Source organism: Mesorhizobium sp. M1312 (genome assembly GCF_040318115.1).
Classification (GTDB): domain Bacteria; phylum Pseudomonadota; class Alphaproteobacteria; order Rhizobiales; family Rhizobiaceae; genus Mesorhizobium.
Genome location: NZ_JAMYLQ010000013.1, coordinates 105,998 through 153,419 on the forward strand (window position 1 = coordinate 105,998; position 47,422 = coordinate 153,419).

General features: G+C 63.3%; 51 protein-coding genes and 1 pseudogene (1 of these 52 only partly in view). 26 read left to right on the forward strand and 26 right to left on the reverse strand.

Features of this window, described 5'->3' with window-relative positions; all coding sequences use genetic code 11:
* From NKH36_RS17155 to NKH36_RS17185, 7 genes are all read left to right on the forward strand, one after another.
* Positions 1–174, forward strand: the end of a protein-coding gene (locus NKH36_RS17155) for a DMT family transporter (protein WP_352963423.1). Its footprint begins 714 nt before the window's first position; the window shows 174 of its 888 coding nt (coding positions 715–888); its start codon lies off the left edge, out of view; its stop codon occupies positions 172–174.
* A gap of 119 nt (positions 175–293) precedes the next feature.
* On the forward strand, positions 294–1,022 hold the full coding sequence (locus tag NKH36_RS17160) for a gamma-glutamylcyclotransferase (RefSeq protein ID WP_352960895.1): 729 nt from the start codon (positions 294–296) through the stop codon (positions 1,020–1,022).
* Positions 1,006–1,236, forward strand: coding sequence for a hypothetical protein (locus NKH36_RS17165; RefSeq protein ID WP_352960885.1), 231 nt, complete (start codon positions 1,006–1,008; stop codon positions 1,234–1,236). The genes NKH36_RS17160 and NKH36_RS17165 overlap by 17 nt, the downstream gene beginning before the upstream one ends.
* Before the next feature lie 64 nt (positions 1,237–1,300).
* On the forward strand, positions 1,301–2,854 hold the full coding sequence (locus NKH36_RS17170) for a winged helix-turn-helix domain-containing tetratricopeptide repeat protein (protein WP_352960887.1): 1,554 nt from the start codon (positions 1,301–1,303) through the stop codon (positions 2,852–2,854).
* 253 nt (positions 2,855–3,107) lie between these two features.
* Positions 3,108–4,058 carry a substrate-binding domain-containing protein gene (locus tag NKH36_RS17175; protein ID WP_352960889.1) on the forward strand — a complete coding sequence of 317 codons (951 nt, stop codon included), beginning with the start codon at positions 3,108–3,110 and terminating at the stop codon, positions 4,056–4,058.
* A gap of 230 nt (positions 4,059–4,288) precedes the next feature.
* The gene (locus NKH36_RS17180) at positions 4,289–5,860 is read left to right on the forward strand and encodes a sugar ABC transporter ATP-binding protein (protein WP_352963427.1); all 1,572 of its coding nucleotides are present in this window, start codon (positions 4,289–4,291) and stop codon (positions 5,858–5,860) included.
* Positions 5,857–6,873 carry an ABC transporter permease gene (locus NKH36_RS17185; protein WP_352963430.1) on the forward strand — a complete coding sequence of 339 codons (1,017 nt, stop codon included), beginning with the start codon at positions 5,857–5,859 and terminating at the stop codon, positions 6,871–6,873. The genes NKH36_RS17180 and NKH36_RS17185 overlap by 4 nt, the downstream gene beginning before the upstream one ends.
* A gap of 65 nt (positions 6,874–6,938) precedes the next feature.
* On the opposite strand, the gene NKH36_RS17190 is transcribed toward NKH36_RS17185, so the two are convergent.
* The 5 genes from NKH36_RS17190 to NKH36_RS17210 all read right to left on the reverse strand — a co-directional run bounded on the left by NKH36_RS17190 (position 6,939) and on the right by NKH36_RS17210 (position 9,868).
* Entirely contained in the window at positions 6,939–7,256 is a 318-nt protein-coding gene (locus NKH36_RS17190; RefSeq protein ID WP_352963433.1) for a DUF982 domain-containing protein, read from the reverse strand.
* A gap of 64 nt (positions 7,257–7,320) precedes the next feature.
* The gene (locus NKH36_RS17195; RefSeq protein WP_352963435.1) at positions 7,321–7,569 is read right to left on the reverse strand and encodes a hypothetical protein; all 249 of its coding nucleotides are present in this window, start codon (positions 7,567–7,569) and stop codon (positions 7,321–7,323) included.
* Positions 7,566–7,838, reverse strand: coding sequence for a hypothetical protein (locus tag NKH36_RS17200; protein ID WP_352963437.1), 273 nt, complete (start codon positions 7,836–7,838; stop codon positions 7,566–7,568). Before NKH36_RS17200 ends, NKH36_RS17195 begins: the two co-directional genes overlap by 4 nt.
* Before the next feature lie 26 nt (positions 7,839–7,864).
* On the reverse strand, positions 7,865–9,496 hold the full coding sequence (groL, locus tag NKH36_RS17205; protein ID WP_352954702.1) for a chaperonin GroEL: 1,632 nt from the start codon (positions 9,494–9,496) through the stop codon (positions 7,865–7,867).
* 57 nt (positions 9,497–9,553) lie between these two features.
* A complete protein-coding gene (locus tag NKH36_RS17210) occupies positions 9,554–9,868 on the reverse strand; it encodes a co-chaperone GroES (protein ID WP_236377497.1) in 315 nt (104 codons plus the stop codon).
* Between the two features lie 370 nt (positions 9,869–10,238).
* Here NKH36_RS17210 and NKH36_RS17215 point away from each other — a divergent pair, with 370 nt between their 5' ends.
* Together NKH36_RS17215 and NKH36_RS17220 are read left to right on the forward strand one after the other, a co-directional pair.
* A complete protein-coding gene (locus tag NKH36_RS17215; protein ID WP_352963440.1) occupies positions 10,239–10,550 on the forward strand; it encodes a hypothetical protein in 312 nt (103 codons plus the stop codon).
* Between the two features lie 16 nt (positions 10,551–10,566).
* Entirely contained in the window at positions 10,567–10,836 is a 270-nt protein-coding gene (locus NKH36_RS17220; RefSeq protein WP_258123242.1) for an usg protein, read from the forward strand.
* Positions 10,837–10,868: 32 nt separating this feature from the next.
* Here NKH36_RS17220 and NKH36_RS17225 read toward each other — a convergent pair whose 3' ends face one another.
* A complete protein-coding gene (locus NKH36_RS17225; RefSeq protein ID WP_352963442.1) occupies positions 10,869–11,126 on the reverse strand; it encodes a DUF982 domain-containing protein in 258 nt (85 codons plus the stop codon).
* 167 nt (positions 11,127–11,293) lie between these two features.
* Entirely contained in the window at positions 11,294–11,512 is a 219-nt protein-coding gene (locus NKH36_RS17230; RefSeq protein WP_502912054.1) for a hypothetical protein, read from the reverse strand.
* 228 nt (positions 11,513–11,740) lie between these two features.
* Between NKH36_RS17230 and NKH36_RS17235 the strand changes: the two genes are divergently transcribed.
* Together NKH36_RS17235 and NKH36_RS17240 are read left to right on the forward strand one after the other, a co-directional pair.
* Positions 11,741–12,205: an Hsp20 family protein gene (locus NKH36_RS17235; RefSeq protein ID WP_352963444.1), complete on the forward strand. Its 465-nt coding sequence runs from the start codon at positions 11,741–11,743 to the stop codon at positions 12,203–12,205.
* A gap of 59 nt (positions 12,206–12,264) precedes the next feature.
* A complete protein-coding gene (locus tag NKH36_RS17240; RefSeq protein ID WP_352963446.1) occupies positions 12,265–12,801 on the forward strand; it encodes an Hsp20/alpha crystallin family protein in 537 nt (178 codons plus the stop codon).
* A gap of 75 nt (positions 12,802–12,876) precedes the next feature.
* Here the strand turns inward: NKH36_RS17240 and NKH36_RS17245 are convergent, their stop codons facing one another.
* From NKH36_RS17245 to NKH36_RS17280, 8 genes and pseudogenes are all read right to left on the reverse strand, one after another.
* Positions 12,877–13,029, reverse strand: coding sequence for a hypothetical protein (locus NKH36_RS17245; RefSeq protein WP_352963448.1), 153 nt, complete (start codon positions 13,027–13,029; stop codon positions 12,877–12,879).
* 682 nt (positions 13,030–13,711) lie between these two features.
* Positions 13,712–14,029 carry a hypothetical protein gene (locus NKH36_RS17250; protein WP_352963451.1) on the reverse strand — a complete coding sequence of 106 codons (318 nt, stop codon included), beginning with the start codon at positions 14,027–14,029 and terminating at the stop codon, positions 13,712–13,714.
* Between the two features lie 304 nt (positions 14,030–14,333).
* The gene (locus NKH36_RS17255; protein ID WP_352963452.1) at positions 14,334–15,230 is read right to left on the reverse strand and encodes a ribokinase; all 897 of its coding nucleotides are present in this window, start codon (positions 15,228–15,230) and stop codon (positions 14,334–14,336) included.
* Positions 15,227–16,102 carry a MurR/RpiR family transcriptional regulator gene (locus NKH36_RS17260; RefSeq protein WP_352963453.1) on the reverse strand — a complete coding sequence of 292 codons (876 nt, stop codon included), beginning with the start codon at positions 16,100–16,102 and terminating at the stop codon, positions 15,227–15,229. The genes NKH36_RS17255 and NKH36_RS17260 overlap by 4 nt, the downstream gene beginning before the upstream one ends.
* The gene (locus NKH36_RS17265; RefSeq protein WP_352963454.1) at positions 16,099–17,076 is read right to left on the reverse strand and encodes an ABC transporter permease; all 978 of its coding nucleotides are present in this window, start codon (positions 17,074–17,076) and stop codon (positions 16,099–16,101) included. The genes NKH36_RS17260 and NKH36_RS17265 overlap by 4 nt, the downstream gene beginning before the upstream one ends.
* 16 nt (positions 17,077–17,092) lie before the next feature.
* Complete coding sequence (locus tag NKH36_RS17270; RefSeq protein ID WP_352963455.1) at positions 17,093–18,622, reverse strand: sugar ABC transporter ATP-binding protein; 1,530 nt, start codon at positions 18,620–18,622, stop codon at positions 17,093–17,095.
* A gap of 55 nt (positions 18,623–18,677) precedes the next feature.
* Positions 18,678–19,735 (reverse strand): annotated as a pseudogene (locus NKH36_RS17275) (sugar ABC transporter substrate-binding protein).
* Between the two features lie 33 nt (positions 19,736–19,768).
* Positions 19,769–20,758: a TIM barrel protein gene (locus NKH36_RS17280; RefSeq protein WP_352963456.1), complete on the reverse strand. Its 990-nt coding sequence runs from the start codon at positions 20,756–20,758 to the stop codon at positions 19,769–19,771.
* Between the two features lie 216 nt (positions 20,759–20,974).
* Between NKH36_RS17280 and NKH36_RS17285 the strand changes: the two genes are divergently transcribed.
* The 6 genes from NKH36_RS17285 to NKH36_RS17310 are packed head-to-tail and all read left to right on the forward strand — an operon-like array spanning position 20,975 to position 26,872.
* Complete coding sequence (locus NKH36_RS17285) at positions 20,975–21,577, forward strand: CDP-alcohol phosphatidyltransferase family protein (RefSeq protein ID WP_352963457.1); 603 nt, start codon at positions 20,975–20,977, stop codon at positions 21,575–21,577.
* 30 nt (positions 21,578–21,607) lie between these two features.
* Positions 21,608–23,389, forward strand: a complete 1,782-nt coding sequence (locus NKH36_RS17290; protein ID WP_352963459.1) for a bifunctional alpha/beta hydrolase/class I SAM-dependent methyltransferase — start codon at positions 21,608–21,610, stop codon at positions 23,387–23,389.
* Positions 23,390–23,391: 2 nt separating this feature from the next.
* Positions 23,392–24,732 (forward strand): phosphatase PAP2/dual specificity phosphatase family protein, encoded by a 1,341-nt coding sequence (locus NKH36_RS17295; RefSeq protein WP_352963461.1) that lies wholly within the window; start codon positions 23,392–23,394, stop codon positions 24,730–24,732.
* Positions 24,729–25,157 carry a hypothetical protein gene (locus tag NKH36_RS17300; RefSeq protein WP_352963462.1) on the forward strand — a complete coding sequence of 143 codons (429 nt, stop codon included), beginning with the start codon at positions 24,729–24,731 and terminating at the stop codon, positions 25,155–25,157. The genes NKH36_RS17295 and NKH36_RS17300 overlap by 4 nt, the downstream gene beginning before the upstream one ends.
* An 8-nt stretch (positions 25,158–25,165) precedes the next feature.
* Positions 25,166–25,930 carry a lysophospholipid acyltransferase family protein gene (locus NKH36_RS17305; protein WP_352963465.1) on the forward strand — a complete coding sequence of 255 codons (765 nt, stop codon included), beginning with the start codon at positions 25,166–25,168 and terminating at the stop codon, positions 25,928–25,930.
* Positions 25,931–25,942: 12 nt separating this feature from the next.
* On the forward strand, positions 25,943–26,872 hold the full coding sequence (locus NKH36_RS17310) for a phosphatidate cytidylyltransferase (protein WP_352963468.1): 930 nt from the start codon (positions 25,943–25,945) through the stop codon (positions 26,870–26,872).
* Between the two features lie 143 nt (positions 26,873–27,015).
* On the opposite strand, the gene NKH36_RS17315 is transcribed toward NKH36_RS17310, so the two are convergent.
* Together NKH36_RS17315 and NKH36_RS17320 are read right to left on the reverse strand one after the other, a co-directional pair.
* Entirely contained in the window at positions 27,016–28,491 is a 1,476-nt protein-coding gene (locus NKH36_RS17315) for a glycoside hydrolase 5 family protein (protein WP_352963471.1), read from the reverse strand.
* Positions 28,492–28,964: 473 nt separating this feature from the next.
* Complete coding sequence (locus NKH36_RS17320; protein ID WP_352963473.1) at positions 28,965–29,888, reverse strand: glycoside hydrolase family protein; 924 nt, start codon at positions 29,886–29,888, stop codon at positions 28,965–28,967.
* 611 nt (positions 29,889–30,499) lie between these two features.
* Between NKH36_RS17320 and NKH36_RS17325 the strand changes: the two genes are divergently transcribed.
* Positions 30,500–31,459 (forward strand): glycosyltransferase, encoded by a 960-nt coding sequence (locus NKH36_RS17325; RefSeq protein ID WP_352963475.1) that lies wholly within the window; start codon positions 30,500–30,502, stop codon positions 31,457–31,459.
* A 2-nt stretch (positions 31,460–31,461) separates the two neighbouring features.
* Positions 31,462–32,631, forward strand: a complete 1,170-nt coding sequence (gene glf, locus NKH36_RS17330) for a UDP-galactopyranose mutase (RefSeq protein ID WP_352963477.1) — start codon at positions 31,462–31,464, stop codon at positions 32,629–32,631.
* A gap of 24 nt (positions 32,632–32,655) precedes the next feature.
* Here glf and NKH36_RS17335 read toward each other — a convergent pair whose 3' ends face one another.
* From NKH36_RS17335 to NKH36_RS17345, 3 genes are all read right to left on the reverse strand, one after another.
* A complete protein-coding gene (locus tag NKH36_RS17335) occupies positions 32,656–33,804 on the reverse strand; it encodes a glycoside hydrolase family 1 protein (RefSeq protein ID WP_352963480.1) in 1,149 nt (382 codons plus the stop codon).
* 371 nt (positions 33,805–34,175) lie between these two features.
* Positions 34,176–36,164, reverse strand: coding sequence for an AI-2E family transporter (locus tag NKH36_RS17340; protein ID WP_352963482.1), 1,989 nt, complete (start codon positions 36,162–36,164; stop codon positions 34,176–34,178).
* Positions 36,165–36,370: 206 nt separating this feature from the next.
* On the reverse strand, positions 36,371–37,303 hold the full coding sequence (locus NKH36_RS17345) for a hypothetical protein (RefSeq protein ID WP_352963485.1): 933 nt from the start codon (positions 37,301–37,303) through the stop codon (positions 36,371–36,373).
* 320 nt (positions 37,304–37,623) lie between these two features.
* On the opposite strand from NKH36_RS17345, the gene NKH36_RS17350 reads away from it, so the two are divergent.
* Complete coding sequence (locus NKH36_RS17350; protein ID WP_352963488.1) at positions 37,624–37,887, forward strand: hypothetical protein; 264 nt, start codon at positions 37,624–37,626, stop codon at positions 37,885–37,887.
* Between the two features lie 172 nt (positions 37,888–38,059).
* On the forward strand, positions 38,060–38,290 hold the full coding sequence (locus NKH36_RS17355) for a hypothetical protein (protein ID WP_352963491.1): 231 nt from the start codon (positions 38,060–38,062) through the stop codon (positions 38,288–38,290).
* Positions 38,291–38,441: 151 nt separating this feature from the next.
* Here the strand turns inward: NKH36_RS17355 and NKH36_RS17360 are convergent, their stop codons facing one another.
* Complete coding sequence (locus NKH36_RS17360; RefSeq protein ID WP_352963494.1) at positions 38,442–38,795, reverse strand: cupin domain-containing protein; 354 nt, start codon at positions 38,793–38,795, stop codon at positions 38,442–38,444.
* Positions 38,796–39,144: 349 nt separating this feature from the next.
* Here NKH36_RS17360 and NKH36_RS17365 point away from each other — a divergent pair, with 349 nt between their 5' ends.
* The 4 genes from NKH36_RS17365 (at position 39,145) to NKH36_RS17380 (ending at position 41,774) form a co-directional block, all read left to right on the forward strand.
* Positions 39,145–39,507: an SPW repeat protein gene (locus NKH36_RS17365; protein WP_352963496.1), complete on the forward strand. Its 363-nt coding sequence runs from the start codon at positions 39,145–39,147 to the stop codon at positions 39,505–39,507.
* 305 nt (positions 39,508–39,812) lie between these two features.
* The gene (locus tag NKH36_RS17370; RefSeq protein WP_352963499.1) at positions 39,813–39,980 is read left to right on the forward strand and encodes an acyltransferase family protein; all 168 of its coding nucleotides are present in this window, start codon (positions 39,813–39,815) and stop codon (positions 39,978–39,980) included.
* A 56-nt stretch (positions 39,981–40,036) separates the two neighbouring features.
* Complete coding sequence (locus NKH36_RS17375; RefSeq protein WP_352963501.1) at positions 40,037–41,134, forward strand: acyltransferase family protein; 1,098 nt, start codon at positions 40,037–40,039, stop codon at positions 41,132–41,134.
* Positions 41,118–41,774: an SGNH hydrolase domain-containing protein gene (locus NKH36_RS17380; protein ID WP_352963505.1), complete on the forward strand. Its 657-nt coding sequence runs from the start codon at positions 41,118–41,120 to the stop codon at positions 41,772–41,774. The genes NKH36_RS17375 and NKH36_RS17380 overlap by 17 nt, the downstream gene beginning before the upstream one ends.
* Before the next feature lie 28 nt (positions 41,775–41,802).
* Here NKH36_RS17380 and NKH36_RS17385 read toward each other — a convergent pair whose 3' ends face one another.
* From NKH36_RS17385 to msuE, 5 genes are read right to left on the reverse strand one after another with little or no spacing between them, the layout of a single operon-like run.
* Entirely contained in the window at positions 41,803–42,564 is a 762-nt protein-coding gene (locus tag NKH36_RS17385) for an ABC transporter ATP-binding protein (protein WP_352963507.1), read from the reverse strand.
* 14 nt (positions 42,565–42,578) lie between these two features.
* The gene (locus NKH36_RS17390) at positions 42,579–43,577 is read right to left on the reverse strand and encodes an ABC transporter substrate-binding protein (RefSeq protein WP_352963510.1); all 999 of its coding nucleotides are present in this window, start codon (positions 43,575–43,577) and stop codon (positions 42,579–42,581) included.
* Between the two features lie 50 nt (positions 43,578–43,627).
* Positions 43,628–44,476 (reverse strand): ABC transporter permease, encoded by an 849-nt coding sequence (locus tag NKH36_RS17395; protein ID WP_352963513.1) that lies wholly within the window; start codon positions 44,474–44,476, stop codon positions 43,628–43,630.
* 26 nt (positions 44,477–44,502) lie between these two features.
* Entirely contained in the window at positions 44,503–45,867 is a 1,365-nt protein-coding gene (locus NKH36_RS17400; RefSeq protein WP_352963515.1) for an LLM class flavin-dependent oxidoreductase, read from the reverse strand.
* Positions 45,868–45,921: 54 nt separating this feature from the next.
* A complete protein-coding gene (gene msuE / locus NKH36_RS17405; RefSeq protein WP_352963518.1) occupies positions 45,922–46,473 on the reverse strand; it encodes an FMN reductase in 552 nt (183 codons plus the stop codon).
* Between the two features lie 235 nt (positions 46,474–46,708).
* Between msuE and NKH36_RS17410 the strand changes: the two genes are divergently transcribed.
* Complete coding sequence (locus tag NKH36_RS17410; protein ID WP_352963521.1) at positions 46,709–47,305, forward strand: DUF922 domain-containing Zn-dependent protease; 597 nt, start codon at positions 46,709–46,711, stop codon at positions 47,303–47,305.
* The last annotated feature ends 117 nt before the right edge of the window (positions 47,306–47,422 follow it).

The window sequence follows — 47,422 nt, forward strand, 5'->3', positions numbered from 1 at the left end:
GCCGTGATCGTCAGCGCGGAGAGCGTGTTCGGAGCGATTGGCGCGGCCATATTTCTAGGCGAGCGGCTGTCGCCGGCCGGAGCAGTCGGTGCTGCGGTCGTATTTGCATCAATCACCTTGCTGTCGCTGACGACCGACAAATCCGAAATCAGCAAGCCGGCAGTGGCAGACTGAGAGATTGTCGGGAACCAGCCGCTGCGGCTCCGTTCGATTTCAGCACAATATCAGCATCCGTTCAGGACGCGGATGCCGTGTTGCGGCGATGCTCCCGGGAGACAACCCCGGTGAGCGGCATGACAATCGCCCTGACAGAAGACCTCCTCGCCAGGATCGATCGCAAGATCGAAGACGCCGGCCCGGTGCCTGGACTGCGCAATCTGGAGGATCGCGACTATGCCGAAATTCGCAAGCAACTGCTTGCGGGACGCCCGCGTGACGTTTGGGTTTTCGCCTATGGCTCCCTGCTGTGGAACCCATGCTTCGAATTCGTCGAGGAGCGACCAGCGACCGTGCATGGCTGGCATCGGCGATTTTCGCTGTGGCTGACCCGCTGGCGCGGCACGCGCGAGCGGCCCGGGCTGATGCTTGCGCTCGACCGCGGCGGCAGCTGCCGCGGTGTCGTCTATCGCCTCCCCGACCTTGATATTGATGCGGCAATCGACCGGCTGCTGCGCCGGGAGATGAGCGCCAATCCGCCAACCAATGTTCCGCGCTGGGTCTCGGTTCGAGGTGCAGGTGGGAATTTGCGAGCCATCGCCTTCGTCGCCGACCGGAGTGGCCCCGCCTATGCAGCAGACCTGCCCGAGCAGACCACGGTGGAGATCCTGTCGCTCGCCGCCGGCCACATCGGAAGCTGCGCCGACTATCTGCGCCGCACCGTCGTTCAGCTTGAAGCCCGCAACATCCGCGACGCGACGCTATGGCGGCTGCAGGGCAAGGTCGCCGCCTACCTCAGATCATTGCAATCCGGCACGCCCTTGCCGGCCCCAACCGTGGAGATTGATTATGCATGCGAAGGCTGAAGGACCATTCATCTCGCCGGTCCTGGCACGGGAAGCCGTGCACCGGATCCTGTCGACGGGCAACGTTGAATTCTGTGGCGGCGAAACGGCTCAGATGCTGCACTATCTCGACCTGCTGACGCCGAGGGAAGCAGCCATGATCCCTGCCGAAACGATTCCTGCAGAAACCAGGCCGCGCCTGTGGCAGCGCCTTTCCCGTATCTTTCGGGCTTGACCTTTACCGGCTTATGCGGCTCCGATGATCGTTGCGCAATCAGGCGCAGCGGTGGTGCAGGAGCTTGGCACACCAGGTCGGCAGTTCGGTTCTCGATCTCGACCGCGGCACATTGCGGCGTGACGGCGAGATCGTGCCGGTGCGGCCAAAGACCTTCGACCTGCTGGCCTTCCTGGTGCGCAATCCCGGCCGTGTGCTGAGCAAGGACGAATTGTTCCAGGCGGTCTGGCCCAACACCATCGTGACAGAGGATTCGCTCACGCAATGCATTCGCGATGTACGCAAATGCATAGGCGACGAAACGCAGTCGCTGGTTCGCACTCTGCCCCGGCGCGGCTACATGTTCCAGGCTGCCGACGACAGCCTGTCCGCTTCGCCGCCGGCCACCGCCGCGGTTCAGATTGAACGAGCGCCCGAGCCGATGGTCGCCATCCTGCCGTTTCGCGTCAACCTTGACGATGCGACGGCAAAGCCGCTCTTCGACGGCGTGGTCGAGGAGATCATCAACGCGCTTTCCTACTTCAAGACCATCGCGGTGCTGGCGCGCCATTCGGCTTTCGCGCTTGCCGAACATACCGACCAGGACATCTGGGCGACCGCTGAGCGCCTCGGCGCCGACTATGTCGCGGAAGGCACCGTCGGACGCGCCGACGACGGCTACAGCACGCACGTCGTCCTGTCCGAGACGGCGTCCGGCCGTCGCATCTGGGCGCAGGCGTTTTCGTTCAGGACCAGCGATATCTTCGTCTTTCAAAGGATGGTGGCGCAACGGATCGCGACCGCGCTGGTCGCCAACATCGAGAGCGCGGCGATGCGGCGCATATCCCCCGCACCCGCCGCCAACATCGAAGCCTATGTCCATATCTTGCGCGGCATGGCGCTTCTGCGAAGCTATGGCGAGGGCGTCAACCAGCAGGCGCGCGAACATTTGCTGAAGGCGCTCGAACTCGATCCGGATTCGGGGCTGGCTCACGCCTATCTCGCGTTGGCGGACACGATCATAGGCGGCTATGGCGGTGCGTCCCGCGCCTTGCTCGATCAGGCGCGGGACCGGGCCTTGCACGCCACTGCACTCAGCCCGGACGAGGCACGTTGCCACCGCATCCTGGCCTTGATCCTTATCTACCTGGCCGAATTCGACGCCGCCGCACGCCATTTCGCGCGCGCGTTAGATCTTAATCCTTACGACGCCGACACCTTGGCCCAAACGGGCTTTTTCGAGGTAATACGCGGCCATGGCAAGACCGGCCTGGTGCTGCTGGACCAGGCGATCCTACTCAATCCGATGCATCCCGCCTGGTATTATGATCGTGGTGAGGCCCTGCTTGTCCTTGGTCGCTACCCGGAAGCGGCGGCGTCTTTTTCCTGCCTTCCGCGAAAGAGTGCCTGGCAATGGGCGCGGCTGGCTGCTTGTCACGCGCTTGACGGCAATATCGACAAGGCAAGGGCCTGCACGAGAGAAGGCCGCCGCCTAAATCCCGGCCTGACCGAACAGGCAATCATGGCGGACCTTCACATGATGCGCGCGGAAGATCGGGAGCGGATACGGTCCGGTCTCGAGTTGGCCGGATGGGATGACGCGCAAATGCCGGATACGCAAATGCCGACAACACCATGAGCAGCACCGGCGGCGCTGGGCACATGACGCGGCCCCGAGTCGAATCCGCGCGTTCTTGCGCAAACCTCCGGCCTTGGCTAGCATCCGGCCGCCGGCGCCGAGCGGAGGAGAACGTCGCGGTGGACCGGCTGGAGCGCCGTTGCGTCCCCTTGGGCGCTCAAAGGACACTCCATTTCTAGATCGACGCATGAACCTGCCTCGGAGACCGATTCCGGTTTTCGGGTCATGCGCTCATATGGAGGAGACTAAATTGATGAACAGACGTGAATTCCTGCTGTCGTCCGTGGCGATGGGCACATTGGCTCTGGCCGCTCCGCAACTGGCTTTCGCCCAGGACAAGCTGACCATCCTGGGTTCGGTGCCGAGCCTCGGCTTTCCGTTCTTCGTTCACATGCTGAACCAGATCAAGGCGGAAGCCCAGGCGCAAGGCGTCAACCTGACCGAGAGCGACGGCCAGAACTCGGCGCCCAAGCAGACCGCCGATATCGAGGCAGCACTCGTGCAGAAGGTCGACGCCATCGTCATCTCGCCGCTCGACGTCAACGCGCTGGCGCCGGCCATCGAGCAGGCGGTCCAGGCCGGCATTCCCGTCGTCACCATCGACCGCCGCGTCGACGGCGTCGAAGGCATCCTCGCCCATGTCGGCGCCGACAATGTCAAGGGCGGCGAGGCAGAGGCGCAAGCCATGGTGGCGGCGTTCCCGAACGGCGCCAAGATCTTCCATTTGCAGGGTCAGCCAGGTGCTGGGCCCGCGATCGACCGCAACAAGGGCGTGCACAACGTTCTCGATCCGCTGAAGGACAAATATCAGATCATCTTCGAGCAGACCGCCAACTTCGCCCGCGCCGAGGCGCTGTCCGTCACCGAGGCCGGCCTTGCCGCCAACGGCAAGCCCGACGCGATCATCTGCGCCAATGACGACATGGCGCTTGGCGCGGTTGAGGCCTGCGCGGCGCGCAACTTCACCGACGTCAAGATCTACGGCTTCGATGCGCTTCCCGAAGCGCTGGTCGCCGTGCGCGACGGCAAGCTGGCCGGCACCGTCGAACAGTTCCCCGGCGAGCAGTCGCGCACCGCGGTGCAGATCGCCGTCGCCTATGCCAAGGACAAGACCGAACCGAAGGAAAAGCTCGTGCTGCTGACGCCGATCGTCATCGGCAAGGACAATCTCGACAAGGCGGAAAGGCTGGGCGAGACGAAGTAGGCCAATTGGTAAGGCCGGCGGGACGGCACCCCGCTCTGGCCTGCCGGCCATCTCCCCCGCAAGGGGGGAGATTGGCAGCTTCAATGCCGTCGCTTTTCTTGCGACGTTGAAGATTGGCGAAAGCGATGGCGACATCCGATCTCCCCCCTTGCGGGGGAGATGTCCGGCAGGACAGAGGGGGGTGTTCAAGCGCCGAGAGATGGCGTGAAAAACTGCATCGAGGAAGCAACTTGTCCGTCGCTGAAGCCGCAACATCATCTCCCGCCCTCCTCGCCGTCGAGGGCGTGACCAAGCGCTTTGCCGGCGTGACTGCGCTCAGCGACGTCTCGCTCGAGATTCGGCCCGGCGAAATCCTCGGCCTGCTCGGTGAGAACGGCGCCGGCAAGTCGACGCTGCTGAAAATCCTGTCCGGCGTCATGCCGCCCACTAGCGGCCGCATCATCTTCGACGGCGTCGAATTCAATCCGCACAATCCCCAGGATGCCAAGCGCCACGGCATCGTCACCATCTACCAGGAACTGAGCCTGATCCCGACGCTCACCGTGGCGGAAAATATCTTCATCGGCCGCGCGCCGCTCGGGCGCTTCGGCCTGGTCAGCTGGCGGAAGATGGAGGAAGACTCCCGCGCGATTATCGCCCGGGTCGGTCTGGATCTCGACCCGGCGACGCCGGTGTCGGCACTGTCGGTGGCCGAACAGCAGCTGGTCGAGATCGCCCGCGCGCTGTCGCTTAAGAGCCGCCTCATCATCATGGACGAGCCGACCTCGGCGCTGACCGAAACGGAAGTGCAGAAGCTGATGTCGATCATGGACCGGCTGCGCAAGGACGGCGTCGCCATCATGTTCGTCACCCACCGGCTGGAAGAGGCCTCTGCCATCTGCGATCGCATGACGGTGCTGCGCGACGGCAGGCTGGCCGGCCATCTCGACCGCGACGGCGGGCCGATCAAGCTGCCCAGGATCATCGAGAAGATGGTCGGCCGCGCCGCGTCCGAGCTTTATGCCAGGCCGACGCTGCGCGACGTCGCCGGCGACGTCCGGCTCTCGGTGCGCGGCCTGCGCACGGTGCGCGATCCGCAGGCGCCGCACGCCATCGTGCTCGAAGGCGTCGATCTCGACCTCAAGACGGGCGAGATTCTCGGTGTCGCCGGCCTCGTCGGCTCCGGCCGCACCGAGCTTGCCCGCGCCATCTTCGGCGCCGACCGCATTGCCGCAGGCACCATCACGCTCGACGGCAAGCCGATCGCGCCTGAATCACCCGCCGATGCCATCGCCCTCGGCATCGGCCTGGTGCCGGAAGATCGCAAGCATCAGGCGATCTTCGCCGCGCTCGGCATCCTGACCAATTTTTCCATCGCCGCACTCGGCCGCTACTCCAACGCCGCCGGCTTCATGACCGAGCGGCGCGAGCGCGAAGCGCTGGCAAGCTACAGGAAGACGCTGTCGATCCGCATGGCCTCGCCCGAGCAGCCCATAGAGGGGCTGTCCGGCGGCAACCAGCAGAAGGTCATCCTCGCCCGCTGGCTGGCGCGCGACCCCAAGGTGCTGATCGTCGATGAACCAACGCGCGGCGTCGATGTCGGCGCCAAGGCCGAGGTGCATCAGATCCTGGTGCAGCTCGCGGCGCGTGGCATCGCCATCATGATGATCTCGTCGGAATTGCCCGAAGTGCTTGCGGTGTCGGACAGGATCGTCACCATGCGGCGCGGCCGCATCACCGGCGAGATGCCCGGCATCGAGGCGACCGAGGAAAAACTGATGGAACTGATGGCGCTCGATCAAACGCAGGAAGCGACGCAATGACCAGCACGACCGAACAGACCCAGCGCGGCGGCATCAATGTCGCGCGCCTGCTGATGAGCTTCGGCCCGCTGATGTTCCTGGCGCTGCTGATCGTCGTTTTCACCGTCCTGAAGCCGAGCTTCATCGACCCCATCAACATCTTCAACATCATGCGGCAGATCTCGATCACCGGGCTGATCGCGCTCGGCATGACCTTCGTCATCCTCACTGCCGGCATCGACCTGTCGGTCGGTTCGCTGCTGGCTTTCTGCGGCATGGTCGCGGCGGTGGTGGCCAAGGGCGGCACCGCCAACACGCTGTCGCTGTCGACGTCCGGCACGCAAGGCTTTGGCTGGTTCGCAGCCCTGCTGGCCGCGGTCGTCGTCGGGGCCATGGCCGGCGGCGTCCAGGGCTTTGCCATCACCAGGCTGAAGGTGCCGCCCTTCGTCGTCACGCTCGGCGGCCTCACCGTCTTTCGCGGCCTGACGCTGACGATCTCCAATGGTGGCCCGATCTCGGGCTTCGACGCCCCGATGCGCTGGTTCGGCACCGGGCTGATCGGCCCGGTCCCGGTGCCGGCGATCATCTTCGCGGCCGCCGCGATCCTCTGCCACATCGTGCTGCGCTACACGCGCTACGGCCGCGCGGTCTACGCCGTCGGCGGCAATGCCGAGGCGGCGCGGCTGTCGGGCCTGCGCGTCGATCGCATTTTGATCTCGGTCTATGTCATTGTCGGCTTCTTCGCCGGCCTTGCCGCCTTCGTACTGTCGGCAAGGCTCAATTCCTCGGAAGCCGTCGCCGGCATCGGCTACGAGCTGACGGTAATCTCGGCGGTCGTAATCGGCGGCACCTCACTGTTCGGCGGCATTGGCTCGGTCGGCGGCACCGTGGTAGGTGCGGCACTGATCGGCGTGCTGCAGAACGGGCTGCAGTTCAATAACGTCTCGTCCTACACGCAAAGCATCGTCATCGGCCTGATCCTGATCCTCGCCGTGGCCTTCGACCGCTGGCTGAAATCGCGGGTGCGGCGGTGAGGATTGAGGATGCGGCGCAAAGCGATCTTACCTTCCCCCTGTTGTGGGAGAAGGAAAAGGCGCGTTCACGCTGGTGCGTTGACACGCTGCGAACGCCTCGCCCAATCGACGACCGTCCCGCCTGCCACCGTCGAGCTCGTCTGCGGTGCGAGAAGATCGTTGCGGCGGGCAAACGCCACGAAGGTCGCCCGCGCCGTCTCGGCGTCGATCTCTCCCTCCATCGCGGCTCGGCAGGCTTTGGCGGCGATGTCATGCGCGGCCGTCCGGCTCGCCGACGGCCAGTCGGCAAGCAGCGCATAGGCCTCAGCCGCGCTTTCGATCGTGGTCGGGCTACCGAGGCCGGTGAGGATGGTGACCGGCTTTGCAAAAGAAGAACGATCCATGACACTCTCCTTTGGAAGCTCAACTCGCTCCTTTCGGGGCTCAACTGTCCGGCCGCTGCGATCCTCAAGAGCGGCCTGCGGGATGACAGCGCCGATCAGCGAATGCAACGCGGCCGGCTGCGGCGGCATGCTCGGCCGTGGCAGCAGCCGGTGCACCTTGGCCAGCGTCTCCAGCCAGGCCATTACGGGGCGGATGTTCACGCCCGTAAAGCCAGGCCTTTGCCTTAGCGACCGGATAGCCCGCCTCTTCGGCGAAATCGGTTTCCGACCACCTCAGCAGGCGCAGGCACTCACGCATCCGCGCTGCAATCATTTACGCTCCTCCTTGTCGGCTCCTAATCGCTGAGCCGACAGGAACATCAGCGTGTAGGCCGCCTTGCGACGGTCCCAGCCGGCCGATTCGACCGCGTCCAGCAATCCGTCGACAAGCGGCGCCAGCGCCGTCTTGCACTCCGTTTCATAGTTGAAATCGGTCCTGAGAAGGGTCGGCGCGGCGATCTTTCCAAAACTGTTCATCATGTCCATGGCAACACCTGCATCTGTTCCGAGCAAGGCCGTGCCCGCCTTCGCGTCGGCGGGCACGGTCGTTTGTCCTCAGAAGCCTGGCGTCAGTAATCCATGCCGGCACCGGCGGGCATTGCCGGGCCGGCCGCTTCCTTCTTCGGCTTCTCGGCCACCATCGCCTCGGTGGTCACCAGCAGGCCGGCCACCGACGCCGCGTCCTGGAGAGCGGCGCGCACCACCTTGGCCGGGTCGATCACGCCCTGCGCGTAGAGGTCCCCGAATTCGTTGGTCTGGGCGTTCCAGCCATAGCCGAATTCGGTCTTCTCGCGCAGCTTGCCGACGATGATCGAACCCTCGGCGCCGGCATTCTCGGCGATCTGGCGCACCGGCTGCTCGATGGCCCGACGCACGATCTCGACGCCGGTCTTCTGGTCGGGATTGTCGACGGAGACATTATCGAGCGCCTTCGCCGCCCTGAGCAGCGCCACGCCGCCGCCAGGCAGTATGCCTTCCTCGACCGCAGCGCGGGTGGCGTGCATGGCGTCGTCGACGCGGTCCTTGCGCTCCTTGACCTCGACCTCGGTTGAGCCACCGACGCGGATGACGGCGACGCCGCCGGCGAGCTTGGCCAGCCGCTCCTGCAGCTTCTCGCGGTCATAATCGGAGGTGGTTTCCTCGATCTGCGCCTTGATCTGGGTGATGCGTCCCTGGATCTCGTCCTTGCGGCCGGCCCCGTCGACGATGGTGGTGTTCTCCTTCTCGATCAGCACCTTCTTAGCGCGGCCGAGCATCTCCAGCGTGACGTTCTCGAGCTTGATGCCGAGATCCTCGCTGATTGCTGTACCGCCGGTCAGGATGGCAATGTCTTCCAGCATCGCCTTGCGGCGGTCACCGAAGCCCGGCGCCTTGACGGCTGCAACCTTCAGGCCGCCGCGCAACTTGTTGACGACTAGCGTCGCCAGCGCCTCACCTTCGACGTCCTCGGCGATGATCAGCAGCGGCTTGCCCGATTGCACGGCGGCTTCGAGCACGGGAAGCATGGCCTGCAGGTTGGAGAGCTTCTTCTCGTGGATCAGCACATACGGCTCTTCGAGTTCGACGCGCATCTTGTCCTGGTTGGTGATGAAATAAGGCGAGAGATAGCCGCGGTCGAACTGCATGCCTTCGACCACCTCCAACTCGGTCTCGGCGGTCTTGGCTTCCTCGACCGTGATGACGCCCTCATTGCCGACCTTTTCCATCGCCTCGGCGAGGAAGCGGCCGATCTCGGCATCGCCATTGGCCGAGATGGCGCCGACCTGGGCAATCTCGTCGTTCCTGGTCACCTTGCGGGCATTGGCTTTGAGTTCGGCGACGATGGCGTCGACCGCTTTGTCGATGCCGCGCTTCAGGTCCATCGGGTTCATGCCGGCGGCGACCGCCTTGGCGCCTTCCTGGACGATCGCCTGAGCCAGAACGGTCGCGGTCGTGGTGCCGTCGCCGGCGACGTCGCTTGTCTTCGACGCCACCTCGCGCACCATCTGCGCGCCCATGTTCTCGAACTTGTCCTCAAGCTCGATTTCCTTGGCGACGGTAACGCCGTCCTTGGTGATGCGCGGCGCGCCGAATGACTTGTCGAGGACGACGTTGCGGCCCTTGGGACCGAGCGTCACCTTCACCGCGTCGGCGAGGATGTTGACGCCGCGCAACATCTTCTCGCGGGCTTCGGTATGGAATTTCACATCCTTGGCAGCCATTGGATAACTCCTTCAATAGGCAGCTTTTCGTTGACTGATTGCTTGTCCAGGCCCCGCTCAGGCGGCCTTCTGCATTTTGTCGGTCAATTCGATCACGCCCAGCACGTCGCTTTCCTTCATGATGAGCAGGTCCTCGCCGTTGAGCTTGATCTCGGTGCCCGACCATTTACCGAACAGGATACGGTCGCCGACCTTGACGTCGAGCGGCTGCAGCTGGCCGCTATCGTCACGCGCCCCGGGACCTGCGGCTATCACCTCGCCTTCCTGCGGCTTTTCCTTGGCGGTGTCGGGAATGATGATGCCGCCCGCGGTCTTCTCGTCGACCTCGATGCGGCGGACCAGGATACGGTCATGCAATGGACGGAACGCCATGTCGTTCTCCTCATAGGACAAACAGATTTTCTTGGACCTCCCTTCGCAGCCGACCGGTACAACGGCCGATGCGACGGTGCGCGACCCCTGTTCAGGCATCGCTTCGCGCATATCGAATTAGTTTGGCATTTGTGGCTTTCAAGAGGACGTCGAAAAAATTTTGGCACTCGCCGTGGTCGAGTGCCAACGCCCTGTAATGATGGCGCTATTCCAGGAATTGACACGTCGGATGTGGCTTGAGATCGCGGCGCAACCTTTCGACATCGTTGTCGATCCCGGCACCGCCTGTCGGCGGTCGGAACCGAAGAGGAAGCGGAGGCGTTTTTGCATGCGGAGGACGGCGATGGAACGCGAGGTCCCAACGATTTCGATGGCGCCGGACGATTTCGATCTCAGCCGGCTGTTCGATCCGGCGCGGTATTTCGATCGTCCACAGGACGTGCTGGCCGACGCGACGCTGGACGTCGGTGAAAAGCGCGCGATCCTGTCGTCATGGGCCTCCGATGCCTGCGCGGTCGAATCCATGCCGGCGCTGCGCAAGCCGCCCAGCGCCAAAGCTCCAATCACCTTTGAAGAGATCATGACGCGCTGCAGGCACTTGATGGCGCAGGCCCATCTCAAGGCGCCGGCGCCGGCCGAAGCCGCCACGGCGGCCCCCACCGCGTCGGCGCGTGATGTTTGACAGAAAGGAGACGTGCATGGTCAGCAACGAGTTCCAGCTCCAGATGCAGGGCTTTGGCCTGACGACGGCGGAGATCCATTATCGTCTTCCCGACTATCGGGACCTGCTGCAGCTCTTCATCTGGCAGGAATACGACATCGCACCGGATTTCCCGACGCTGAAGCATTTCCTCGAATATTGGGAACGTGAGATCGAAGGCCCGCTGCATTCCGTGCGCGTCGCCCATCACCGTCTGATCCAACCCTCCGAATGGCGGGCGGTGGACGGTGTTATTACGCTGCAGTGAGACAGGGGTACGAGTCGCTCGGAACGCGGCGTTCAGGTGGATTTACGTCCCTTGACAAGCAGTCCGGCCGTGCGAGCCGCCTTGACGAAGGTGGTGCGAGCCTCGCGGGCGGTGCGCCAGCCGTCGAGCGCGTCGCGGCAGGCGCGATAGGCTGCGCGCCAGTTCCGGCCGCGCGCCCGGTCCGGCCATTGCTGCATGCATTCGATGGCTTCCCAACTGCTGGCGACCTTGCGCTCTCCGACGGATTGGAGCTTGAGCGTGATCGGCTCGGAAAATGGGACGTCGTTCATCACTTCCTCCTTCTTTTTTCTGTTTTCTGTTTTTTAGAGCAAGTAACATCCTCGATTAAGCAGGAGGGCGGCCCGATCGGCGCCGATGGACGAGATGGTTCGTCTGCCTGCGCGCTTCAAGACCCATCTCAACGCCAAACCCTGCCCTGCTTAGACGCAACGGCCGGCTATATGTCGTCGTCCGGCGGTTCAAGAAGCCCGATCAGCGTCGCCACCCTTGCCGACGGCAGAGGGCGGCCCTCGTTCACCAGCGCCTCATCGGCGCCGACCCAGGCAAGGGCCTCGCGCAACTCCTCGATCGTCGCGCCGGTCGAGGCGATGTCGGCGACAACGGCGTCGTCGACCGGGCCCAGCACCGAAATGATGTCGTCGCGTGTCATGATCATGATATCCTCCATGCGTGCCGGCGCGACCCACAAATGAGGTTGAAACCGGCATTCCCAGCTACAATCTGGCAACAAAAAATCTGGCAGCGGGAGAGAATCTGGGTCTTGATTTCGCGCTGACAATGACCAAATCGAAATTGCCGGTTGCCGAATGGGGCCGGCAGAACCCAGGGAGCGCCAAGCTCTTTGGCGTCCCTCGTACTATGTTGCTCAATGGAGGATGTAGCTATGAGAACCGCATTCGACTTTTCCCCGCTCTATCGGTCGAGCATCGGTTTCGACCGCATCTTCAACCAGCTGGAAAACGCGCCGCAGGCAGTCGAAACCTGGCCGCCTTATGACATCGAGCGAAGCGACGAGAACACCTATCGCGTGAGGATCGCCGTCGCCGGCTTTTCCGAAGACGATCTCGACATCAGCCACGAGCCGAACCTTCTAATTGTCTCGGGCGAGCGCAAGGAACAGGACGAGGTGGAATATCTCCATCGTGGCCTTCCGGTGCGACCGTTCACACGGCGCTTCGAGCTTGCCGATCACATGACGGTCACCGGCGCCTCGCTCAACAACGGCCTGCTGACGATCGACGTCGTGCGCGAAGTGCCCGAGGAGATAAAGCCGCGTCGCATCACGATCGTCAAGGACGACGGCGCGCGAAAGGCCGGGCAGGTCGAGAGGCCGAAGCAGGCCGCCTGAGCGAAGGCGATCTCTGGCGTTCGCCTTTTGGCACAACCAGTCGAGAAAGGAGAACATCAATGGCTATTCGTGATCTCATCCCTTGGGGCCGGGAGAACAGTCCGGTTCCCAGCCTCTATCGTGACGATGACCGAGACCCGTTCATGGCGTTGCATCGCGAGATGAACCGCCTGATCGACGACGCGTTCCGCGGTTTCGAAACGCGCATGCCGTCGCTCAGCGGATTTTCGTCGGCGCGCGGCAGCTGGCCGAGCGTCGAAATCTCCGATGGCGAGAAGGAGATCCGCGTGACCGCGGAAATTCCCGGCATGGACGAGAAGGACATCGAGGTGATGCTCGATGACGGCGTGCTGACGCTGCGTGGCGAGAAGCGCTCCGAGACCGAGGACAAGGACAGGCAGTTCTCCGAGCGGTTCTACGGCCGCTTCGAGCGCCGCATCCCGCTCGGCTACGAGGTCGAGCAGGACAAGGTGAACGCCGCCTTCCACAACGGCGTGCTCACCGTGACGCTGCCGAAGACCGAGCGCGCGCAGGCGAAGGCCAAGCGCATCGCGATCAGTGGCAGCGCCGCCAGCCCCGGCAAGAGCAAGCACTGACAACATCGGCAGCCGGACGCGCAAGCCGCGCGCCCGGCTGCGTCGGATACCTTAGAGCAACAAGCCCTACCAGCATCAACTTCCAGCGGCAGGCTTTGCCTTAACGTTCTCCTGCATCGTCGCATGAAGGTCTGTTGGGGCGGTGCGGACCGCCGCCATCGCGTCCTTCGCCGCCGCTTCGTCGAAGGGCGAAGCCTGCTGTGCCACCGCCAGATTGGCCCGCGCCATGCGCAGTTCGCGCAGTGGAGTGCTGAACGCTGCATGGTGATGGTCCTTTTGCAGTCATTGGCCGCAAGCGACTGCTGGCCGATACGCAGGAAGGACCCTGCCCTACGCGCGCCGGCGAAAAATTCACACCGGCAGCCGGTTCGGTGTCTTATCTAGTCAAGCAAGCTCACTATTTGCAGGATGAGGATCAACAGCACAAAGCCAAGGACACACGCAAAGACCGCGATCCAAAAGACGGTGCGTTGCTGTCTGCCCACGGCTTTCTCCCTGAAAGCGTACCCCATCCACCAATACGAACGTCTGTCTCAAAAGTTTGCTTGAGGCCCGGCGGAGAGCGAGCAAACATGACTCAGGCAAAAGAATCTCCTGACAAGATGTTCGTTTGCGAGGGCGGCTACATCATTCATCCGGACGATGCAGAAATATTAGTAATTTCTAATAATTGTTCCTGAGCAGCGGAACCTCCGGGTTCCTGCTGCGGATCGGGCTCCAACCCGATCGGGCCCGCGCTCTCCGCCAGAGGCGCGGGCTTCATTTGTTCAGCCGATGCGCCAGACGACGCGGAGGCCGCATATTGAATATCTACGGGAGCATTAGTAGCAGAAGTCGCTACCGTGGCGTTCCTGGCATCCAGGAAAGGGTGGCGGGCTTTCCTTTCCATTGTCGAACTGCTGAAGCACGCCTACAGAACGGGAGTCAATTCCAGCACCACGAAAGCGGTGACACCCAGCACAACGAGGGCATAGGCCGCATAAAGAACAAGCAGCAAAACTTCAAAGTCGCGGAAAGAGGTCGTGGTGGTCCTGATCTGTTGAGGCTCTGTTTTCTCGATAAGGTCGGTTTGGGGTGGCTCTGCTGTCGCGACGACGTAGACAATCCGGTCGTGCTCGGCTGCCTGCAATATCCGTTCCGCGATATCGAGAGCGATCACTGGATCATCGGCCAGCTGATCTCCAGCTATTCGGTATTCAGTAACAGTCTGGACCTCACGTTTTCCCATGCACGATAATAGCGTCATTTAAATTAGGTTCCACTAAACTACAGATGTTTGCGGCCCGGTCGTCATGTGACCAGGCGTGAACAATCGTGGGCCGCGATCCCCCTGCCCCGCGTCCTCCAATTAAATGGCGTAGGCCGTTCTATCGCCTATGACGGGCGCCATTGCTGGTAGGTCACGATGCTAAAGCCGCATGTAGACCCCGAAACAGGAGCCAGAGAGGGCATTCCGCGCGTGGGCAACGCATCTTGCGCGTGCGCTGGCGGGCGCGCGCCCCTTCTCCGCGCCCCCTTCTCAGTGTCCCGTTTCAGATCGCCTCGCGCTCCCGTTCCGGAGTGGCGACCAGCAAGGCCGCGGCGGCATTGGCGGCGGCGAGGGCGGCCTCGACCTGATGTCCGCGGGCAAGGCCCGCCGCGAACGCGCCAACGAACTCGTCACCGGCGCCATGGGTGCTCACGACCTTCACCGGAATGGCCGCCAGCGCGAAGGCCTGACCGTTGCGGTCGCAATAGGCAACACCTTCCCCGCCGGCGGTGACGATCGCGGCCGGGTAGAAATCGACCAGCATCCGTGCCGCCCCGGCAGCACCCTCGAGCGTATCGACGACGGGAATGCCGGCCAGAAGTTCCGCCTCGATAGCGTTAACGATAACGAAATCGGTGAGTGCGATCAGTTCGCCGGACAGTTTTCGCGCGGGCGCGGCGTTGAGCACGACGCGGCCGCCATGCGCCTTCACCGCCCGCGCCGCGGCGATGTTGGCAGCCTCCGGCACCTCGTTTTGCAGCAGCAGCACCGACGTTTGCGCAACCATATCGGTGGCCGTCGCGATGTCCGCTTCGCCCAAGGTGAGATTGCTGCCTGAGACGATCACCGCGCCATAGTCGCCACCGTCGTCGAAGATCGCCACGCTCATGCCCGAGCCGGCGCCAGGCGCAACCCTCACGAATCGGCCGTCGACGCCGCAACGGCCGAGGTTATCGAGCAGCGCGCGGCCGAAATCGTCGTCGCCAACGGCGCCGATCATAGCCGAGCGCACGCCGGCCCGAGCCACCGACACTGCCTGGTTGCCGCCCTTGCCGCCGCATTTCGGCTGCCATGCATGGCCGGTCACGGTTTCGCCCTTGCGTGGGCGATCGGGTGCTTCGACCATGATGTCGTAGTGCAGGCTGCCAAACACGGTGACCAGCGGCGAGGAAGCCGTCATGTTCCCCTGTCCCGGCGTTTCGACGTCACTGCCGACATGGTGCGGCCGAGATTGCGCTCCGCCGCCTGGTAGTCGCGCTGCGCCACTGCCACGAACAGCGCGTCGAGAATGTTGAGCTGGGCGATGCGTGCCGCCGCGTTCTCCCCCATCAAGGGCGAACCCTGCGCGGTCGAGCACAGCACGATGTCGGCGACGGCGGCCAGCGGCGAGTTGTCGTAGTTGGTGATCGCCAGCGTCCGCGCGCCGCTTTTGCGAGCGAGATGGATGGCATCGATGACGGCGCTGGTGTTGCCGGAATGCGAGAAGCCGACGGCGATGTCGTCGGCGCCAAGCAGCGATGCCGACATCAGCATCATGTGCGAATCGTCGTAGACGGATGCGCGGATGCCGATGCGCAGGAATTTGTGCGAGACGTCGCGCGCGATCTGCGCCGAACCACCGACGCCATAGAAATCGCGGTTCTTGGCGCGATAGAGAAGATCGGCGGCGCGGTCGAAATCGTCCATGTCGAGGATCGCCAGCGTTTCCTCCAGCGCCTGGATCGAGGTGCGGAACACCTTCTGCACGATCTCGGCCGAACTGTCGTCGACCGACAGTTCCTGGTGCATTTCGGCGGTCGGCAGGCGGCTGTATTCATAGACCGAGGTGCGAAAGTCGCGATAGCCGGAAAAACCCAGCTTCTTGGCGATCTTGACCACCATCGCCTCCGACACGCCGGCCTCCTCGGCGATCTGCTTGAGCGGAATGGTCTCGTCGAAGCCGCGCCGCCCGAAGACGGTTTCCACCACCTTCGCCTCGAGCGGCGTCAGATGCGGCATCATCATGCGGATCCGCGGTCCTACTGCTTTCAAATCCAGGCTGGTCAAGGTCATCCACGTCCCCTCGTCACGCGATCGATGAGCATCGCGGCGAGGATTATAAGACCAGTTGCCAGCAGCTGATAGAAGGACTGGACATTCATCAGCGTCAGGCCGTTACGCATGGTGCCGAGGATGACGGCGCCCAGAATGGTGCCGACCACGCTGCCCTTGCCGCCCATCAGCGAGGCGCCGCCGATGGCCGCAGCGGCAATGGCATCGAGCTCCCAGAGATTGCCGAGAATGGGCTCGGCGGCACCCAGCCGGCCGATCAGGATCTGCGCGGCAAGGGCCGCCAGCAGGCCCGAGATCATGTAGGCGGCGATCTTAGTGCGGGCGATCGGCACGCCTGCTATGTAGGCGGCTTCCTCATTGCCGCCGACGGCGAGCAGATATTCGCCGAACGGCATCTTCTTGAGGACGATCCAGGCGATCAGCGCGACCACGGCAACGATGATGACCGCCAACGGCAATCCGAACAGCGATCCGTTGAAGATGGCGCGGAAGCCGGCAGGCAGGCCGAGCACCGGATTGCCGCCGGTATAGATCAGCGCCAGCGCCCGATAGGTGCTCAGCGTTCCCAGCGTGACGATGAAAGGCTGCAGCCCGACATAGGCGACCAGCACGCCGTTGAGCAGGCCGCAGACGAGGCCGATAGCGAAGCCGGCGGCGATGGCCAGCGGAAACGGCACGCCGGCAACCAGCATCGAGGCCGAGATGACGGCCGAAAGGGCTGCCGTCGGCCCGACGGACAGATCGATGCCGCCTGAGATGATCACCAACGTCATGCCCAACGCCAGGCAGGCATTGATGCTCGACTGCTGCAGGATGTTGATCAAATTGCGCTCGGCAAAGAAGCCCGGGACCAGCGCACCGAAGACGGCGAGGATCACGACCAGGCCGATCAGCGTGCCGGCGTCGCGCATGGAAAACCGGTGCAGGAAGTCAGCCCGTGGGCGCGCTGCTGTGTGTTCGGTTATATCAGTCATCCGTTGGTCCTGTCGGTTATGCACCGGCCCGATGGCCTTGCGCCTTGCCGGCCTGAGTCTCCGATTGGGGTATCGCGTGCGCCGCGATCGCCTGTTCGTTGAGATCGGCCCGATCGAGTTCGGCCGCGACCGCGCCGTCGCGCATGACCAGCACGCGGTCGGCGAGCCGGATCACCTCGGGAAGCTCGGACGACACGACGACGACCGAATGGCCCTCGGCAGCGAGCTCCTCGATCAGGTGATAGATCTCCGCCTTGGCGCCGACATCGATGCCGCGCGTCGGCTCGTCGAACAAAAGGATGCGCGTTCCCGCCGCCAGCCAGCGGCCGATGATCGCCTTCTGCTGGTTGCCGCCGCTGAACAGCCGGATCGGCCGGTCGAGCAGGAACGGCCTGAGATTGACCCGCTTCATCTTCTCGGCCGCGACCCGTTTCAGCCTGGTGTGATCGATGATGCCGCGCGGTGCGAACACGCCCATCGACGCCAGCGCCATATTGCTGGAGATCGACCGCAACGGGACGATACCTTCGCGCTTGCGCTCCTCCGGCACCAGGCCGATGCCGGCCGCGATGGCGTCGCGCGGACCGGAAAGTTTTATCGCCTTACCGTCGATCTCGATTGCGCCTGACGAGGCGCGGTCGGCGCCGGCCAGCAGCCGCAGCAGTTCGGTACGGCCCGAGCCAACCAGGCCGGCAATGCCCAGCACCTCGCCGCGATGCAGGTCGAACGAGACGTCATGGACCTTGGTCGCCGAGGCGAGGCCACGCACGCTCAGCCTGACGTCGCTGGAGGCGTGCGAGCGGTGCTGTTCCTGGGCAAGCTCGCGGCCAACCATCATCGAAACGACGGCTTTTTCCGACACCTGCGCGAGATCGACGGTTCCGACCACGACGCCGTCGCGCATGATTGTGGCGCGTTGGCAGATGCCGAACACCTCGTCCAGCTTGTGCGAGACATAGACGACCGCGACACCGTCGCGCGCCAGGCCGGCAATGACTACGGCCAGGCGCTCGAACTCGCTCGGCGTCAGGCTCGATGTCGGCTCGTCCATCGCCACGATGCGCGCCCGGTCGAGCAGCGCCCGGGCGATCTCGACGATCTGCCGCTGCGCGACCTTCAGGCTGCCGAGCGGGGCTGCCGGATCGATCGTCGGGTCGATGGTGGCGAGGGCTTCCGCAGCGCGGCGCTCCTGCTCGCGCCGTGCGACGAAGATGCCGCCGCGCGTCAGGGGATGGCCGAGGAACATGTTCTGGGCGACGCTGAGGTGCGGCACCTGCTGCAATTCCTGGTGGATCATGGCGACGCCCGCTGCGCGCGCGGCGACCGGATTGTTCAGCGTCACCGGCTTGCCGTCGATCAGCACGGTTCCGGCTGTCGGCCTGTAGACCCCCGACAGGATGCGCAGCAGCGTCGATTTGCCGGCTCCGTTTTCACCGAGCAGGCCATGGATTTCGCCGCCGCCGACCGAAAAGGAGACATCGCTCAGCGCCCGCACGGCCGGGAACACCTTGGAAATGCCCTCGAATTGCAGCCGCGGGACAGACATTGGTTCTATTCTCCAGGCAGAGGGTGCCAGCCGAATGGCCGGCACCCGCCTTGTGCTAGTTGCCCGCTGCCGCGTCCTCGAGCAGCGCCTTGCGCACGGCGTCGCCGGCGCCGGAGTAACGGTCGGCATTGTCCTTGGTGATCAGCGCCTGCGGTGTGGCGACGACGCGCGGCAGCTTCTGCCCGGCTACCAGTCGCAGCGCCGATTCCAGCGCCACCTCGCCGGTCAGAACCGGGAAACTATCGACGGTGCCGGTCAGCTCGCCCGCGCGGATCGAGGCATAGGCGTCGGAGATGCCGTCGGTGCCGAAGACGGCAACCTTGTCCTGCAGCCCGGCGGCCTTGACCGCCTCGACGATGCCCAGCGCCATGCCGTCATTGTTGGCATAGAAGCCGATCAGGTCGGGGTGCTGCTGCAGGATGTTGGTGGCCGCATCGTAGGAGGTCTGGCGATCCCAGTTGCCGGGCACGCTGGCGACGACCTCGAACTTGCCGGCCTCGGTGATCGTGGTCTTGAAGCCGTCGGTGCGCTGCACGGCGGCATAGACGCCGGCCTGGCCTTCGACGATGGCGACCTTGCCGCCATCCGGCCGGTTCTTGATGAACCATTTGGCGACGCGCACGCCATTGTCACGCTGGACATTGCCGACATAGTGCTCGGCCTGCGGGATGACCGCGTCATTGACTTGACCACCGGCACGTTGGCGGCCTTGGCCTGTTCCATGATCGGCTGCAGGTTGGAGTCGGTCTGCGGCGAGACGAGAAGCACGTTGTAGCCCTGTGTGACCAGGCCTTCGGCGATGGTGAGCTGGCCGAGCTGGTCGCCCTCGCTCTGCGCCGCCTGATAGACGACCGGAACGGCGACGCGGTCGCCGAACGACTTGTAGCCCTCCCCCAGCGAGCGCCAGTATTCGTTGGTCAGCGTCTTGGAGACGGCGCCGGCCTTGGTGCCGTCGGGCAGCTTGGGGAACGCACCGAACTTGGCCTCGAGCTGCGACCAGTCGATCCGATCCTTCTCGGTGTCGGAATTGAGCGGCGCAAGGTCCGCGGAAAAAGCCGAGCCGATGGACAGCGCCATCAGGGCAGCGGTGGCGGTGGCAAGCAGAAATTTCATGGTTTTCCTCCCTTGTTGAAAACGGCGCCGGCCTCAGCTGTCCGGTCCGAGCATGGCTTCCTGGATGATGGCCTGCGACGCGACCGCGTCCTGACGGTCGACGGCGGTGGACAGGCGGTTGTCCTTTTCGAGCCGATCGACGACGCGCAGCATGCGCTTGACGGTGGCGATGTTGACTTCGCATTCGTGGACGGGATCGAGCCCGGTCATATCGGGAAATGTGTCGAAGTAGATGGCGCCGGCGTAGCCGTCGCGTCGGATCTGCCTGAGCAGCTCGATCGTCTGCAGCGTATGCACCGCGCCGACCATCAGCCCGTCGTCGCGCTTGGCGTAGCCATCGTTGAGATGGACGCCGAGCAGCTTGCTATGGCGCGCCACGAGTGCTGCGGCAAAGGCCGGCTGCTCGTCGGCATAGAGCACATGGGCGAAATCAAGCGTCACGCCGAGATTGGGCAGGCCGATCTCGCGGATCGCCAGCAATGTCGTCGCCGCGTCGGGCATCAGGCTGTAGGAGCGCGGCTCGTTGGGTTTGTATTCCAGGCTGACCTGGCAATCGGGGTCATGCGCCGCAACTTCACGAATCCCATCGATCTCGTGTTGCCAGAGCGCCGCATAATCGGCCTGGAAGGCATAATCGAAGCCATCCTGCCCGAGCCACAGCGTCATCAGATTGGTGCCGGCCTCACGCGCGGCGTCGATGCCTGCCTTAGTCAGGTCGATGGCTTCGCGGCGAACAGCGGGATCCGGATTGGTGAAGGCACCGAGCTTGAAGGCCGGGTTGGAGTAGTAGCGCATGGCGAGACCATTGATGGAAAGACCGAGATCGCCGAGTTTTCGCGCCATTTCCGCAGGTTTTTCATCGACATGGTCGGGAAAGTTGAGGTCGAGGTCGGTCAGCCCCGCAACCTTCGCCGCACGCGCCGCCATCTGCAGCATGGACGGCTTGCCGGCAAGATCCGGCCATTCGGCCTGTGGCCGCGAGGCAAAGGAATTCAGGCGTGTGGCGAAACGATTGGCTTTCATGGAGGACCCTTCGGTGGACATAACTTCACATATATATGAAAATTTGTAAAGTTCTTATTTGAGGGAGATGGACCATACCTGCGAACGGCGGTCGCGTGATGCATCGTCCGGCGCCGCCGATCGTAACCATGTACAACCGCTCGCCGCCCTTGCATCTCGCGGGCCAATTGAGCATCCTCGCCGACGTTAGTTGCACCGCGGCCGGGGGGTTCGCACATGCCGACGCTCTATGCGCTCAAACCAGCCTTCCAGGCGAAGCTGCGGCCGCTTGCCGACCGGCTGGCCGGGGCCGGCGTCACCGCCAACCAGATCACGCTGCTGGCCGCAGCCCTGTCGGTCGCCACCGGCGTTGTGGTCGCGGCCCTTGCCGGCCATCGCGCGGTCTTCCTGCTGATGCCGGTGGTGCTGTTTGCGCGTATGGCGCTCAACGCCATCGACGGCATGCTTGCGCGGGAGCATGGTCAGGCCTCGAAGCTCGGCATGTGCCTCAACGAACTCTGCGACGTCGTCTCGGATCTCGCTTTGATCCTGGCCTTTGCCGCCATCTTCCCAGCCTGGGGCGTCGTCGCCTTTGCCATCACGGCAGTGCTTGTGGAATTCGCCGGTGTGCTTGGCATCGCGGCGGGCACGGGGCGCAATTATGCCGGGCCGTTCGGCAAGAGCGATCGGGCGCTGGCGCTCGGCATCATCGGCTTCCTCATCGCCTGCGGCCTATGGGTGGAAGCGATCACGCCGTTTGTGTTTCCGGCAATGGCTACACTCTCGCTGGTCACCGCCATCAACCGGATACGCAGCGGCCTTAACGGGAGCGGCGGCTGAAATTCCGGTCGCATCCGCCAGGGGAACAATATGCTTCATGAACCAACGATTGCCGCTTCCGCAAGTGAGCAGCGGGTGGCGCAGGAGCGCACCTTCCGCACCCATGACGGCACCGAGATCTTCTACCGCTACTGGCCGGCGGTCGGGCAACCTGCCAAGGGCGCGGTCCTGCTGTTCCACCGCGGCCACGAGCATGGCGGCCGCATGGCGCATCTGGTCGACGAGCTCGACATGCCCGACCATGCCCTCTACGCCTGGGACGCGCGCGGCAATGGTCGCTCGGCCGGCGAGCGCGGCTATGCGCCGTCCTTTGCCGCGCTGGTGCGCGATATCGACTGTTTCGTGCGCGAGATCGGCAGAGACGGGTTCAGCCAGCGCGACATCGCGCTGATCGCGCAATCCTTCGGCGCCGTGCTCGCCGCCGCCTGGGTGCATGATTATGCACCGCAGATTCGCGCTTTGGTGCTGGCCTCGCCGGCCTTCTCGGTCAAGCTCTACGTGCCATTCGCCAAGCAAGGCATTGCGCTGTGGCAGAAGATCAAGGGCCGCTTCTTCGTCAATTCCTACGTCAAGGCCAAGTTCCTGACTCATGACCCCGAGCGCATCGCCTCCTTCGAGGCCGATCCGCTGATCACGCGGCCGATCGCCTCCAACATCCTGGTCGAGCTCTACGACCACGCCGCGCGCATCGTCTCGGATGCCCGCGCCATCACCGTGCCGACGCAATTGCTGATCTCCGGCAGCGACTGGGTGGTGCGGCATGGACCGCAGCACGAATTCTTCGTCAATCTCGCCAGCCCGGCCAAGGAGCGGCATGTGCTGCCCGGTTTCTTCCACGACACGCTGGGCGAGCGCGACCGCCGCAAGGCACTCGACCTGATCAAGCCGTTCCTCGAAACGCAGTCCACGACGCCGGAGAAGCCGGTCGACCTGACCGCGGCCGACCGCGCCGGCTACACACGCGACGAGGCCGACCGGCTGGCCTCGCCGCTCGCTTTGCTGTCGCCGAAAGGCCTCTACTGGGCAATGAGCCGCGCCTCGATCCGCATGGGCGCCTGGCTGTCGTCAGGCATGAAAACGGGGATTGCCACCGGCTTCGATTCCGGCTCGACGCTCGACTATGTCTACGAGAACGAGGCGCGAGGCACCGGTCCGCTCGGCCGAATGATCGATCGCACCTTTCTCGACGCCATCGGCTGGCGCGGCATCCGCCAGCGCAAGCTGCATCTGGAAGAGCTGATCGGCCGCGCCACTCAGACGCTGAAGGCCGCCGGCCGCCCGGTCCATATCGTCGATATCGCTGCCGGGCACGGCCGCTACGTGCTCGACGCCGTCGCCAAATGCACCGAGCCACCGGCAAGCGTGCGGCTGCAGGACTTCTCCGACCTCAACGTTTCGCTCGGCTGCAAGCTGATCGCCGAGCGGCACCTGCCGACCAGCATTTCGTTCCACCAGGCCGACGCTTTCGACGCCCAAATGCTTGCCCGGCTCGATCCGGCGCCGGACCTCGCCATCGTCTCCGGGCTTTACGAATTGTTTGCCGACAACGCCATGATCGCCCGCTCGCTCGGCGGGCTGGCCAAGGCGATGCAGCCCGGTAGCCTGCTTCTCTACACCAACCAGCCCTGGCATCCGCAGCTCGAAATGATCGCGCGCAGCCTGACCTCGCATCGCGGCGGCCAGGCTTGGGTGATGCGCCGGCGTACGCAAGGCGAGATGGACCAGCTGGTGGCGGCCGCCGGCTTCGAGAAGCTCGACCAGCGCATCGACCAGTGGGGCATCTTCACCGTCTCGATCGCGCGGCGCGTCTGAGCATGGTCTTGCCTGTCCTTGGCCCTGCCGCTGCCCCTGCCCTTTCTGCGCACGAGCCGTACGCCGGCATCGTGCTGCGTTCGGCGTTATGGCTGGCGTTTCTGGCGCCGTTCTTTTACGTGACCTACGGCTTCGCCAACTGGCTGGCGTCGCAGCGCTCCGATGTCGGCAGCATCGTCTTTGCCTGGGAGCGCGGCATCCCGTTTATCGCCTGGACGATCGTGCCCTATTGGTCGATCAACCTGTTCTACGGCCTGTCGCTGCTGTTGAACGATACCAAGCGCGGCGTCGACCGGCTCGCCGGCCGTTACCTCACGGCGCAGATCATCGCCGTCGCCTGCTTCATACTGTTCCCGCTGACGGCGACCTTCATGCGGCCGCAGACATCAGGCCTGCCGGGGTTCATGTTCGCGGTGCTCGGCGGCTTCGACAAGCCGTTCAACCAGGCGCCGTCGCTGCACATCGCGCTGCTTGTCATCATCTGGGATCATTGGCGCTGTCGGCTCAAAGGCATGGCCGCCATCATCTGGCACGGCTGGTGTTTCCTGATTGGCGCCTCGGTGCTGACGACATGGCAGCACCATGTCATCGATATCCCGACCGGCGCTTTGCTCGGCTTCCTCGCCCTGTGGCTGTTCCCGCGCGACGGCGAATTGCCGTTCGCCGGCTTCCACCTAACCGCCAATCCCAGGGCACGGCGGCTGGCGCTGTTCTACGCGCTCGTCGCAGCGCTGGCAGTGACCGGCGCCGTTGCCGGCGCCTTCGTCTCGGCGTTGTGGCTAATCCTGCTGTGGCCGGCGCTGGCGCTGGCCATCGTCGCCTTCGCCTATGCCGGGGCCGGCGTCAAAGTGTTCCAGAAAGCCGCCGACGGCAGCGTCTCGCTGGCCAGCCGTGTTTTGCTGCTGCCTTACCGGCTTGGCGCCAGGATCAATGTGTGGGCGTGGACGCGCAAGCTGCCGCCGCATGTCGCGATCGCGGACGGCGTCTTCCTCGGCCGCTTTCCCACCGCCGCCGAGGCCGACGCTTTCGGCACGGTGATCGACCTTGCCGGCGAGTTGGAAAGCCCGCGCGGCGTCACCTGCCGCTGGACGGCTGTCGCCATGGTCGATCTTTTGCCGCCCTCGCAAGCGGCGCAAGCGCAAGCGGTGGCTGCGATCGAGGCAGCGCGCGGCCATGGCACGGTGCTGGTCTGCTGCGCGCTCGGCTTCCAGCGCAGCGCCGGCGTCGTCGCCGAATGGCTGGTTGCCACCGGCCGCTCGCCAACGCCGGCGCAGGCGCACAAACGGCTCGCGTCATCGGGCCGGCCGGTGCATCTTCGGATCGCGGCGGACGAGCCGGCATGAGTGCCCATCGTGACAAAGCCGAAGCACTCGCCGCCGGGCTGATGACGCAGGCGGTGTGGCCGCTGCTGCTGGTGCTGGCAACGTTGGTTGCCGCGCCGGTCATTGCCGTGGCAGCGCAGCCGCAGGCGACGATGCTGGCAGCGGCGGCCTGGCTGGTCGCGGCAGCGAGCGGCGTGGTCACCCTCGCCGTCTCGGCCCTACTTGTCTTCGACGCGTTGCTGTTTTGGATGATGGCGAGCCACATCAGCGAGGCCGCCGGCGGTGCCTCAGTCGACGACGTGCTGGCGCGCATGCGCGTCAAACCGGCCGCTGCCGGCATCCGCTCGCTCGACCGGCGCATCGCGGGCACACAGCGCCTGCTGATGAAGCAGCGCATCGCGCTCGGCCTGTTCGTGGCGGCATCCGCTGTCGCCTTGTCTTTCTGAACCGGACGATGAGCAAGCTCGGCACAAGGACCTTCACCCTGCTGCAGACCGTGACCTCGGTCGGCCTGTCGGCGCTGGCCTGGGCGGTGACCGGGGTGCGGCCGATCTGGAACGGCAGCCAGCCGTCGGACCGGCAGCGCATCTACTTCGCCAACCATGCCAGCCACGGCGATTTCATCCTGCTGTCGGCCTGCCTCAGCGAGAAGGAGCGCGCCCGCACCCATGCCGTCGCTGCCGCCGACTATTGGGGAAAATCGCGGCTGCGCCGGTTCATCGCGCAGGACATGCTGTCCTCCGTGCTCATCCACCGGCAGTGGACCTATGAGGCGCAGAATCCGATCTCGATCATGCTGTCGGTGCTCGACGAGGGCCATTCGCTGATCATCTTTCCCGAAGGCACGCGCAACATGACCGACGAGCCGCTGCTGCCGTTCCGCTCCGGCCTTTACAATCTGTCGATGGCGCGGCCCGACGTCGAACTCATCCCGTGCTGGATCGAGAACATGTCGCGGGTGCTGCCCAAGGGCCAATTCGTGCCGGTGCCGCTGCTCTGCCGCGTGGTCTTCGGCGCGCCGATCGCCATTGCGCCCGGCGAGGAACGCCGCGCCTTTCTCGACCGCGCCCGTGAGGCGCTGCTTGCGCTGAACCCCCGCCCGCCAACGCATGATGCGGAAAAGTGGAATCCAGTTTTCCGGAAGACATCATGCGACCAAAAGAGCTTAGAGCATCGTGCAGGATCCGACATCCGGCCCGACGCTCTAAGAGGCGACTAGAACAACATGCCAATGCACGAAACCCTCATTCTGGTTGTCGGCCTCGCTGCGGTGCTGACCACGGCAAGCCTGGTCGCCGGCGTCCTGTCGTGGCGCGCGCCGAAGCCGCTGTCCTCGACGCTGGTCAACCTCAACCAGCGCATCAACGCCTGGTGGGTGATGGTGGTGGCGATCACCGTCGCCTTCTTCTTCGGCCGCTCCGGCATGACCATCCTGTTCGCGCTGATCTCGTTTGCGGCCTTGCGTGAATTCGTGACGCTGACGCACAGCCGCCGCAGCGACCATTGGGTGCTGCTCGGCATGTTCGGCATCATCATCCCGTTCCAGTACTGGCTGGTGTGGACCGCCTGGTACGGCCTCTTCACCATCTTCATTCCGGTCTACTGCTTCCTGCTGATGCCGGCGATTACCGCTCTGCACGGCGACACCGAGCGCTTTCTCGAGCGCGTCTCGGCGCAGCAATGGGCCGTCATGATCTCGGTCTACTGCGTCAGCCACGTGCCGGCGCTGCTGACGCTCGAGGTGCCCGGCTTCGAAGGCCGCAATTTGCTGCTGATCGCTTTCCTGATCATCACCGTGCAAGGCAGCGACGTGCTGCAATACATCTTCGGCAAGCTGTTCGGCAGGCACCTGATCTCACCGAAGGTTTCGCCGTCGAAGACCTGGGAGGGCCTGGTCGGCGGGCTGGCGGCGTCGAGCCTGCTTGGCGCGCTGCTGTCGTTCCTGACACCGTTTTCGTCGCTCCAGGCGGCGGGCGTCGCCTTCATCGCCTGCCTGATGGGCTTTCTGGGCGGACTCGTCGCCTCCGCCATCAAGCGCGACCAGGGGGTGAAGGACTGGGGCCATCTGATCGAGGGCCATGGCGGCATGATGGACCGCGCCGACAGCCTGGTCTTCGCCGCCCCGGTTTTCTTCCACACCGTGCGCTATTTCTGGACGTGAGAACGAGCAACGATCGGCGCTGGCAGCGACTTTGAGCGCAACCGGCGGGTCGCTCGACCACGCTACGCCTTCGAGTCTTGCCGCAGGTCGTGAGAGATGTTCCCGTGGCTCTGCTTGGACCAGCAGGAACGCGGATGAAGTAGTTATGGCGCAGCCAGAGCGCCTCGGCGGATGGCAAGGGCGACATCGGCGGAGAACGGCGGCACATCAAGCTTTAGCCAGCCGTCCGAATTCGCTTGCCATTCCGCCATTCGCCTGCCGGCCGCGGTATCCCAGGCGATGACGCGATAGGTGCCGCGAGCCAATCCGGGCAGCTCCAAGGCGGCCGGAACCGGCGCAGCGCCGGCGCGAAGCATGCCGTTTCGCCCGATCGTGTCGCGGCGAACCAGCCAGACCACTGCCTGGGAATCGTCACCGCAGGCAACAGCCGCGGCGTCGGGACCGGAAACTCGCATCTTGTTGCCGAGATGGGAACGCCGGAACGAAACCCAGTCGATCAGAGGGAGGAAATCGGCCAGCGAACGCTGCGCCCGCCGCATGCCGGGGGTGAGCACGTGCGGGGTGCGGTTTGGCCATCGCATGCCGCCACCCGCGCCCCCCGCCGCCAGGTGAGCCCATTGCAAATGGCGGAAATATTCATCATCGAAAGGTTCCGGAAGCGTGATCTTCTTGTCCTTGAACGAGTGGATAGGGCCGTGCTCGGAATCGAGAAAAGGGCGGCCGTCATGGATTTCGCCGAGCGCCTCTCCGACGATCCGCGCCATTCCGAGCGCCGGCGCCACAGTGTCACTGGGGTCATCGATCGTGCCCTCCTCGTAGAGATGGAGGGAGGCGAAGTCGAGGTCTGGGTGGCGGAAGATCGGCCCGGGCAGCGGCATGTGGGGCCGCCAGCGAAGCTCAGGTCCGAACAGCGAGACGGTCTGCGGGTGAGAGCGCCCGTAAAGTGACATTTCCAGCCGGCGCACAAAATCGCTGAGGTCATGGATGAAGGCGCCGAAGCCATCCGCGCTGCCCTGAGCCTGCTCGGGATGGATCTCGTTCCAGAGGTCCCATGCGAAGAAGGCTCCGCTGCCGCTCCATCTGCGAACCACGAATTCCAGCCTTGCCTTGATCGCGCGGCGCGTCTCGGCGCAGACCAGGAATCGCGACGGGTGGTCCAGCACGCCTCCGTTATTGGTGTTGTAGGGGTGGTGGCGCCAGTGGAGCCACTGCCAGTACGTATCAAAGGGGGTGAGCAGGATTCTTAAGCCCTGTTTTTCGCAAAGACGAAAGAGATCGTCCCACAATTGCACCATTGCCGGCACGAAGCGGCCCTGCGGCTTCTCGAAGTAGCGGTGGCGAACCTGGGCATATTCCAGCATCAGCCTGAGGCAGGTGACGCCGCTTTCCTTCAGCCAACGGAGATGATTTTCCACGCCGGCCATATCGGCGCGCCGGAACAGGCCATTGAGTTCCGGCCAGCTGACCGCGTCATTCTGCCCGATCGGGGTCCATGCCTCGCCGTCCTCGGTGGCGAAATAGGAACCGGCTAACTTGATCCAAGGCAGGCCGGCAGCTGATCTCGGCGCAGAGGCTTCCACTTCCCCGACCAGCGGTATCGCCAATCTAATATCGTTCAAAGGCATACCCCGAATTTCGTCCCCGGAGCGGTATAACTGCCGCGGTGGCGAAATGTTTCGCCGGGCTGGCAGGCCAATGGACTCTCATCGATTTGCGGTGCAAGGATGCCCTGCCCTAGTCGGAGCGAAGGAGCATCTCCTTCTCCTAAGCGACGGCCTCGAAGGCCTGACGCACCTCCGGTGGGGTTACCCCGTCCCAAACCCATCTATGCAGGACTGGACCGCTTTCTTCCACTCAGGCCCCTTCTTGGGCAGTCATGAGTTGCTAGGGCTTCCTCGACGTGGTTGATCCCCAGGTAATCCAGGCCGGTCGATCCTGACGAAGAACGAGCCAGGGCGCGATCATGGTCCGTAGTTTGCTGCGCCCTTGCGGCAGAGCCGGCCTTACGATCATCGTTACGGTATGGACTATGGCAGGAACGCGGATGAAATAAGTTATGGCGCTGCCACGATGCTCGTGCTGGTCGTCCCTGTCAGGCGACTCGTGAAAGGACTTGCTGATCCAGGTCGCACCTAGCCAGTCCGAAACGCCAGCGATGGTTCGTTGCCTCACGTCTGCTCTGGTAAAACAAGGTCAGTTTCCCGCCCTCGATCATCACCGTCGAATGGCCGTTCTCCCCAGGCTCACCAGGATCAAGCACGGGGCCGACCGACACGTAGGGGCCCTGGACGTCGTCGGCGATGGCGAAGAATACGCGCTGACGACTTCCGCGCGGACCGTCGGGAAGGAAGCAGGTGGCGTTGAGAAGCACGCGACCGTCGGGCAATTCGACCAGTTGGGCGCCCTCGATCCCCCATTCGTAGTCCGGATGCTCGCGCGCATTGTGATGGGGAACGTCGAGATGGTCCAATATCTTGCCGAGACGTTTCCACGGCCCGAACCAGGAATCGGATTGACTGCGCGCCAGATAGACGTCAGGCTGCGGCACCCTGGTGAATTTAGGCATGCCTGAATAGACGATGTAGCGCTTGCCGCCGATGATCGCCGGATGGGGATCGTAGATACCGTCCTCATCGGTGTCCGGCAGGGACAGTATCGCCGGATTCAGCACCACCCAATGAAAGCCATCATTGGACACAGCATGCTCGCAACGTCCGCCCGACTTCATGAATTCGGTCTGAATAAACATGTGGAAGACGCCGCATTCATGAATGACGCCGGGCGCCGCTATGCCCGATCCGGTTACCGCCAAATCGAGCGCCTCATGCTCAGCCCACGGCCCATAAAGGTCCGGAGCCGTGGCATGTAGTATTTTCCAGCTCTCGGTCGTGACAGTGCCGCTGGAACCGAAGACGTGCCAAAGCGCGCCGTCGAATACCGGACAAGGATCCTTCAGATCATCCACGGACTGCGGGTGAAACAACGGAAAGACGTTGGTTTCAAAGTTGAACTTCATTTCTTCGCTCTCTCACGGTGGCTGCCCTCTTCGGCCATCTGTGGCGACCAAAACGAATCATGCGCGGCTCGTTAACTCTTATACCTGCGCTCATGAATGGTTGTTGAACGATTGAGCGGATTTCAGCCGTTCTGTGGCAATGCGCCACATTTGGCGAGATCTGAAGCTGCAAGGGCCTCGGCCTTGGCCGAGGCGACATGTCCGTCGGGTGTTGGTAGCAGCGCCGCTTCTCTTCGCAATTGCGCAAGTGGCCGGCTCGGCGGCTACAGCCGATTAAAATCAGTGGAACAACTTACTCAAATGAAAGTTAGATGTGCGGATGAAGGCTTCATCAGGAGCGTGCTTCGATTAACATATGTTAATCTGGAGAATTAGCTATAACCAAAGAGGTTTCTTACATGAAAATAGCGGGTGGCAAAAGAAATAAATCGGATATCCCCATAAAATCGTCTATTATACTTTGCTTTTCTCACCTAAGGTGGGATTTCGTACACCAACGCCCGCAGCATATTCTGACGCACGCCTCAAACCAGCAGCAGCTAATTTACTTTGAGGAGCCGGTCTACGAGGAAATACGCTATCCTTCGATGCGGGTGAACGATCGATCTGCAATGATCACAATCGTAACCCCGGTTCTTCCGGCCGGCATTTCCGCAACAAAGGCGGATGCTATCCAGCGCAGATTCGTCGACCAGATCGTCAACTCAACTCCGCATGACCGGCTGACTATATGGTACTACACGCCCATGGCGCTGCGTTTCAGTGACCATATAGCCTGCGATATATGCGTCTACGACTGCATGGATGAACTCTCCGCCTTCAAGAACGCACCGGCGGAGTTGACGCAGATGGAAAAAGCGCTGTTCCAGCGCGCTGATGTCGTGTTCACGGGCGGGCAGAGTCTGTACGAGGCCAAGCGAAGCCTCCATAAGTCGATCTTTCCCTTCCCCAGCAGCATCGACGTTGCGCATTTCCACAAGGCAAGAGAGCCCGGCGATGACCCTGTAGATCAGGCAGACATACCTCACCCGAGAGTGGGCTTCTTCGGCGTGATCGACGAACGGCTCGACGTTGAAATGATCACACATGCGGCTGCGGCAATGCCCGAAGTGCATTTCGTCATGCTCGGCCCGGTGGTCAAGATCGACCCGCTAAGCCTGCCGCGCGCAAGTAACTTACATTGGCTGGGTGCCAAGTCCTACGCCGACCTGCCTCGCTATCTCAGGCACTGGAGCGCCGGCTGGATGCCCTTCGCGCTCAATGAGGCGACTCGCTATATCAGCCCGACCAAAACTCCTGAGTTCCTGGCCGCCGGACTGCCGGTGGTCTCCACGGCGATTGTGGACGTCGTGCGCACCTATGGTGCCGAGGGCCTGGTCGACATTGTTGACGCCGAAGACATCGAAACCAAGCTTCGGTCCCTTCTGTCACGTCCCCGGAATTTCCTGTTGAAGGAAGTCGATGCCTACCTCGCTAACATGTCCTGGGAACGAACGTGGGATGCAATGGCTGCCCATATTCAGCGCGCCTATGCAATGAAAAGCATTTTGCCTTTGCGCCGGGGAGCCTGACCATGTTGGATTGGTTGATTGTCGGCGCCGGCTTCGCTGGCAGCGTGCTCGCCGAACGAATCGCATCGCAACGGCAGGAAAGCGTCCTGCTCATCGACCGGCGAAATCACATCGGCGGCAACGCTTATGACTGTTACGACGAAGCTGGAATTCTGGTCCACCGCTATGGGCCGCATATATTCCACACCAACGCCCGATCGATCATCGACTATCTCTCGCAATTCACCGAATGGAGGCCTTACGAACATCGCGTACTGTCTTCGGTCGACGGAAAACTGCTGCCGATACCGATCAACCTCGACACGATCAATCGCCTGTACGATCTTGAATTGACGCCCGAGCAGTTGGAGGAGTTCTTCGCATCCCGGCGAGAAACGGTCGAGGAAGTCCGGACCGCCGAAGATGTGGTTGTGAGCACCGTTGGCAGGGAGCTCTACGAAAAATTCTTTCGCGGTTATACAAGGAAGCAGTGGGGTGTCGATCCGGCTCATCTAAGCAAGTCCGTGACTGCGCGGGTCCCTACGCGGATCAACCGCGATGATCGCTACTTTGGCGACACTTTCCAGAATATGCCGGCTGGCGGGTATACACGCATGTTCCAGCGCATGCTGGACAACCCAAGGATCAAGATCATGCTACAGACCGATTATCGCGAAATTCGCGACAAGATCCCTTTTCAGCGGATAATCTACACCGGGCCGATTGATGAATATTTCGACTGGAGCCTTGGTCGTCTGCCTTATCGGTCACTGCGGTTCGAGCACGTGACGCTTGATTGCGAGCAGTTTCAGCCGGTCGCCGTTGTCAATTATCCGCAGACGGAAAACTATACCCGCATTACTGAGTACAAGCATCTGACCGGTCAGCAGAGCCCGAAGACCAGCCTGACTTACGAATATCCAACCGATATCGGCGATCCCTATTATCCGGTGCCGCGGGCGGAAAACGAGGCGCTGTACAAACGCTATGAAGCACTGGCAGCGGCATGCCCCGAAGTGTGGTTCGTCGGGCGCCTGGCCACGTACCGCTACTACAATATGGATCAGGTTGTCGGTCAGGCTCTGGCAACGTTCGCGCGCATTCAACAGAGCCTGCCGGCAAACGGCACCGTTCAGATGCTTACGCAGCGGACGATGCTCGGCCAACATTCGGAGCAGTTCCCCACCTACTGACGTGGCCCGCCCTTTCTTCGACCGCTACGAAACACGTTCCGCGAACAATGTGCGCTGGCGCTCCAATTCATTTGCAACCGGCTGGCTAATACTGCGCGAACCGTCGGCATGAATCGTGGAGAACAAGCCGACTTCCGCGTGGCGCGAATTGTCCCAGCCGGGATACGCGGTCACCGGGTACAGACATATACCCTGAACCGGGGCACCACGGCTCATTGCGTCACGGACCTCATCGCAAACATAATGGAGCCATGCCGGCCGGCCTGATCCTTCAGCGCCTGTCTCGGCGATGAACATGGGTTTTCTGTAGCGCTCTGCGACTTCGACCAACATGTCGGAAAGCGCCCGATATTCGTGGTGGCCCATCGGTATCGTTGGCCCTCGAAAGTACCATTGGTTGTGCGGATAAAAGTTAAGTCCGATGACGTCGACACAGTCCTCGCTGCCGCCCAATTCGGGCTCGGCACGGCCCGTCAGCATGTCATAGGCTTCAAACTGGCCCTGACGAACATTTTCCGCGCGCCGCTGCTCGGCACGACTACGGTCACGGGGCGCAACATGGATTAGCGGTTCAGCCCATATGAACCGGCAATCAGGTTCGGCTTCGCGCATTGCCCTGACGCCCGCAACCGCTGCCCTCACAAGCTGTCGCTTGAACCATCCCCGCTTCTTCGGCCCCACGCGTGGGAAATAGCCGACCTCTATCGCCCATGCGAAAAATGAGATCTCATTGATCGGGCACACCAAGGGAGCTACTCCTATGACGGAGCGATGGACCCGGACAGCTTCAGCGGCGAAGCGGACATAGGCTTCTATAAAGTCTGGGGCGCCTTGGTCTACGTGATCTGGTGAGCCATAGTGGAAGATATCCCAGACGACCTGCACCCCCGCCGCGTGGGCTGCTTCGATCATTGATATCCAACCCGACCAGTCGAAGATCCCTGGCCCTGTTTCAATCAGGTGCCAGCGCAAGCCGTCGCGGATCGTGCGAAGCCCAAGGGCAGCACAGCTGCGATAGTCGCCGAGAGCGTGTTTGTCGTGTGCGGTTGCGCGAATCAAATCGAGGCGCACTCCGTCGCCGCGCCGATGCGAGGAACACTCGAAGCCAGCCATGAAGAAGCTGGCAAACTTGGACGGATATTCGCCCGGCGGACGCGCCGGCTCGTTGCTCATACGTGCGACCCGTCGGCCAAGGCTCGCGCCAGCGCTCCCGCTAGGCGATCGACCGTTGCTAGGCTATCGACCATTGCCAGTTTCGACCCCCACCGCAATTTCATTCGGGCCGCCATCATGTCGCCTCTGAGTGGTACGGGGTGCAAGCGTCGAATGTTGACCAAGCGAGCGCGAGCGGAGCCGGAGGCGCAATCTCCCCACATTGCGTACCGAACTTTGCTTGCGGCCGTGAGGTTCCCCTTCGGTTGAAATATTTCTGGTTGGGCGGGCGACCCGGACGCCAAGTCGGCGGCAGAGGCCAGGAATGCGCCAAACATGATAATGCGCCAGACATGATTATGAACCCACGCCCTCGCCGCCCTGTTCCGCCCTCATTTTGCAGCGGCAAGCGGCGCCTTCTTGGCCGGGCGCGGCCGGCGGCGCATGCGGCGCTTGGCAGCGACCTTCAGGGCAACCGGTGGATCGCTCGACAACGCGCCAAGAACGGCGTCAACCATGCCGTACGCAACAAAATCGGCGTTGATGTCATCGGCCAATTCGACGGCTCTCTTTTTGTCATTGCCGTCCTTCGACCAGAACACGATGCCTACCCGCAGCGCCGACTTGGCACGTTTCAGCCGACGAACCAGGAAACGGGCGTGCTTGACGGAATCGCGGTTCAGGAATCCGACCACAACGGTGTCGACAGCGTCGAGCTCGAGCCGGCGAATGCTCGCCGGATCCATATCGGCAAAGCTCGCCTTCGAGACCGTCGCCCCTTGGACTTCGAGCACCTGCGCCAGCATGGCGGCGGCAGCATCGTCAAGTTCGCCGCGGCCGCCGGCACACAGCACCGGCATGTCCGCGCCATCCGGCAGCTCAATATCGTCCGCGCCCTCCCCTTGAGCCTGCTTGTCCTCGTCCGCCGTGGCAGGCTCGGCCGTAGCCGGATCATCGTCCTCCGTTTCCTCCCGTGCGCTGTCCTCAAGGTTCGTCACCAACATCTGCGCACTGGCCGCCACCTGCCGTCTTTGCTCATCGCCCATGACGCCCCGCACGCGATCCTGTTCGCCGAGCAGCAGTGCGGGAATGGCGACCTTGTCATAGAATTCGAACAGATATTTTTCCTCCAGGAACTCCTCGGCGTGGTCAGTGGCTTCTTCCGGGTCGCCGGCCAGCAGGCGCTGGTAGAGTCGGGCATGTAGCTCGAGCACGGGTTCGTTGCCGAACAGAACGTCGAGGAATTCGAACTGCGGCACGTGCCTGCCGAGCACGACGAGACAGACCGTGAGCGGTGTCGACAGAACCAGGCCCAGCGGACCCCAGAGCCAGGTCCAGAAGATAGCCGCAACGATGATGGCCAATGGTGAAAGCCCCGTTCGTGAACCGTAGAGCCATGGTTCGACGACGTTGCCGGTTATCATTTCCATGGCCACGAACAGCCCGGCGGTCCACAGCACGAGCGACCAGCCAGGAGCCACGGCAAGCGCCAGGAGCAGAGGCAGCAGCGCACCAATGATCGGGCCGATATAGGGAACAAAGCGCAGCGCCAGCGCCAGCAATCCCCACAGCAGTGCATTGGGTATGCCCAGCACCCAAAGCCCTGCTGTAATCGGTATGGCATAAAGGATATTCACGACCAATTGCATAAGAAGATAGCGGCCGACCCGCTTGCCGGCATCCTGGAGCGCCTCGGTGGTCCGATGAAGATCGCCGTAGCCCACGAGGCGTATGAAACGGTCGCGCAGGTCCTCGCGCTCGAGCAGCATGAAGATGACGACGACGATGATCAGGCCGGCCGATGCCAGCGGGCTGATCAGCGGGCCGATCAGGTTCTGGAGAACCTGGAGCGGCCTTTCGCGCGCGATGATCTCGACAGGCACCGGCTCGCGCTCTGGCTCACCTGCGGTAGGCGGTGAGGTTTCCTGCCGGTCGAGTTCCTGACCAATGCGTTCGATCACGCCACTCAGCCTGGCGATGATGCCTCCGCCGACGCCGGTCTCCTTCAGGGATCGGACCTTGGTCAGGATATTCGACTGGTAAAGCGGGATATTCTGCGCCAGTTCGCTCACCTGCGTGGCGACAATGAAGGAGAACAGCGCGAGGACCGTGAATGCACTCAGCACGCTGGCGATAACGGCCGGGAGACGGGGAAGGCCGACTCGCTTGAGTGCCGAAACCATGGGCGCCAGCGCAAAGGTAAGCAGCAGAGCGATTGCGATCGGCAGGAAAACCTCGCGCCCGAAATACAGGGCCGCAACCGCCGTCACGACTGTCGCGACGGTGGGCAGTGACATGCGCGGGAGGGTTCTGGCAGAGGAAACAACGCCCATCACCCCAGGCTCGGCGGGGTGCATGCCGTTTCGACGATTGGCCGCCACTTGATACCTCCGCCCTGCCATAGCCATGATCAGGCATATTGAGCCGGCGTGCAACTTTCGCTTCTTCGCGCCGGCGAGTTCGAAGACGCGAGCGGCAGGGGCGGGCGCTTGGCGGCCCAACCGGACAGCCGGACGGTCGCTTTGGTCGCCGGACACAACAACTGACGTAGTGATCGGTTCCGCACAGGCAGAAGACGGGCTCCAGCCTAGCCCGAATGGCTCAGCCAATGACGGTCGAACACGTCGAGAATGGCGCGGAATTCGGCCGGTGGGATCTGGCTGGCACCGCCGTCCTTGCTGTCTGCCACGAGGAATTGCGCCAGCTGCCGGTCGACCATTTCCGGCTGCTCAATTGCCACGCCGAGCGAAGCCAGATCCTCGGCGATTGACCCGTCGGGCGGGAGATATCCGCCCCATCCCTGGGGCGCCGGATTGCGCAAGCGGATCATCAGGATCCTGGTCAGGGACGGCTGCGGCTCCGGGCCGATGATGGTGGTGCCGCACAGATAGCCGCCAAGCACGCTTCCGGGCCGCGAGTGCGGAAACAGGCAGAGGAAGAATTGGGCTTCGCCGCTGGTTTCCTTCAGATGCGCATAAAGGCCGCGTTTTGCCGACGTCATCAGCCCACCGAGCAGCAGCTGCCCGGTCGGCAATGCCTCGCGATAGGCGACAGTCAGGCCGTGCGCACCCGGCCCGGCCTCAATCGACAGGCTGCCCCTGATCAACTGGCCGCGATAATAGGGCGACAAGGCGCGCGAATAACATGCATAGGTTCCGGCAAGGGCCAATCCAAGGCTTCGCTCTTCATGCCCGGACGCCGTCTCGAACTGCGCGCCGACGCGGCGTTCCAGTTCGGCCCTCTCGATGCCGTGGCGGGCGCAGATTGCCGCCGTGAAGCCTGGCAGGTCGCTCTCTGCGATCCAGGCGCCGGGCTGCTCCAGCTTGAGAAGCTTCGACCAGTCGTCGTAGACGCTGAGCTCGCGTGGCTGGGCGCGGCCCTGCAGCCATTTGTCGGCACGGCCGAGATCGAACGCCGTCTTCGGGTTGACGCCTCGGAACGCCGCCGCCAAATCCTTGCGAGCGACGGTTCCCAGCAGGGCCGCAGTCAACCGTAATTTCTGCGCAATATGCTGTGCCATCCCCACCCGCCCCTTATGCCACCGCGAGGCATAACATGTGCCAGCACTTGCTCCCACCGCATTCATTGCGAGGCGGACCTCTCCTAAAGTCCATATTGCAGGAAATCCGTAGAATTCCACGCCACTCCACGCGCCTGCCCTTTTCGCCCCGCCGGGCGGCCCTAAGGTCTCGCGCAGGGCAAGGGCAAGTTATGAAACTCACGCTATCTAGGCTTGAATACCAACCCCCTTCCTCAGTCATTTGAACGACGGCGAAGCCGAGCTCTCGCAACCACCACAAACCAGCGTAGATGCCGCCTCAACAAGGAAGGAATAATTCGATGTCCTGGATTGCCTCCCCCAAAATCCATTTCACCGCGGTTGCGGCTGGATCCGCCGCACTGCTGCTGCTGACGTTCGGGCCGGATGGACCGTCGCGTGCTGCTGCCGGCTCGCGCGCGGCAGCGACATATGGCAAGGCGGCTCCTGCGTCGCCGGCTATCGAGCCGACGCGCATTGAAGTCGACGGCGGCGCGCACGTGATACGCTTTTACATCGACGGCAAGCAGGTCGCCCTGCTGGACTCGACCGGCTTCAAGGATTGAACTTACGGCCGGCGCGGCTGCGTAAGCCTAACTCGCGCCCGTTCCTTGCAGCCGCGCTTTTCCACAAGCCATATTCCAGGAATTCCGGAGAATTCCACGCCTTTCCACACAGCAGCGGTGTTCGGGCCGGCGGCTGGGGTTAACGTTACGTTAACCATTGAGGGACGCCGTCATGAAACTTGCCCTGTCTGCACTTCTCGCCGTGCTCGCACTTTCGCAAACCGTGGAGGCTAAAACGAAAGTCGTTGCGACAGATGCGAAAGCGGCCACAGCCGAGAAAACCCGGCCGCCGCTCGACAATAAGTCCACCGGCGGGATCAACGCCTCGTCCGGTGCGATGGCAGCGCCGGCTGACAAAAATGCGTCCAGTCCGTATCCGCCGGCGATCTATTTCGATTTCTAGAGTTTCATCCATCCCCTAATGGATGGGCTCTTTTTTTATTCGACCGCTCTACGCTTGCGGTGCCCTGGATTCATAGGCTCTGGGATCGACAGGCCCCGCGATCGACAAGCTTGGCGGCGGCGCGCCAGGCCGTGTTCCGTTCGCCCCGGCCTCAGCCGACCCTGACGACGAAATGCTTCGTCACCGGCTCGATGATCTTCCACGTTCCCTTGAAATCGGCCTCGACCACGAAGGCATCGCCGGGACCGACTTCGACGGGCGCGCCGCCATCGGGCGTGATGACGATACGGCCCGATATCATGTGCACGAATTCATAGTCGCTGTAGGTTGCGTGGTAGGTGCCGGGGGTGGCGTGCCAGGTTCCCGACATGACCTTGCCGTCCGCTGTGGTGTGCTGGACGGCGGTCTTCATGGTTGGGTTACCGTCGACCACGACCCAGCCTGCGAGATCGCCCGCCTCGGCGCTTTCGACCGCGCCGAATTTGAGGATGGTCTTCTCTGTCATGGTCGGGCTCCGTCTGGGACTGTGCCGGCATTGGCTGCCGGTCAATAGCCGAAGCACCTTCATGAGCAACGCGGGTGCCCGGCACGCTTACGAACAAGCCATGGCACGGTTTGCCGCGTGCCGCTACGCTTGCCTTGCGCTCATCCTCCCGAGCTTGCAGGCCGAAGTCTCCGGGACCGGCGCTTCTGAATTGCGCAGGCCGATGCCGGCATTGACACACCCAGCAGCCCGTGACCGCCGCTCGCCGGGACCACTCCTTGAAAGCCGTCGAAAGTATGATATATCAATGACTAAGCGTGCGTTGCACGCGACGTAGTGCTTTGGTCAAGCTTCATCTGTGGAGGTTGTCATGGCAAACGATCTGATGGAAGGAAAGAAGCCCCAGGATTGGATCAATCTGGTCCTTGCGGCATGCCTGTTCATCTCACCCTGGGTCATCGGCTTCGCTGCTGAAACCGCTCCTGCGTGGAACGCCTGGATTGCCGCAGTCGTGCTCGGCGCCCTGGCTCTCGCGGCGCTTTCGGTATTCGCCGAATGGGAAGAGTGGGTGAACCTTGTCGTCGGGCTCTGGCTGATCGCCTCGCCCTGGCTGCTCGGCTTCATGGCGAACGCCAACGCGATGGCGACCCATGTTGTCCTCGGCGTGCTGGTGGTTGCGGCATCTGCCTGGGCGGTCTGGGACTCCCGTCATCATCCGCCAGCGCATGCGTGATCGGTGATGACCAAGTGGAGAGCCCGGCGCGCGAGCGGCGGGCTCTTCTAAAGCCTAAGATCCGTACACGGGCCCGCTAGCCGGGCCAATTATCTTCGTTGTGCTCAAAAACTACCCGCCGCGCCTGGCACTGATGGCAGCGCCGCCGTGGCGCTTGCTGGTCTAGTCGCCGACAAGCTGACCACGCCGCACTCCGCGAACTTCCACTTATGTTGCACTGCGTTAGATTTGTTGCGTTGCAATATCGGCGCATCGCGTCGAGTTTTCACAACGGGCGGCTTTTCAACGACTACACGAGGTTTTGCGTGTCGGCATCATTTCGGCCTGACATCGAAGGGCTGCGCGCGCTGGCGGTGGCGGGCGTCGTCGCCTTCCATTTTGGTCTCTCCGGCCTGCCCGGCGGCTTTGCCGGCGTCGACATCTTCTTCGTCATCTCGGGCTATCTGATCACCCGGCACCTGGTTACGGAATAACCGAAACCGGGCGGCTGAACCTCCGGCGCTTCTACGCCCGGCGCGCCCGGCGCCTGTTGCCGGCGGTGCTGTTCGTCATCCTCGCCACGCTATTCGCGGGTTATTTCATCCTGTCGCCGGAGGAGCAGGCGCTCTATTCGAAAGGCGCCATGTTCGCCTCCGCCTACATGATCAACCTCTGGCTGATCCGCTGGTCGTTCGACTATTTCGCCGCCGACGCCACCAACAACCCGTTCATCCACTTCTGGTCGCTCTCGGTCGAGGAACAGTTCTATCTCGTATGGCCGGCGCTGCTTCTGCTGGCGGCATGGCTGCGCCCGGGCAAGCGCACGGCGATCCTGGTGATCGGCCTCGCCGGCGCGGTGTCGTTCGTCGTCTGCGCCTGGCTCACCACCGTGGCGCAGCCCTGGGCCTTCTACTTCTCGCCGCTCAGGGCCTGGGAATTCGCCGCCGGCGGCCTCGCGACGATGGCGCCGGCAAAGATCTGGCGCGACCGGCCGCTGCTGGCCACACTCCAGGCATGCCTCGGCTTGGCGCTGATCGCCTGGGCCTATCTGATGTTGGACGAAGACTCGCCCTTTCCCGGGGTGAATGCGCTGTGGCCGGTTGCCGGTACCGTGCTGCTGCTGCTCAGCGGCAGCGGCGGCCGCAACCTGCCAAGCGCCGTGCTGGCGCTGGCGCCCCTACAGTGGCTCGGCAGGCTTTCCTATTCGCTTTATCTCTGGCACTGGCCGGTCATCGTCTATGCCGCGATGATGGTCCCCAACCTGTCCATCCTCGACCGCTTTGCCTGCGCGGCGTTGACGCTGGTTTTGTCGATGTTCACCTATCATTTGATCGAGAACCCGATCCGCCGCAACGGCTGGCTGATGGCCGGGGCAGTTCGGGCGCTGGTGCCCGCCGTCGCGCTGACCGGCGCCGGCGTGGTCGCGGCCTACGGCAATGCGCGCTTTGCCGAGCACAATCTCAGCCCTGAACAGCACGTCATCGCCGACAGCGCCGCCCAGCCCTCCACGGTGCGCGCGAGCGATGGCGGCTGCGTGCTCGATTTCGAGACCGTCAAGCCGAAACCCTGCATGTTCGGCCGCAAGGATGCCCAGCGTTCGGTCGTGCTGTTCGGCGACTCGCTGCCGACCATTGGTCGACGCCGCTGATCAACGCGGCCGAGAAGAACAACTTTCGCGTCGTCACTTTTCTCAATCGTCCTGCCGGGCTTCGCGGATAACGACCTGGAACTGGCGGCTGAAGCGCGACTATACCGAGTGCGACCAGTGGCGCGAGCAGTCGGTCAAAGACATCATCGCGCTCAATCCGCAACTGGTGGTGATCTCGAAATTCTCGATCGGCAATGTGATGAAGGAATCGCCCGAGGAATTGAAGCACGCCGATTGGCAAGAGCAGTGGCGGACGGGCCTCACGTGGACGCTTCGGGCGTTCAGCCAGGCCGGCATCAAGGTCGCGGTCATCAGGGACGTGCCCTACAATGCAAGCTACGCCGACAAATGCGTGGCGCGGGCGCTGTGGCGGGGCCAGACGCCCGCGGCATGCGACACGCCGAGGATCATGGCGGCAAATGACGACATCGCCATGATCGAGCGCGATATCGTGCGCTCGACGCCGAACGCCAGCTACATCGACATGACCGATCGCTTTTGCGACCAGACCACCTGCCATGTCTTCATCGACGGCAAGCTGGCCTTCCGCGATCGCCATCATTTGGCGACGCCCTTTGCGCAAACGCTGGAGCCGCCCGTCGAGCGCGCGCTGTTCTCGACGGGGGCGGCGCAGAAGTAAGGGCGCAAGACGCGCCTTTCACCCGCTGTCAGTGCAAGCCAAATTCGCGCAGCAGTTCTTCGCGATAGCGCACGAACCGGCTTTCGCTGCGATCGCGGGGGCGCGGCAGTTCAACCTCGACCAGCCGTGCTGTGCCGCCCTTCTCCCTGGGCAGGATCAGCACCCTGTCCGCAAGATAGATTGCTTCTTCCAAATCATGGGTGACCATGACCATGGTGACGTTCTCCTCGCTCCAGATGCGCGCCAGTTCCTCCTGCATGCCGATCTTGGTCATGGCGTCGAGCGCGCCCAGCGGCTCGTCGAGCAGCAGGATTTCAGGCTGCACGGTCAAGGCCCGGGCGATGCCGACGCGCTGCGCCATGCCGCCCGAAAGCTGACTGGGATAGGCATCGCTGAATTCCGCCAGGCCGACGAGCGCGGTATAGAAGCGGGCCTTGTCCTCGGCCTCCGCCTTGGGCACGCCCCGCACTTCGAGGCCAAAGGCGACATTGCCGAGTACTGTCAGCCAGGGCAGCAGGCGCGGTTCCTGGAAAATCATCGCGCGTTCGGCGCCGACGCCATGGACCGGCCTGCCGTCGATCGCGACACCGCCGCTGTCGGCGGTCTCCAGCCCGGCAAGAATGCGCAGCAGCGTGGTCTTGCCCGATCCGCTGGCGCCGACGATGACGAGACATTCGCCGGAGCGGATATCGAGGTTGAGAGCCCTCAGCACGGCAAGCGCGCGCCCGCCGAGGCTGAAGGATTTGGAGAGGTCGCGTATCGTGACCTCGCCGCCGCTTCTGGTGGCCATGGCCCATCTCCCGGTCAGTTGGTTTTCGTTTCGCCGCGCCGGTAAAGGATGTCAGCGGCTTTCAGCCTGCCCTTGGGCAGGCGGCCGTCGCGCTCGAGCACGCTGACCCAGAAATCGATGTCGCGGTCGTCAGCCTTGGCCCCTTCGCGCAGGCCAAAGCCTGTCCAGTAGCGCGCCAGCTCGCCATTTTCGCTGCGTTTATCGAGGATCTCCGCGAGCACCTTGCGCGCCTCGTCCGGGTTCTGGCGCGACCAGTCGGCGGCGCGGGCCGACTGTTCGATGAAATTGCGGGCGCCATCCGGATGCGCCGTGATGAAGTCGCGCCGCAGGACAATGAAGCCGCCGGCCAGTTCGCCCAGCACGTCGGTGTCGTTGAACACGCCGCGCACGCCGCCCTTGTCCACCAGCGCGCCGGCGAACGTCGCCTGCCAATAGCCCAGTGCCGCGATATCGACCTGGCGCGACCGCAAGGTCTGTTCAAGCTGCGGCCCGGGCACCACGACGAGGTTGGCGGCATCCGGCGGCAGGCCGACGCCGTGCAGCGCCTCGCGCACGGTGTAGTCGAGATGGGCGCCGAGCGTGTTGACCGCAATGGTCTTGCCGGCGATGTCGGCAATCGATTTGATTGGACTGTCTTCCAGCACGTAGAAGACGCTCCGCACTTGCCCGTTGATGCCGTTGCTTGGATAGGCGGCGACGAAGTCGTTGCCGCCGGAGATGGAATTGATCACCGCAGCGGTTGCGGCCGAGCCGAGATCGACGCTGCCGGAGGCGAGCGCAAACAGCGATTCCGGACCGCCGCTGGAGTAGCCGACATTCTCGAGCTTGACGCCGACGTCCCTGAAATAGCCGAGCTCGTCCGCCAGCTCATGCGGCGAGATGCTGCCACGGCTGGCGAGGTAGCGCAATGTGGCCGGCGCGGCTTGCGCAACAGCGAAGCGAGGCAGGCCGGTGGCGATGATGCCGGCGGCAAAGGGAGCGCCCGCAAGCAGAGAACGGCGAGTGATTGGCATGGTCCGGTCTTTCCTGTTGGAGAGGATAGGGAGAGGATGGTGAAGGCTGCTCAGTCGAGGGGATTGCTCCAGCGGCACAGCCGCCGCTGCAGGCTGACCAGTGCCTGGTTGGCGATCAGGCCGAGGCCGGCGAGGATGACGATCGCCGCAAACATCAGCGGGATCTGGAAGTTGTACTGCGCGTTCATCACCTGGAAGCCGATGCCCTTGTTGGCGCCGATCATTTCGGAGGCGATCAGCAACAAGAGCGCCGTGGTCGCACTCAGCCTCAACCCGACGAAGATCGACGGGACGGCCCCCGGAAGCACGACACGGCGAAACGCGGTGAGCCGCGTGGCGCCATAGACCCGGGCCATTTCGAGCAGTTTCGGATCGACTTGCTTGACGCCGCTGATGGTGTTGAGCAGCAGCGGAAACAGCGTCGCCCAGAAGATGACGAAGACCTTTGAGGCCTCCCCCAGCCCGAGCAGCAGGATGAACACCGGGTAGAGCGCCAGCGCCGAGGTCTGCCGGAAAACCTGCAGGATCGGATCAAGCGCGGTTTCGACGGCACGCACCTGGCCCATGAACAGACCGAGCGGGATGGCAACCGCCACCGCCGCCGCGAAGGCGAGGCCGGCGCGCTGCAGGCTGATGGTGATGTCGCCAAGCAAGGTGCCGCCGGTCAGACCGTTCCACAATGCGATGACGATCGTGTCGAGCGGCGGCAATACCGCCGCGTTGACCCATCCCGCGCTGCTCGTTGCCTGCCAGATCGCGAGGAAGGCGATCAGGATGCCGTAACGGGACAGGAAGCGGACGACCGCCCGGTTGGCCAGGCGCGGAAAATCGGCGCCAAGGCTGGTTCTGCCGTCATTTGCGGGGATCGTGATCGGCCGCTCGATGTGTTGCAAACTCATCGTCTTGCCCTTCGCTTCAAGAGAATCTATTCGGCGGCCAGAACCTTCGAGCGGGCGGCGGTCCACGGATTTTCCGGCCGCCTGAGGCCGAGATTCTCGCGCAGCGTCGTGCCTTCGTAGGCGGTGCGGAACAGGCCGCGGCGCTGCAGCTCGGGGATCACCAGGTCGACGAAATCGTCGAGCGCGCCAGGCAGCCACGGCGGCAGGATGTTGAAGCCGTCTGCGGCCTCGTTGCCGAACCATTCCTCCAGCTGATCGGCGACCTGCACAGCGCTGCCGACGACGGTGTAGTGGCCGCGGGCCGTTGCCACCCACTGGTAGAGCTGGCGGATGGTGAAGTTGTGCTCGTCGGCGATCTGGCGGATCAGCGCCTGGCGGCTCTTCATGCCTTCGGTTTCCTTGCTCGGCGGCAATGGTCCGTCGAGCGGGTAACCGGTTATGTCGAGCGTCTGGCCCGCCAGCCCGTTGAGCAGGGCCACGCCATCCTCGGGCAGGATCAGCTCGTTCAGCTGCTGGTACTTGGCGCGGGCTTCCTCTTCGGTGCGGCCGACGAAGGGTGCTACGCCCGGCATGATCAGCACCTGTCCGGGATCGCGGCCGACGGCCGCCACGCGCGCCTTGATGTCGCGATAAAATTCTTGCGCCGAGGCCAGATTCTGATGGGCGGTGAAGATGACTTCAGCCGACTGGGCGGCGAGCTTGCGTCCGTCCTCCGACTGCCCGGCCTGCACCACCACCGGATGCCCCTGCACCGGGCGCGGCACATTGAGCGGGCCTTTGACGCTGAAATGCCGGCCCTTGTGGTCGATGTCGTGAAGCTTATCCTTGTCATAGAAGCGCCCCGACTTCTTGTCGCGGATGAAGGCATCGTCTTCCCAGCTGTCCCACAGCGCCTTGACCGTCTCGACATGCTCATGTGCCCGGGCATAGCGCTCGGCGTGGGCAGGCTGCGTCTCGCGATTGAAATTGCGTGCGGTCTCGTCGCCCGCCGAGGTCACGACATTCCAGCCGGCCCGGCCATTCGACAGAAGGTCGAGCGAGGCGAACTTGCGGGCGAGCGTATACGGCTCCTCATAGGTGGTGGAGGCGGTGGCGATGAAGCCCAGATGCGTGGTGAGCGGCGCCAATGCGGCGAACAGCGTCACCGGCTCGAACCCGGCGATCTTGGCATTGCCGCCTTCGCGGGCGCCGAGGCCGACGGTCAGGTTGTCGGCAAGGAAATAGGCATCGAACAGGCCGCGCTCAGCAGTCAGCGCGAGCTGCCTGTGGAACTCGAAATTCGTCGCGCCGTCGGCCGGCGCGTCAGGATGGCGCCAGGCTGCGATATGCTGTCCGCCACCGGGCAGGAAAGCACCAAGCTTGATCTGCCTGGACTTGCTGGGTCTGGTCATTGCGGGTTCCTTCTGAGCTATGCGGAAAGGGAATCGAGGGTCACTGGCCGGTGTTCAGGCGGCAAGGCCGACGCTGCGTGGCACCGCCCGGCATGCTTCGGCGACCGCTTGCCTGGCACGAGCATGGATGGCTTCGGACACCAGCAGGCCGTTGGCGAAGTCCTTGTCGGAGGCGTAGATCGCGGTCGGCAGGGTCAGCGCCTCGAAGAAGCCGAACAGCGGCCGCAGCTGATGTTCGACCACAAGAGAATGACGATCGCCGCCGCCGGTTGCAGCGAGGATGACCGGCTTTCCCCTCAGGGATGACGGGTCGAGCAGGTCGAAGAAATGCTTGAAAAGCCCGGTGTAGCTGCCTTTGAAAGTCGGCGAGCCAATCACCAGGACATCGGCGCCCAGCAATCGCTCGACGATGTTCCTGGCCGACGGATCCAGATCGCCGATGCGCCGTGCCAGCGGGAAGGACTGACCGAGATCCTCGATGTCGAAAACGGTCGAGGCCGCACCGGTGCTGCTCGCCAGCTCCGCGACGATGTGGCTGATGAACGCCTTGGTCTTCGACGGACGGGTCAGGTTGCCTGACAGCCCCACCACCAGCTTTTTCGACATTTTGGGCTCCTCGCAAAGCGCTTGTGTGGATTAACTTTAGTAAGTTTATAGAGATTAGTGAGAAAGAAGATTTCAAAACGAGCCCCCCAGCCGGATTGAGTTTGCGGCACATCGCCATCGATTGGTTCTTTCGACGCGAAATGCGAACGGCGAGTTTGGCAAGGCGCCTTGACCGCATTCCGGCCATGCGTTGATGATCTCAGCGCACCAAAGCCATCGGCCCGGGGGGATTCGCATGAAAACAGCCGTTCTGACGTATCTGCTCCTGGCCTGTTTGCTGGCATCGCCGGCACAGGCGGGATGGAAGCCGGTCGAAAAGGTGGAGACCTACGCCGTTTCAGGGCAGACCGGACCCCAGCTCCATGCCTCGATGGGCGAGCGCGGGCCGATGATCGGCAAGGCCAAGGTCCGCGCCATGGCCTACACCAATTTCAATCTGACCTGGGTCAGGGACTATCAGCGACAAGGCAATGCCTGCGTGCTGATGTCGGCGCGGCCGAAGCTCATCATAACCTACACCTTGCCCAAAACGTCCGGGCCGGTGCCGGCCGCCGTGCAGAAGAGTTGGGACGTTTTCGCCGCTGGCCTCGCCGCCCACGAAAAGGTACATGGCGACATCATCGTCGACATGGTCCGCAAGATCGAGACGGCCACCATCGGCCTGTCCGTCCCCGACGATCCCGGCTGCAGCAAGATCAGGACCGAAATGACCAGGCGGCTTGCCGAACTTTCCCAGGCGCAGCGGCAGGCAAGCCGCGATTTCGACCGGGTAGAATTCGCCCCGCGCGGCAATCTGCAGCAGCTCATCGTCGCTTTGCTGATGGGGCGGTAGCGGGGTGGAAACCACGGCAAAGCTGGCGAAGGCGTTGATGACGGCCCATAAACCCCAATTAGCGGGGCCTAGGCCCCAAAACCACAAACAGCCAAAAAAGCAAGACACGGTGCCGTA

Excerpts from the sequence above, each read along its gene's own strand:
- NKH36_RS17160 (WP_352960895.1), top strand. The coding sequence starts at position 294 with ATGACAATCGCCCTGACAGAAGACCTCCTCGCCAGGATCGATCGCAAG.
- NKH36_RS17165 (WP_352960885.1), top strand. The coding sequence starts at position 1,006 with ATGCATGCGAAGGCTGAAGGACCATTCATCTCGCCGGTCCTGGCACGG.
- NKH36_RS17175 (WP_352960889.1), top strand. The coding sequence starts at position 3,108 with ATGAACAGACGTGAATTCCTGCTGTCGTCCGTGGCGATGGGCACATTG.
- NKH36_RS17185 (WP_352963430.1), top strand. The coding sequence starts at position 5,857 with ATGACCAGCACGACCGAACAGACCCAGCGCGGCGGCATCAATGTCGCG.
- NKH36_RS17190 (WP_352963433.1), bottom strand. The coding sequence starts at position 7,256 with ATGGATCGTTCTTCTTTTGCAAAGCCGGTCACCATCCTCACCGGCCTC.
- NKH36_RS17195 (WP_352963435.1), bottom strand. The coding sequence starts at position 7,569 with ATGATTGCAGCGCGGATGCGTGAGTGCCTGCGCCTGCTGAGGTGGTCG.
- groL (WP_352954702.1), bottom strand. The coding sequence starts at position 9,496 with ATGGCTGCCAAGGATGTGAAATTCCATACCGAAGCCCGCGAGAAGATG.
- NKH36_RS17210 (WP_236377497.1), bottom strand. The coding sequence starts at position 9,868 with ATGGCGTTCCGTCCATTGCATGACCGTATCCTGGTCCGCCGCATCGAG.
- NKH36_RS17215 (WP_352963440.1), top strand. The coding sequence starts at position 10,239 with ATGGCGCCGGACGATTTCGATCTCAGCCGGCTGTTCGATCCGGCGCGG.
- NKH36_RS17220 (WP_258123242.1), top strand. The coding sequence starts at position 10,567 with ATGGTCAGCAACGAGTTCCAGCTCCAGATGCAGGGCTTTGGCCTGACG.
- NKH36_RS17225 (WP_352963442.1), bottom strand. The coding sequence starts at position 11,126 with ATGAACGACGTCCCATTTTCCGAGCCGATCACGCTCAAGCTCCAATCC.
- NKH36_RS17230 (WP_502912054.1), bottom strand. The coding sequence starts at position 11,512 with ATGATCATGACACGCGACGACATCATTTCGGTGCTGGGCCCGGTCGAC.
- NKH36_RS17235 (WP_352963444.1), top strand. The coding sequence starts at position 11,741 with ATGAGAACCGCATTCGACTTTTCCCCGCTCTATCGGTCGAGCATCGGT.
- NKH36_RS17240 (WP_352963446.1), top strand. The coding sequence starts at position 12,265 with ATGGCTATTCGTGATCTCATCCCTTGGGGCCGGGAGAACAGTCCGGTT.
- NKH36_RS17245 (WP_352963448.1), bottom strand. The coding sequence starts at position 13,029 with ATGGCGCGGGCCAATCTGGCGGTGGCACAGCAGGCTTCGCCCTTCGAC.
- NKH36_RS17250 (WP_352963451.1), bottom strand. The coding sequence starts at position 14,029 with ATGGGAAAACGTGAGGTCCAGACTGTTACTGAATACCGAATAGCTGGA.
- NKH36_RS17255 (WP_352963452.1), bottom strand. The coding sequence starts at position 15,230 with ATGACGGCTTCCTCGCCGCTGGTCACCGTGTTTGGCAGCCTGCACTAC.
- NKH36_RS17260 (WP_352963453.1), bottom strand. The coding sequence starts at position 16,102 with ATGACCTTGACCAGCCTGGATTTGAAAGCAGTAGGACCGCGGATCCGC.
- NKH36_RS17265 (WP_352963454.1), bottom strand. The coding sequence starts at position 17,076 with ATGACTGATATAACCGAACACACAGCAGCGCGCCCACGGGCTGACTTC.
- NKH36_RS17270 (WP_352963455.1), bottom strand. The coding sequence starts at position 18,622 with ATGTCTGTCCCGCGGCTGCAATTCGAGGGCATTTCCAAGGTGTTCCCG.
- NKH36_RS17280 (WP_352963456.1), bottom strand. The coding sequence starts at position 20,758 with ATGAAAGCCAATCGTTTCGCCACACGCCTGAATTCCTTTGCCTCGCGG.
- NKH36_RS17285 (WP_352963457.1), top strand. The coding sequence starts at position 20,975 with ATGCCGACGCTCTATGCGCTCAAACCAGCCTTCCAGGCGAAGCTGCGG.
- NKH36_RS17290 (WP_352963459.1), top strand. The coding sequence starts at position 21,608 with ATGCTTCATGAACCAACGATTGCCGCTTCCGCAAGTGAGCAGCGGGTG.
- NKH36_RS17295 (WP_352963461.1), top strand. The coding sequence starts at position 23,392 with ATGGTCTTGCCTGTCCTTGGCCCTGCCGCTGCCCCTGCCCTTTCTGCG.
- NKH36_RS17300 (WP_352963462.1), top strand. The coding sequence starts at position 24,729 with ATGAGTGCCCATCGTGACAAAGCCGAAGCACTCGCCGCCGGGCTGATG.
- NKH36_RS17305 (WP_352963465.1), top strand. The coding sequence starts at position 25,166 with ATGAGCAAGCTCGGCACAAGGACCTTCACCCTGCTGCAGACCGTGACC.
- NKH36_RS17310 (WP_352963468.1), top strand. The coding sequence starts at position 25,943 with ATGCACGAAACCCTCATTCTGGTTGTCGGCCTCGCTGCGGTGCTGACC.
- NKH36_RS17320 (WP_352963473.1), bottom strand. The coding sequence starts at position 29,888 with ATGAAGTTCAACTTTGAAACCAACGTCTTTCCGTTGTTTCACCCGCAG.
- NKH36_RS17325 (WP_352963475.1), top strand. The coding sequence starts at position 30,500 with ATGATCACAATCGTAACCCCGGTTCTTCCGGCCGGCATTTCCGCAACA.
- glf (WP_352963477.1), top strand. The coding sequence starts at position 31,462 with ATGTTGGATTGGTTGATTGTCGGCGCCGGCTTCGCTGGCAGCGTGCTC.
- NKH36_RS17335 (WP_352963480.1), bottom strand. The coding sequence starts at position 33,804 with ATGAGCAACGAGCCGGCGCGTCCGCCGGGCGAATATCCGTCCAAGTTT.
- NKH36_RS17345 (WP_352963485.1), bottom strand. The coding sequence starts at position 37,303 with ATGGCACAGCATATTGCGCAGAAATTACGGTTGACTGCGGCCCTGCTG.
- NKH36_RS17350 (WP_352963488.1), top strand. The coding sequence starts at position 37,624 with ATGTCCTGGATTGCCTCCCCCAAAATCCATTTCACCGCGGTTGCGGCT.
- NKH36_RS17355 (WP_352963491.1), top strand. The coding sequence starts at position 38,060 with ATGAAACTTGCCCTGTCTGCACTTCTCGCCGTGCTCGCACTTTCGCAA.
- NKH36_RS17360 (WP_352963494.1), bottom strand. The coding sequence starts at position 38,795 with ATGACAGAGAAGACCATCCTCAAATTCGGCGCGGTCGAAAGCGCCGAG.
- NKH36_RS17365 (WP_352963496.1), top strand. The coding sequence starts at position 39,145 with ATGGCAAACGATCTGATGGAAGGAAAGAAGCCCCAGGATTGGATCAAT.
- NKH36_RS17385 (WP_352963507.1), bottom strand. The coding sequence starts at position 42,564 with ATGGCCACCAGAAGCGGCGGCGAGGTCACGATACGCGACCTCTCCAAA.
- NKH36_RS17390 (WP_352963510.1), bottom strand. The coding sequence starts at position 43,577 with ATGCCAATCACTCGCCGTTCTCTGCTTGCGGGCGCTCCCTTTGCCGCC.
- NKH36_RS17395 (WP_352963513.1), bottom strand. The coding sequence starts at position 44,476 with ATGAGTTTGCAACACATCGAGCGGCCGATCACGATCCCCGCAAATGAC.
- NKH36_RS17400 (WP_352963515.1), bottom strand. The coding sequence starts at position 45,867 with ATGACCAGACCCAGCAAGTCCAGGCAGATCAAGCTTGGTGCTTTCCTG.
- msuE (WP_352963518.1), bottom strand. The coding sequence starts at position 46,473 with ATGTCGAAAAAGCTGGTGGTGGGGCTGTCAGGCAACCTGACCCGTCCG.
- NKH36_RS17410 (WP_352963521.1), top strand. The coding sequence starts at position 46,709 with ATGAAAACAGCCGTTCTGACGTATCTGCTCCTGGCCTGTTTGCTGGCA.